At 36.1% G+C, this 57,671-nt stretch carries 50 protein-coding genes and 4 pseudogenes; 49 read left to right on the plus strand and 5 right to left on the minus strand.

The window, feature by feature from the left end; genetic code table 11:
* Positions 1-151: 151 nt before the first annotated feature.
* The 25 genes and pseudogenes from chvE to JCM9157_RS08535 all read left to right on the plus strand — a co-directional run bounded on the left by chvE (position 152) and on the right by JCM9157_RS08535 (position 29,311).
* A pseudogene (gene chvE, locus JCM9157_RS08415) lies at positions 152-1,241 on the plus strand (multiple monosaccharide ABC transporter substrate-binding protein).
* Between the two features lie 71 nt (positions 1,242-1,312).
* Positions 1,313-2,836 (plus strand): multiple monosaccharide ABC transporter ATP-binding protein, encoded by a 1,524-nt coding sequence (mmsA, locus tag JCM9157_RS08420; protein WP_035663980.1) that lies wholly within the window; start codon positions 1,313-1,315, stop codon positions 2,834-2,836.
* Positions 2,837-2,841: 5 nt separating this feature from the next.
* Positions 2,842-4,002 (plus strand): multiple monosaccharide ABC transporter permease, encoded by a 1,161-nt coding sequence (mmsB, locus tag JCM9157_RS08425; RefSeq protein ID WP_035663843.1) that lies wholly within the window; start codon positions 2,842-2,844, stop codon positions 4,000-4,002.
* 476 nt (positions 4,003-4,478) lie between these two features.
* Positions 4,479-5,435 carry a LysM peptidoglycan-binding domain-containing protein gene (locus JCM9157_RS08435; RefSeq protein WP_035663845.1) on the plus strand — a complete coding sequence of 319 codons (957 nt, stop codon included), beginning with the start codon at positions 4,479-4,481 and terminating at the stop codon, positions 5,433-5,435.
* Positions 5,436-5,570: 135 nt separating this feature from the next.
* On the plus strand, positions 5,571-6,245 hold the full coding sequence (locus JCM9157_RS08440; RefSeq protein WP_235714866.1) for a DeoR/GlpR family DNA-binding transcription regulator: 675 nt from the start codon (positions 5,571-5,573) through the stop codon (positions 6,243-6,245).
* Positions 6,246-6,429: 184 nt separating this feature from the next.
* Positions 6,430-7,188 (plus strand): 2-dehydro-3-deoxy-D-gluconate 5-dehydrogenase KduD, encoded by a 759-nt coding sequence (gene kduD, locus JCM9157_RS08445; RefSeq protein ID WP_035663847.1) that lies wholly within the window; start codon positions 6,430-6,432, stop codon positions 7,186-7,188.
* A gap of 142 nt (positions 7,189-7,330) precedes the next feature.
* On the plus strand, positions 7,331-8,161 hold the full coding sequence (gene kduI / locus JCM9157_RS08450; RefSeq protein ID WP_035663849.1) for a 5-dehydro-4-deoxy-D-glucuronate isomerase: 831 nt from the start codon (positions 7,331-7,333) through the stop codon (positions 8,159-8,161).
* Between the two features lie 165 nt (positions 8,162-8,326).
* Positions 8,327-9,730: a glucuronate isomerase gene (uxaC, locus tag JCM9157_RS08455; RefSeq protein WP_035663851.1), complete on the plus strand. Its 1,404-nt coding sequence runs from the start codon at positions 8,327-8,329 to the stop codon at positions 9,728-9,730.
* 147 nt (positions 9,731-9,877) lie between these two features.
* Positions 9,878-10,618, plus strand: coding sequence for an NAD-dependent epimerase/dehydratase family protein (locus JCM9157_RS08460; RefSeq protein WP_035663854.1), 741 nt, complete (start codon positions 9,878-9,880; stop codon positions 10,616-10,618).
* Positions 10,619-10,775: 157 nt separating this feature from the next.
* A complete protein-coding gene (locus tag JCM9157_RS08465; protein WP_035663855.1) occupies positions 10,776-11,591 on the plus strand; it encodes a sugar phosphate isomerase/epimerase family protein in 816 nt (271 codons plus the stop codon).
* A 168-nt stretch (positions 11,592-11,759) separates the two neighbouring features.
* Positions 11,760-13,067, plus strand: a complete 1,308-nt coding sequence (locus JCM9157_RS23315) for a cache domain-containing protein (RefSeq protein WP_052013028.1) — start codon at positions 11,760-11,762, stop codon at positions 13,065-13,067.
* A complete protein-coding gene (locus JCM9157_RS23320) occupies positions 13,064-14,056 on the plus strand; it encodes a helix-turn-helix domain-containing protein (RefSeq protein WP_158318617.1) in 993 nt (330 codons plus the stop codon). Before JCM9157_RS23315 ends, JCM9157_RS23320 begins: the two co-directional genes overlap by 4 nt.
* Positions 14,057-14,581: 525 nt before the next feature.
* Positions 14,582-16,132, plus strand: coding sequence for an extracellular solute-binding protein (locus JCM9157_RS08475; protein ID WP_035663857.1), 1,551 nt, complete (start codon positions 14,582-14,584; stop codon positions 16,130-16,132).
* Between the two features lie 514 nt (positions 16,133-16,646).
* The gene (locus JCM9157_RS08480; RefSeq protein WP_439644337.1) at positions 16,647-17,540 is read left to right on the plus strand and encodes an ABC transporter permease; all 894 of its coding nucleotides are present in this window, start codon (positions 16,647-16,649) and stop codon (positions 17,538-17,540) included.
* Between the two features lie 264 nt (positions 17,541-17,804).
* Positions 17,805-18,680: a carbohydrate ABC transporter permease gene (locus tag JCM9157_RS08485; RefSeq protein ID WP_035663861.1), complete on the plus strand. Its 876-nt coding sequence runs from the start codon at positions 17,805-17,807 to the stop codon at positions 18,678-18,680.
* 96 nt (positions 18,681-18,776) lie between these two features.
* Entirely contained in the window at positions 18,777-19,880 is a 1,104-nt protein-coding gene (locus JCM9157_RS08490; protein ID WP_148296835.1) for a prenyltransferase/squalene oxidase repeat-containing protein, read from the plus strand.
* A 73-nt stretch (positions 19,881-19,953) separates the two neighbouring features.
* Positions 19,954-21,150, plus strand: coding sequence for an MFS transporter (locus JCM9157_RS08495; RefSeq protein WP_035663865.1), 1,197 nt, complete (start codon positions 19,954-19,956; stop codon positions 21,148-21,150).
* 17 nt (positions 21,151-21,167) lie between these two features.
* Positions 21,168-21,479 carry a cupin domain-containing protein gene (locus tag JCM9157_RS08500; protein ID WP_035663868.1) on the plus strand — a complete coding sequence of 104 codons (312 nt, stop codon included), beginning with the start codon at positions 21,168-21,170 and terminating at the stop codon, positions 21,477-21,479.
* A gap of 59 nt (positions 21,480-21,538) precedes the next feature.
* Positions 21,539-23,068 carry a glycoside hydrolase family 28 protein gene (locus tag JCM9157_RS08505; protein WP_035663870.1) on the plus strand — a complete coding sequence of 510 codons (1,530 nt, stop codon included), beginning with the start codon at positions 21,539-21,541 and terminating at the stop codon, positions 23,066-23,068.
* 36 nt (positions 23,069-23,104) lie between these two features.
* Positions 23,105-24,160, plus strand: a complete 1,056-nt coding sequence (locus tag JCM9157_RS08510) for a dienelactone hydrolase family protein (protein WP_052013030.1) — start codon at positions 23,105-23,107, stop codon at positions 24,158-24,160.
* A complete protein-coding gene (locus JCM9157_RS08515; RefSeq protein ID WP_035663873.1) occupies positions 24,157-25,266 on the plus strand; it encodes a glycoside hydrolase family 88/105 protein in 1,110 nt (369 codons plus the stop codon). Before JCM9157_RS08510 ends, JCM9157_RS08515 begins: the two co-directional genes overlap by 4 nt.
* A gap of 126 nt (positions 25,267-25,392) precedes the next feature.
* On the plus strand, positions 25,393-25,923 hold the full coding sequence (locus JCM9157_RS08520) for a hypothetical protein (protein ID WP_035663876.1): 531 nt from the start codon (positions 25,393-25,395) through the stop codon (positions 25,921-25,923).
* A 31-nt stretch (positions 25,924-25,954) separates the two neighbouring features.
* Positions 25,955-26,614, plus strand: a complete 660-nt coding sequence (locus JCM9157_RS08525; protein WP_035663878.1) for a YesL family protein — start codon at positions 25,955-25,957, stop codon at positions 26,612-26,614.
* Positions 26,615-27,044: 430 nt separating this feature from the next.
* Positions 27,045-28,336, plus strand: a pseudogene (locus JCM9157_RS08530) (Gfo/Idh/MocA family protein).
* 21 nt (positions 28,337-28,357) lie between these two features.
* Positions 28,358-29,311: a sugar kinase gene (locus JCM9157_RS08535; protein WP_035663881.1), complete on the plus strand. Its 954-nt coding sequence runs from the start codon at positions 28,358-28,360 to the stop codon at positions 29,309-29,311.
* An 80-nt stretch (positions 29,312-29,391) separates the two neighbouring features.
* Here JCM9157_RS08535 and JCM9157_RS08540 read toward each other — a convergent pair whose 3' ends face one another.
* The gene (locus tag JCM9157_RS08540; protein WP_035663882.1) at positions 29,392-30,375 is read right to left on the minus strand and encodes a LacI family DNA-binding transcriptional regulator; all 984 of its coding nucleotides are present in this window, start codon (positions 30,373-30,375) and stop codon (positions 29,392-29,394) included.
* Between the two features lie 176 nt (positions 30,376-30,551).
* On the opposite strand from JCM9157_RS08540, the gene JCM9157_RS08545 reads away from it, so the two are divergent.
* From JCM9157_RS08545 to JCM9157_RS08580, 9 genes and pseudogenes are all read left to right on the plus strand, one after another.
* Positions 30,552-31,520: a bile acid:sodium symporter family protein gene (locus JCM9157_RS08545; RefSeq protein ID WP_035663884.1), complete on the plus strand. Its 969-nt coding sequence runs from the start codon at positions 30,552-30,554 to the stop codon at positions 31,518-31,520.
* Positions 31,521-31,610: 90 nt separating this feature from the next.
* A pseudogene (locus JCM9157_RS08550) lies at positions 31,611-33,106 on the plus strand (UxaA family hydrolase).
* A gap of 40 nt (positions 33,107-33,146) precedes the next feature.
* The gene (locus tag JCM9157_RS25720; RefSeq protein ID WP_148296836.1) at positions 33,147-33,395 is read left to right on the plus strand and encodes a mannitol dehydrogenase family protein; all 249 of its coding nucleotides are present in this window, start codon (positions 33,147-33,149) and stop codon (positions 33,393-33,395) included.
* A gap of 26 nt (positions 33,396-33,421) precedes the next feature.
* Positions 33,422-34,672 carry a tagaturonate reductase gene (locus JCM9157_RS08555; RefSeq protein WP_268870934.1) on the plus strand — a complete coding sequence of 417 codons (1,251 nt, stop codon included), beginning with the start codon at positions 33,422-33,424 and terminating at the stop codon, positions 34,670-34,672.
* A gap of 25 nt (positions 34,673-34,697) precedes the next feature.
* Positions 34,698-35,333, plus strand: coding sequence for a bifunctional 4-hydroxy-2-oxoglutarate aldolase/2-dehydro-3-deoxy-phosphogluconate aldolase (locus JCM9157_RS08560; RefSeq protein ID WP_035663887.1), 636 nt, complete (start codon positions 34,698-34,700; stop codon positions 35,331-35,333).
* A gap of 136 nt (positions 35,334-35,469) precedes the next feature.
* Positions 35,470-35,910, plus strand: a complete 441-nt coding sequence (locus JCM9157_RS08565; protein ID WP_035663889.1) for a peptidylprolyl isomerase — start codon at positions 35,470-35,472, stop codon at positions 35,908-35,910.
* 68 nt (positions 35,911-35,978) lie between these two features.
* Positions 35,979-36,896 carry an NAD(P)/FAD-dependent oxidoreductase gene (locus JCM9157_RS08570; RefSeq protein ID WP_035663891.1) on the plus strand — a complete coding sequence of 306 codons (918 nt, stop codon included), beginning with the start codon at positions 35,979-35,981 and terminating at the stop codon, positions 36,894-36,896.
* A 394-nt stretch (positions 36,897-37,290) separates the two neighbouring features.
* A complete protein-coding gene (locus tag JCM9157_RS08575; protein ID WP_035663893.1) occupies positions 37,291-37,959 on the plus strand; it encodes a hypothetical protein in 669 nt (222 codons plus the stop codon).
* An 81-nt stretch (positions 37,960-38,040) separates the two neighbouring features.
* Positions 38,041-38,439 (plus strand): hypothetical protein, encoded by a 399-nt coding sequence (locus JCM9157_RS08580; RefSeq protein WP_035663894.1) that lies wholly within the window; start codon positions 38,041-38,043, stop codon positions 38,437-38,439.
* On the opposite strand, the gene JCM9157_RS08585 is transcribed toward JCM9157_RS08580, so the two are convergent.
* Positions 38,436-39,044: a GDSL-type esterase/lipase family protein gene (locus tag JCM9157_RS08585; protein ID WP_035663896.1), complete on the minus strand. Its 609-nt coding sequence runs from the start codon at positions 39,042-39,044 to the stop codon at positions 38,436-38,438. The genes JCM9157_RS08580 and JCM9157_RS08585 overlap by 4 nt on opposite strands.
* Positions 39,045-39,247: 203 nt before the next feature.
* Between JCM9157_RS08585 and JCM9157_RS23930 the strand changes: the two genes are divergently transcribed.
* Complete coding sequence (locus tag JCM9157_RS23930) at positions 39,248-39,346, plus strand: YjcZ family sporulation protein (protein WP_081734113.1); 99 nt, start codon at positions 39,248-39,250, stop codon at positions 39,344-39,346.
* An 82-nt stretch (positions 39,347-39,428) separates the two neighbouring features.
* A complete protein-coding gene (gene spoVIF / locus JCM9157_RS08590; RefSeq protein WP_439644336.1) occupies positions 39,429-39,689 on the plus strand; it encodes a sporulation-specific transcription regulator SpoVIF in 261 nt (86 codons plus the stop codon).
* 170 nt (positions 39,690-39,859) lie between these two features.
* Here spoVIF and JCM9157_RS08595 read toward each other — a convergent pair whose 3' ends face one another.
* On the minus strand, positions 39,860-41,029 hold the full coding sequence (locus tag JCM9157_RS08595; protein WP_035663897.1) for an ROK family transcriptional regulator: 1,170 nt from the start codon (positions 41,027-41,029) through the stop codon (positions 39,860-39,862).
* Between the two features lie 322 nt (positions 41,030-41,351).
* Between JCM9157_RS08595 and xylA the strand changes: the two genes are divergently transcribed.
* The 7 genes and pseudogenes from xylA (at position 41,352) to JCM9157_RS08630 (ending at position 50,378) form a co-directional block, all read left to right on the plus strand.
* Complete coding sequence (gene xylA, locus JCM9157_RS08600; protein ID WP_035663900.1) at positions 41,352-42,683, plus strand: xylose isomerase; 1,332 nt, start codon at positions 41,352-41,354, stop codon at positions 42,681-42,683.
* 93 nt (positions 42,684-42,776) lie between these two features.
* A complete protein-coding gene (gene xylB / locus JCM9157_RS08605; RefSeq protein WP_035663902.1) occupies positions 42,777-44,279 on the plus strand; it encodes a xylulokinase in 1,503 nt (500 codons plus the stop codon).
* 80 nt (positions 44,280-44,359) lie between these two features.
* A complete protein-coding gene (gene tkt, locus JCM9157_RS08610; protein ID WP_035663904.1) occupies positions 44,360-46,372 on the plus strand; it encodes a transketolase in 2,013 nt (670 codons plus the stop codon).
* Between the two features lie 54 nt (positions 46,373-46,426).
* A complete protein-coding gene (locus JCM9157_RS08615; protein WP_035663906.1) occupies positions 46,427-47,482 on the plus strand; it encodes an aldose epimerase family protein in 1,056 nt (351 codons plus the stop codon).
* Positions 47,483-47,486: 4 nt separating this feature from the next.
* On the plus strand, positions 47,487-48,146 hold the full coding sequence (gene fsa / locus JCM9157_RS08620) for a fructose-6-phosphate aldolase (protein WP_035663908.1): 660 nt from the start codon (positions 47,487-47,489) through the stop codon (positions 48,144-48,146).
* Between the two features lie 143 nt (positions 48,147-48,289).
* Positions 48,290-49,527: pseudogene (locus JCM9157_RS08625) on the plus strand (Zn-dependent hydrolase).
* Between the two features lie 152 nt (positions 49,528-49,679).
* The gene (locus JCM9157_RS08630) at positions 49,680-50,378 is read left to right on the plus strand and encodes a glycosyltransferase family 2 protein (RefSeq protein ID WP_052013031.1); all 699 of its coding nucleotides are present in this window, start codon (positions 49,680-49,682) and stop codon (positions 50,376-50,378) included.
* 93 nt (positions 50,379-50,471) lie between these two features.
* On the opposite strand, the gene JCM9157_RS08635 is transcribed toward JCM9157_RS08630, so the two are convergent.
* The gene (locus JCM9157_RS08635) at positions 50,472-51,119 is read right to left on the minus strand and encodes a hypothetical protein (RefSeq protein ID WP_035663909.1); all 648 of its coding nucleotides are present in this window, start codon (positions 51,117-51,119) and stop codon (positions 50,472-50,474) included.
* Between the two features lie 381 nt (positions 51,120-51,500).
* On the opposite strand from JCM9157_RS08635, the gene JCM9157_RS08640 reads away from it, so the two are divergent.
* Both JCM9157_RS08640 and JCM9157_RS08645 read left to right on the plus strand, forming a co-directional pair.
* Entirely contained in the window at positions 51,501-51,860 is a 360-nt protein-coding gene (locus tag JCM9157_RS08640) for a hypothetical protein (RefSeq protein WP_035663911.1), read from the plus strand.
* Complete coding sequence (locus JCM9157_RS08645; RefSeq protein ID WP_035663912.1) at positions 51,838-52,296, plus strand: (2Fe-2S)-binding protein; 459 nt, start codon at positions 51,838-51,840, stop codon at positions 52,294-52,296. Before JCM9157_RS08640 ends, JCM9157_RS08645 begins: the two co-directional genes overlap by 23 nt.
* A gap of 22 nt (positions 52,297-52,318) precedes the next feature.
* Here JCM9157_RS08645 and JCM9157_RS08650 read toward each other — a convergent pair whose 3' ends face one another.
* Positions 52,319-52,861 carry a pyridoxamine 5'-phosphate oxidase family protein gene (locus JCM9157_RS08650; RefSeq protein WP_035663914.1) on the minus strand — a complete coding sequence of 181 codons (543 nt, stop codon included), beginning with the start codon at positions 52,859-52,861 and terminating at the stop codon, positions 52,319-52,321.
* Between the two features lie 123 nt (positions 52,862-52,984).
* Between JCM9157_RS08650 and pdxR the strand changes: the two genes are divergently transcribed.
* The 4 genes from pdxR (at position 52,985) to JCM9157_RS08670 (ending at position 57,641) form a co-directional block, all read left to right on the plus strand.
* A complete protein-coding gene (gene pdxR, locus JCM9157_RS08655; RefSeq protein WP_052013032.1) occupies positions 52,985-54,394 on the plus strand; it encodes a MocR-like pyridoxine biosynthesis transcription factor PdxR in 1,410 nt (469 codons plus the stop codon).
* The gene (locus JCM9157_RS08660) at positions 54,387-55,022 is read left to right on the plus strand and encodes a pyridoxamine 5'-phosphate oxidase family protein (RefSeq protein ID WP_035663916.1); all 636 of its coding nucleotides are present in this window, start codon (positions 54,387-54,389) and stop codon (positions 55,020-55,022) included. The genes pdxR and JCM9157_RS08660 overlap by 8 nt, the downstream gene beginning before the upstream one ends.
* A gap of 132 nt (positions 55,023-55,154) precedes the next feature.
* Complete coding sequence (locus JCM9157_RS08665) at positions 55,155-56,891, plus strand: sensor histidine kinase (protein ID WP_035663918.1); 1,737 nt, start codon at positions 55,155-55,157, stop codon at positions 56,889-56,891.
* A 9-nt stretch (positions 56,892-56,900) separates the two neighbouring features.
* Positions 56,901-57,641 carry a LytR/AlgR family response regulator transcription factor gene (locus JCM9157_RS08670; protein WP_035663919.1) on the plus strand — a complete coding sequence of 247 codons (741 nt, stop codon included), beginning with the start codon at positions 56,901-56,903 and terminating at the stop codon, positions 57,639-57,641.
* The last annotated feature ends 30 nt before the right edge of the window (positions 57,642-57,671 follow it).

Consider the following 57,671-nt stretch of genomic DNA (forward strand, 5'->3'; position numbering starts at 1 on the left):
AAATACAAAAATAATAAACAATGAGCAAATATAGTTAAGAAAGACGTAATTTAATCCTATATATAATGATTTTATAAATAGTTAGAATGCTTTAATATCATAGTTGTAAGCGGATACAGAAAACACCTACATAATTAAAGGGGGATTGTTTATGAAAAAAGTAGCTTTAGTATTTGTCGCTTTAATGTTTGGGTTATTATTAACTGCTTGTGGAGGAAGTGAGTCAGCTGGTGGAAGTGATTCATCTTCTGGTGGTAGTGGAGAAGCTGGATTTGTTGGGATTGCAATGCCAACGAAATCATCTGAAAGATGGGTTCATGATGGCAATAACATGGTGAGCCAATTTGAGGAACTAGGATATAAAACAATCTTACAATACGCGGAAGACGTTGTAGAGAACCAAATCTCACAAATTGAAAATATGATTACACAAGGTGTCGATGTTCTTGTAATCGCTTCAATTGATGGTGAAGCATTAACAAGTGTATTAGAAAGTGCAAACGCAGCAGGTATTCCTGTTATTTCTTACGACCGCTTAATTAAAGGAACTGACCATGTATCCTATTATGCTACATTTGATAATTTTCAAGTAGGAGTATTACAAGGATCTTACATCATTGAGTCACTAGATTTAGATAATCAAGCCGGACCGTTTAATATTGAATTATTTGGTGGGTCACCAGATGATAATAATGCTTATTTCTTCTATGATGGTGCATTGTCTGTACTGCAGCCTTATATCGATGAAGGAAAACTTGTAGTGAAAAGTGGTCAAACAGGAATGGATAAAGTGTCAACTCTACGTTGGGATGCCGCTTTAGCACAAGCAAGAATGGATAATCTATTAAGCACTTTCTACACAGATGATCAAGTAGATCGCGATTTTATCGCCATATGATGGTATTAGTATCGGAATTATTTCAGCTCTTAAAAACATTGGATACACGGACCTACCAGTTGTTACAGGTCAAGATGCAGAACTAGCTTCTGTTAAGTCAATTGCAGCAGGAGAGCAAACAATGACTGTATTCAAAGATACTAGAGAATTAGCGAGAAAAGCTGTAGAGATGGCTGATGCCGTTTTAAAAGGTGGAGAAGCTGAAGTTAACGATACGGAAACATATGATAATGGAAAAAAAGTAGTTCCTTCATACCTTTTAGAACCAGTAAAAGTTGATATTACGAACTATGAAGAAGTTATTATTGATGGTGGCTATTACACTGCAGAAGAAGTTCAATAATACGATCTTGGAGATTTAGTGGTAGCTCTTACCACTAAATCTTTTAATACAGAGGGTGTGGTGAGATGACAATGCAATCAACAATATTAGAAATGAAAAGCATTACAAAAGAGTTTCCTGGAGTAAAAGCATTGGATACCGTTAATTTAAAGGTCATTGAAGGAGAAATTCATGCAATATGTGGAGAGAATGGTGCTGGAAAATCGACTTTAATGAAAGTGTTAAGTGGAGTTTATCCTCATGGCACATATGATGGAGATATTTTATTTCAAGATCAAATTTGTGAATTTAAGGATATTAAACAAAGTGAAGATTTAGGAATTGTTATTATTCATCAGGAATTAGCATTAATTCCAGAACTATCAATTGCTGAAAATATCTTTCTAGGCAATGAGCAGGCTAATAAAGGTGTAATTGACTGGTATGAAACGACAAGTAAAGCGAAAGAATTACTAAATAAAGTAGGACTTAGTGAATCTCCTAATACTTTAATTAAAGATATTGGGGTTGGAAAACAACAGTTAGTAGAAATCGCAAAAGCTTTATCTAAAAACGTGAAACTTCTAATTCTAGATGAACCTACCGCAGCACTTAATGAAAACGATAGTGAGAATCTCTTAAATCTTTTAATTGAATTAAGAAGCCAAGGTATGTCAGCTATTATTATTTCTCATAAACTAAATGAAATAAAAAAAGTCGCAAATTCAGTTACGATTATAAGAGACGGACAGTCGATTGAAACGTTAGATACAGCGGATATTACAGAGGATCGGATCATAAAAGGGATGGTTGGTCGTAGCTTGACAAATCGCTACCCAGACCGAGAACCTAAAATAGGTGATACATTTTTTGAAGTGAAAAATTGGAGTACCTATCATCCACTTCAAAGTGAGCGACAGGTTGTAAAGGACATTAACCTTCATATTCGCAAAGGTGAAATCGTTGGAATTGCAGGGTTAATGGGATCTGGAAGAACAGAACTTGCTATGAGCATTTTCGGTAAATCTTATGGCAAGAAAACAACGGGGCAAATCATTAAGGATGGTCAAACTCTAGACTTATCAGATGTAAACAAAGCCATTAATGCCGGTGTAGCTTATGTAAGTGAAGATCGTAAAGAGTACGGTCTGATATTAATGGATGATATTAAGCAAAATATTACTCTAGCTAACTTGAAGAAAATTTCTAGTAATCAAGTAGTCAATGAAAACGAAGAATTTGTGGTGGCTGAAGATTATCGTAAAAAAATGAATATCAAAACGCCTAGTGTAACGCAAATAGTTGGTAATTTAAGTGGTGGAAATCAACAAAAAGTTGTACTAAGTAAATGGATGTTCTCAGAACCAGATCTGCTTATCTTGGATGAACCAACAAGAGGAATTGATGTAGGAGCTAAGTTTGAAATTTATACGATCATGAATCAATTAGCAGATCAAGGCAAAGGAATTCTAGTTATATCCTCTGAGTTACCTGAGATTATCGGAATGTGTGACAGAATTTATGTCATGAATGAAGGTGAGATCACAGGTGAGGTAGAGAAATCCGAGGCAACACAAGAGACCTTAATGAAATACATGACGAAGAGCAGGGGGTAACTGTAATGAAATCTTTAAATAGTTTATTAAAAAATAATATGAGACAATATAGCATGATCATTGCATTAGTTTTAATCGTTATCTTGTTTCAGATTCTAACAAATGGAACATTATTAAAACCATTAAATATTACGAATCTAATTCTACAAAATAGCTACATTCTTATTCTTGCAGTGGGTATGGTACTTGTCATAATCACAGGACATATAGACTTATCTGTTGGCTCAGTAGCTGCATTTGTAGGAGCGATATCGGCTATTTTAATGGTGAATTTACAAATGAATCCGGTTCTAGCAGTTATTATTTGTTTAGTAGTTGGAGCATTAATCGGTGCTTGGCAAGGATTTTGGGTTGCATATGTGGGAATTCCTGCTTTTATTGTTACACTAGCTGGAATGCTTTTATTTAGAGGATTAACATTAGTAGTCTTACAGGGGCAATCTATTGCGCCATATCCAGAGTCTTTCCAAAAAATGAGTAATGGCTTTATCCCAGATCTATTTGGTGGAGATGGACTTCATCTATTTTCGATTATTATCGGACTAATTATATCTTTAATTTTAATCGTTATGGAACTTAGAACTAGAAAAAATCAAGTTAAATATCAATTTGAGGTCCTTCCAAAAGGATTATTTTACGCTAAATTAGTCTTTATTTTCGTTGTAGTAAACTTATTTACTTACGTACTAGCAACATACAGAGGTATTCCAAACATTTTAATCATCTTGTTTGTAATTATTGTGGCTTATACGTTTGTAATGAAGAAAACGATCATTGGTCGTCACATTTATGCAGTTGGTGGAAATTTAAAAGCAGCTTCGCTTTCAGGTGTTAAAACAAAGGCTGTAACATTCGGCGTTTTTGTAAACATGGGTGTATTAGCAGCTTTGTCTGGATTAATTTTTGCAGCGCGTTTAAATGCAGCAACTCCAAGAGCTGGTAACCTCTTTGAATTAGATGCGATTGCAGCTGTCTTTATTGGTGGAGCATCAGCATATGGTGGTGTTGGTACGGTAATTGGAGCGGTTGTCGGTGGTTTAGTAATGGGTGTTATGAATAACGGAATGTCCATTTTAGGTTTAGGGATTGACTGGCAGCAAGCCATTAAAGGTTTAGTATTATTAGGTGCCGTTGCCTTTGATATTATCAATAAAAAGAAATCATAATGTATAGAAAACCTTTCCTCGAAGGAGGAGAGGTTTTTGTTTTTATCACAAATTTGCTTACTGCCCCGTTACATTGCGCTGCAGGCACTTGCTTTCCGCGGGGAGTAAGCCAAGCCCCCACGCCGTTCCGTCTGTGTGGTCTTGCCCTTTCCTCTTTTGAGGCCACTGAAAAAGTCTCTATTAGCAGATTCAAGGAAGCCGCAATGGCTCCACACGTTGCTTAAGGGGCCAGCTAAAAAAGGGGAAACCACCCTTTTTCAGTGGCCTCCCTCTTTTCCCGCAGGAGTCAAGCGCCTTCCGCTCCATTTCACTAAGTTCTTTCTGCTAGTGATTCGAACACGTATACGAATTAAGCCTAGTACAACGCAATTATTATTATATATCGGAGTGTAATTATTTGTAAGATACTCTATTATCCTACTAATGTTATTTTGTTTATTTTCCTTTACGATGGTTGGTAAGGGGGAGTAGACAATATGAAGAGAATGCTAGTGGTCTTTTTTGTATTTTTGTTATTATTACCGTCTCAAGGATTTGCTGCCGATACAGTGGCAGACCGAGTGATTCAAACAGCAAAGCAACACATTGGGGCACCTTATCAATTTGGAGCACCACTTGGTGATACTCGTTCGTTTGATTGCTCATCATTTTCAGCTTATGTATTTGGTCAACACGGGATTCATTTACCACGAGTAAGTGCAGATCAAGCAAGAGTAGGAACCTCTGTATCTCGTTCTAATCTTCAACAAGGTGATCTTCTGTTTTACGATACGAACGGGGACGGAAGGATTAATCACTTAGGAATTTATATTTCAGCAAATGAAATGATTCATGCATCATCTAGCGTGGGGGTACATATTACAAACCCATTCACGACATATTGGACACCAAGATTTGTAACAGCAAGACGTGTTATTCCTGTAATATCACCGGTTGTTCAGCAACCAACTGGAGATATTTATACAGTTAAGAGTGGAGATAGATTATCTCTAATTGCACGACAATTTAGTACTACAGTAGACGCTCTCAGATCGCATAACAATTTGACATCCGATCTTATCTTTATCGGACAACAATTGAGAATACCACAAATAAATCAAACGGTTACTCAACCAGCGCCAGCGCCGTCTCTAACATCGTCTTCATCTGTAACTCACACGGTGAGAAGTGGTGATACGCTTTGGATGATAAGTCGCCAATATGCTGTAACTGTTGACCAAATAGTAAGCTGGAACCAACTTTCTTCAAATGTTATACATGTGGGACAAGTTTTACGAGTAGCACCTTCAGAGCAAAAAACATATACGGTAAAATCAGGAGATACGCTATGGAAAATTGCTACAGAAAATCAAACATCTGTGCAAACAATAACTGATTTAAATCGTTTGTCTAGTTCCGTTATACATGTAGGACAAACACTGCTACTACCATAACAGTGATAATAAGATATTCTTAGCCTTACTAAGCCAAGTTGCCTAGTAAGGTTTTTAATTTGGAAATTCATGTTTACAAATGTTTGTTTTAGTTCGATAATAAAAAGAGACAAATTAATTACTACGGAGGTTTTTATGCTTTCAGTGGAACGTTATGAAAAAATACTAGAACAGCTTGAATTAAATAAAATTGTTAAAGTTTCAGAGTTAAGTACGGAATTAGGAGTAACGGAAAAAACCATCCGAATTGATTTAGAAGCTTTGGAACAAAAGGGGCTTGTTAAAAGAATCCATGGTGGGGCTGTTCTTCAAGAAGAAGATACACGAATATTTCCAATTAGTGAAAGACAAGCAAATAACAATGAAAGTAAAGCTCAAATTGCTCTAGAGGCAGTAAAGCTAATACAACCACTAGAAACGGTTTTAATGGATGGTGGCAGTACGACTTTGCAAGTCGCCAAATTGTTAGGAGATTTTCCCGTAACGGTTATTACAAATGACCTTAAAATCGCCTTTGAATTAATAGAAAAAGATCAAGTTCAATTAATGGTTTTAGGTGGGTCTAAAATAGGAGCATCATCCTCATTGTATGGAGTTCAAGCTTCTGAACTATTAAGAAAAATAAGGGTCAACCATTTGTTTTTTGGAGCAACTGGTGTATCCATTGAACATGGATTAACGGTGTTTAATAGCTTTCATGTTGAATGGAAAAAACAAATTATACAATGCGCAGATCGAGTGACGTTATTAGCAGAATCAACCAAGTTTGAAAAAGTAGGCTTAATTCAATGCAACATTAGCGGATGTTGATGAAATTATTACTGATAGTGGGCTTGATAATAAAATACAAAAAGCATTAGAGAAACAATCTATACCTGTTACGCTTTCTAAATAAAGTTATAAATTATATTGTCACTCATTTTGAAAAGTGTTATAATCAAACCATAACGAACATAAATGAACTTAATGAAACGCAAAGTGGGAGGTACATATGATGACCCAATCATTTTTTGCATTAACTGGCAAGGTTGCACTTGTTACAGGTGCAAGCAGAGGGCTTGGTCAAGGAATGGCGATAGGCTTAGCAGAAGCGGGTGCTGATGTTATTGGTGCTGGCATTAGTGAAATGAGTGAAACAAGAGAAAAAATTGAAGCACTTGGACGCTCTTTTTATGAGATTAAAGCTGATTTATCTGAGCCTGGTGCCGCTAAACAATTAGTTGAAAAAGCGGTAAGTGAAGTAGGAAAGATTGATATTCTAGTAAACAATGCAGGAATTATTAGACGTACTGAAGCTGAAAACTTTTCAGATGAAGATTGGAATGATGTGATTAATGTAAATTTGAATTCAGTGTTTCAAATTTGCAGAGAAGTTGGCAATCACATGCTTGAAAATGGCTCAGGTAGAATTATAAATATTGCATCCATGCTTTCTTTTCAAGGTGGTTTAAGAGTACCTGCATATACAGCAAGCAAACATGCAGTAGCAGGGTTAACGAAATCTTTGGCAAATGAATGGGGAAGCCGGGGCATTAATGTAAACGCTATCGCTCCTGGTTATATGGAAACAGATAATACCGAAGCATTACGAGCAAATGAAGAGAGAAATGCCTACATTACTTCGCGTATTCCAAAAGGTCAATGGGGAAAACCAGAAGACTTAAAAGGCCCAGTCATTTTTCTAGCTTCTGAAGCATCAAGCTACGTAAATGGTCATGTACTATGTGTCGATGGCGGATGGATGAGTTCTTAATCTACTAAAAAGGATCTTGCGCGAGAATTTGTTACGATTCTAACTAAAGCGCTAGCTCAATGCAACGGATCTGTTAATGGAAATAAATTAATTAATAAACAATAAAGTGTAGAAAATTTTTTTAAAAAGGAGAATGTTCAAAATGGAAATTAGATATGCTGCTAATCCAGTAGATTCAAAGCAATACACGACAGAGAAATTAAGAAGTGAATTTTTAATAGAGTCTCTTTTTGAAAGCGGTCAAATTAATATGGTGTATTCACATCATGATCGTGTCATTGTCGGAGGAGCGATCCCAACTAATCAAGTACTTACGCTAGATGTAGGCGATGCACTGAAAACAGACTTCTTTCTAGAAAGAAGAGAAATTGGTATTGTAAATATCGGCCCTAAAGGAAAAGTAGTTGTTGATGGAGAGGAATTCGAACTAAATAAACGTGATTGTTTGTACGTTGGTTTAGGGAAAAAAGAAGTAACGTTCCATAGCGAAGATTCAGCTAATCCTGCTCGTTTCTATCTGGTTTCTTCCCCAGCACATAAAGAATATCCAACAAAGGTGCTTCCAATTGCCGATGCAGAGCCAACAAAACTTGGTTCTGATAGTGAGTCTAACAACCGGACAATTTACAAGTATATTCATGACGGTGGACTTCAAAGCTGCCAGTTAATGATGGGAATGACGTTACTAGAACCAAACAATATGTGGAATACAATGCCTGCTCATGTGCATGACCGTCGGATGGAAGTTTATCTATATTTTGATATGGATGAAGAGTCAAGAGTGTTCCATTTCATGGGTGAGCCAAGTGAAACAAGACATTTAGTAGTCAAGAATGAAGATGCTGTTATTTCCCCACCTTGGTCAATCCACTCAGGTGTGGGAACGAAAAATTATACATTTATTTGGGCAATGGCAGGAGAAAATTATACATTTAAAGATATGGACTTTGTAAAAATGGAAGATCTTAAATAATTGACTTTTCCCCTCATTCATCCAATAGATCAATGAGGGGATTAAATATATAAAGTTACATATTGATTGATAAATTAAAATAAGGTAGTATAAAAGTACAACAAATGAAAGCCTTTTCTTCACTTTAAAATAACAACGTTGTTATTATTTTAGGAGGTTCTTATGATGAAACCATTTATTCATGAAGATTTTATGCTTAACAACGAGGCAGCAAAAATCCTTTATCATGATTATGCTAAAGAAATGCCGATTTATGATTATCATTGTCACTTAAGCCCACAACTCATAGCAGATAATCATTCTTTCTCAAATCTAGCCGAAATTTGGCTGCATGGAGACCATTATAAATGGAGAGCTTTACGGACGCTTGGTGTTGATGAAAGACTAATTACGGGTGAAGCAACCGATAAGGAAAAATTCAATCAGTGGGCAAAGGCTGTTCCCAAAACAATCGGAAATCCTCTTTATCATTGGACTCAGCTCGAGTTAAAACGTTATTTTGATGTTGATCTTCTATTAAACGAGCAAACAAGTGAAGAAATTTGGGATCACTGTAATCGTCTATTAAATACGGAGCAATTTACAGCACAGAAGATTATTGAAAAATTTGATGTGAGAGTTATTGGTACAACAGATGATCCGATTGACTCATTAGAACATCATATAGCTATTGCTAATAACCCTTCAATCCAAACAAAGGTTGTACCAGCATTTCGTCCTGATAAAGCGGTGGAGATTGGACGCGAAGGATTTAATCTATATATAGACTCATTAAGTGTAGCAGCGGATATAGAAATTAACACCTATGAAAATGTTTTAACAGCTATTGAAAATAGAGCTCGATTTTTCCATGAGATAGGTTGTCGTATTTCCGACCATGGAATAGAGAATGTTCCGTTTGAACCTTGTACGTTTGAAGAAGCTTCTGTTATTTTCTTGAAAGTAAGGTCAGGAGAAACAATTACTAAAACAGAAGAAATGAAATATAAAACACATACATTGCTTTTCTTAGGAAAACTGTATGCTTCATTAGATTGGGCAATGCAGTTACACATTGGAGCAATCAGAAATAATAATGAGCGGATGTTCAATAAGCTCGGTCCAGACACGGGCTTCGATTCTATCCACGATTTGGATTTAGCAAGACCTTTAAATGGATTTTTAAATGAACTAGATAAAAATAACGAACTACCAAGAACGATTCTCTATCATTTAAATCCAGTTCATAATTATGTAATTGGGACAGCTGTAGGAAACTTTCAATCTAGTGGGGTAAATGGTAAGCTTCAATTTGGTTCTGGCTGGTGGTTTAATGACCAAAAAGATGGCATGATTAAACAGATGACAGATCTAGCAAACTTAGGACTTTTAAGTAGTTTTGTAGGAATGTTAACCGATTCTAGAAGTTTCCTGTCCTATCCAAGACACGAATACTTCAGAAGAATTCTTTGTAATTTAGTTGGTCAATGGGTTGAAGATGGAGAAGCACCAAGAGACTACCAACTGCTAGGAACGATGATTCAAAATATTTCCTATCAAAATGCAGAGAACTATTTTAAGATAAAGTAAGTATTGTACGGAAAAACGGGCAATAAAAAAGGTGATTCTAAGGTTAAAAGACGACCTATAGACTCACCTTTTTTCGTTTACATAATCAACACATAATAAGTAAAAACTATCGTTATAATCCTTGTGTTAAACAGAAAGGAATAAGTAATGAAAATTATTATCATTGGCGGTGCAGGAACCGTGGGAACTATTTTAACTAGAGGTTTGCTCCCTAACCATGAAGTAGTAGTGATGGACAAACAGAAACAAGGGGATTTCTCAACTGAATACATACAGGTTGATGCTACCAATTTACAAGATCTACTAGAAAAAGTACCTGAGGCAGATGTAATCATAAATTTACTAAATACAGAAACCACTCATGCCATTGAGGAAGTTGATACATTTGAACACATGACCGATATCTTTTTTAAAGCGACGTACTATATTTTGTATACGGCTAAACAAAAGAAAATTTCTAAAGTCATTTTTGCTAGTTCCAACCATGTGACTGATTTATACGAGGAGGAAGGTGTTTCAACTCTAGGCAGAGAAATTACGGTAGACGATGTTCCGCGCTCAAGAGGTTTGTATGGTGTGTTAAAATATGCGTCAGAGCAAGTTGGATTTTTGTTTTCATCAGAAGAGAACATTTCGGTCATAAATATACGAATTGGTTCCGTTCCAAAGGATGTAACAAAAGAAGATATTGAAGCGAATGATCGACTAAAAAAGACGCTTTTAACCGATACTGACTTGATTGGATTATTTACTGCGGCCCTTTTAGCTGACGTACGATTTGGCACATACTATGGTGTGTCGGATAATCCTTATAAACCATGGGATATGGCAAATGCAAAGAATGAATTGAACTATAAATCAAATGAAAATACAACGGATATTCTATGACACAAGTGAAGTGTTCTAAAAAGGTTGTGACAAGATCTTTTAGAACACTTCTTTTTGTATTTATTTATACCGATGTTCTAATTTAATGATTATATACGTACCACTCCTTCGTTCTTATAATTAAAACAAAAATGTTTTTTAAAAAGGAGAGCGAATAATGACAGTTGGAGTACTAGCACATCTGTTTGGAAAAAAGCCTTATAAACAATTAGCCGAAGCAATTGGATCTTATGAAATAGAACATGTTCAGTTAGCTCTTTGGAAAGCAATGAGCGATTATGATTTTAGTAAGCCCGGAAAACTAAATCCTGGTTTAGTAAAAGAAATAAAAAAAGAATTTGATAAACATAATGTTTCCATTTCAATATTAGCCTGCTATCTTCACCTTTTTGATAGCAATCAAGCCAATAGAATGGAGAATCTTGCTCGTTTTAAAGAATTACTTCAATATGCACCATTGTTCGGTGCGCCGATTGTTGCAGTAGAAGTAGGGAAAAGTGAGAATGGAGTTTTCACGAGTGAAGATTGGCAGACTCTAATAAAATCATTAAAAGAGTTGGTAGCAGAAGCGGAAAAATGGGGGATTATTATCGGTATAGAACCAGCTAACGACCATTTAATTGGAGACGCAAAATCAATGAAAAAGCTATTAGAGGAAATGCCTTCTTCCAATTTAGGAGTAGTATTGGATCCTGGGAATTTATTAACGATAAATAATTGGGGGAAACAAGATCAAGTCATTCAAGAAGCATTTGAGTTGCTTGGGGATCGAATTGTAGCTTGTCATGCAAAGGACCGATTGATTAATCAGGAGGGAGAGATTGAAACCGTAACACCAGGAAAGGGAAAAATGAATTATGAACTTTATTTGAAACTGCTTGAGCAATATAAGCCTAATTGTGAAATCATAATGGAACATACAACTCCTGAAGAAATGTTAGAAACAAAAGCATTTATTGAGCAATATCGCTAATCGTAACTTAGTCTGCTACCACGATCATTTTGGTGGCAGACTTATTTGGTTATTATGAAAAATCTGAACTAGAAATGAATGTAATATGATATAATTAAAAACATCTTATGTCTAATTTGTGAATGAAAATGTAAACCTTTACAAAGTGTGTTTGAGAGGAGGAATGAAATGAAAAACCCAAGCTTGCTAACAAAGTTAATCATTTTCGCAAGTATAGCTAGCATTATCCCTGTTATCATAGTTGGAGTGTTTGCTTATGTTCAATCCTCTAAACATATTCAAGAAAAAGTAAACCATGAAAAAGTGCAAATAATTAGACAAATACAATCTAATATTGAGCAGGTCTTAATTACCATTCATCATAGTACTAGTAATACTATTGAATCTCCTTTAATGGATGCGGTTATTCGAAGACCACTAGTAGGAGAAGATTTTTCTATTTATCGAGAACTGAGACAGGAACTTAGTAATCTAAGATCTTATGACACGAAGGTAGAAGAAGTTATTCTGTTAAACTTTCAAGAAGACTGGATTGTAAATAATTCGGGCTTATCTAGATTAAATGAACATCCAGATCGAGAAGCATTCTTATCTTATCTAGATCTAGAATTCAATACTACTTGGTTATTGTTAGAAAATGAAGCATTCTCTGAACCAATATCTACTAGAAGTTGTCCGCAAACGATTAGTTTAGTTAAAAAATTACCTCCTAGACTAAGTCAAAAATACGGACTAGCCTTTACAAATATTCCAGCATGTAGTTTAGCAGAGATGATTAATGTGGACAAGCTTTCTGACGAAGTGATGATAACCGACGAAAATTATAAAATAATTGTTCATAGGGATCCTGATCTTATTGGAAAATATTTAGCCGACACAAAATATATTGACTCCATTGATGCATTTACAGACCAAGCGGGTCAATTTAATATTGAGTCAAAGGATTATCCATATACGGTGACGTACCAAAAGTCTGAGTTTAATAATTGGAATTATATCTCGTTTAATTCGATTGATATGTTGACACAAGAAAGTAAAAAAATCGGTTGGTTTACGTTTTTTATGATTACTTTTATTGTCATTACTTGTATTTTATATATTTGGATCATAAGTAGAAAATTATATTCTCCTGTTAATAAATTAGTAGGGTATATTGAAAGTCATTGGCCGGACGAGACAAGAGAAAAAAAGAGTGAAATGGAAATAATTGAATCACACATAAACGATTTATTTTCTTCAAAATCAAACTTAGAAAGCGAATTGCGCGAGCATAACCAACAAGTAAAATCATTGTTTCTTACTCGATTATTTACGGGGAATTATAACTCAACTGAAATAGCTAAAAACGTGACTTCTTTTGATCTTAAATCTTTAATTGATTCATGGCAGGTTATGACAGTTTGTACGTTACAAATTGATAACTTAGAAAAAAATGAGCTTGAGACTGCAACTTTGAGAAAATGTCTTTTGTTGTGAAGAATCTCATTGAGGAGATTATTGGCAAAGATAACAGATTGCCTTTGATTTGGATTGATGAAACGTTAGTGATCCTAATTGGTCATAAAGAACAAGATGCTATACAAGATGATGTGTTCGAAATAACAGAACGTGTCCAAGATAAATTGACGAATACATTGAGTTTAATCGTTAGCATTGGTGTGAGTATGCCTTTTAAGGAGATCAAGGAAGCTAAAAGAGCTTATCGTGAGGGAATGGAAGCACTAAAACATAGAATGCAGTTAGGTAAAGGGGTAATTGTTCACTTCAGTACAATCAATTCAGGCAAGCATTCAGTTATTTTTGATTACCCGAAACGAACAGAAGAAGAACTTCTTGTTGCTATTAAACTGGCAGATGAAGAAAAGGCTTTAGAGCAATTATCCATCTGGATGACGAAAGCTTTTAAGAATACGCAATCACCAAGAGAATATCAAGTTTCAATGATGCGATTATTAAACAACTTATTAACGCTTAAACAAGAAAGTGGTGTTAGTTTTCAACAGATTGAAGTTTATCATGCCTCTCTATATGAAGAATTACTAAAGCTTCATATGAGAGAGGAGATTGAAGTCTGGTTTAAAAACAGATTAATTTTGCCGTTAGTGAAAGTTTTTCATGACCGAAGAGATTCTCAGTTCCAAAACTTATCAGAAAAGATAATTGATCTGATCCAAAAGAACTTCGATTCAGAAATTACTCTAGAAGAGTGTGCAGCTAAGTTACATTATAATGCCAATTACTTAAGTAGTGTGTTTAAACAAGAAACAAATTACACATTTAGTGAGTATTTAGCAATGTATCGCTTTAAAATTGCTAAGCAATGGTTGGTAGAGTCCAGTATGACAATAAAAGAGATAGCCGAAAAATTAAAATATAATAATTCTCAAAATTTCATTCGTTCATTTAAGAAGCAAGAAGAAATGACACCAGGACAATACCGAGAGAAATACAAGAAAACTTCATAATATTAAAGAGACATTCTGGAAGTTTTGTTCGACCCAATTTCCAGGTGTCTTTTTTGTTTCGATTGCTTGGTGCGCTTGCTATTAGATTGATGGTTATTAGGTGAAATGGATAATCATTATATCAGATAAGGCTTAATTTGATAGTATAAGCGTTGAAAAGGCTTACATTATGAGTTTGTGATTATATACTTAACCATTTTTTTAAACTAACATCTACCTTAACAACTTATAGAAGTGTCCAGCAATCAAATATTGTTGCTCATTCAAGTAAGTCGTGGAGGTGATTTATGAAAGGGTTTACAAAGTGTTTAAGTTAGTATTAATTACTGACTAAAATAGGCTTAGTAGTTGGATCTAAATCCTAAAGCGAAAATTGGTATCGTAAACTGTCAACAATTCAGCTATATTTGAAGAGTACTTCTTATTATTGCTAATTGTAACGTTACTAGTGGAGAACTAAAAAAACTTCATTCGAGAATCTTCATTGATGGTACTATCAAAAATAACAATTATGGGGGTTAGTAAATGTTAAAGTCAAAAAAGTTTTATGCGATGCTATGTGCACTTGCACTAATACTAATGTTTATTACAGCTTGTAGCAATAATGAAAGCGCTTCAAATGAAGGTGCTGCTTCTAATAGTAACGAAGGGGAGAAAGAGGAAGTAGCTTCGGCTGATTCAATTGAACCAATTGCGTTTTCTCTAATGACAAACCTTCACACAGCTGAAACACCAGATAAGAAAATCCAAGATTTAATTGAAGAAAAAACGGGTTACACGCTTGATATTCAATGGGTACCAGATAGCAGTTATGAAGAAAGATTGAATACAGCGTTTGCTACAGGTTCTTTTCCTGATGCAGTACGTGTAGGTTTTCAACAACTAAATCAATTTAAAGATGCGATTCGTAACGATCAGTTCTGGGAAATTGGACCGTATCTTGATCAGTTTGAACACTTAAGCAAATTAAATGAAGATATTTTAGCAAATACAGCAGTTGATGGGAAAATATATGGTGTGTACCAAGGAAGACCATTATCTCGTCAAGGAATTATTTATCGTAAGGATTGGGCAGATAACTTAGGACTTGAAGCTCCTACTACAACAGAAGAATTTATGGAAATGGTTCGCGCATTTACAGAAGATGACCCTAATGAATCTGGACGTAAGGATACTATTGGTTTAGCAGATCGCAGTGACTTAGTTTATGGTGGATTTAAAACGATTGCTTCTTGGTTTGGTACTCCGCATGAGTGGGGAGAGAAAGACGGAGAATTATTACCTGAATTCATGTTCCCTGAATTTATGGAAACATTAGATTTCTATCATGAAATGCACTCAAATGGCTATATTAATCAAGATTTTCCTGTGACTAGTAAGCAAGATCAAGTTGCTATGCTGACAAATGGAACTGCCGGTGTTTATGTTGGTTCAATGGAAGATGTAACAAGCTTATATAATGACGCTAAAGCACTTAATCCTGATATTGAATTTGATGTTCATAATCATGTTGTTGGACCAGACGGCGAGTTTGGTGTTTGGGCAATTCCTGGTTTTGGTGAAATTGTGATGTTCCCGAAATCATCAGTAGACTCTGAAGAGAAGCTTTTAAATATTTTAGGATTCTATGATCAATTAATGAATCCTGAAATTGCAAACATTCTTTACTGGGGTATTGAAGGAGAACACTACGAAGTAATTGATGGGAAAGCTTCTGCGCTCACAGATGACCAACAAAAAATTGACAGAGAGATTAGACCATATCTAACTCTTGAAATTGGTGAACCTGCGACAAATGGAAGATACACAATCTATACTGATTATGAAGTAAGACAAAAAGCAGACAAATTAATTTTAGAAAATAATGATTATTTGATTACTAATCCGACAATTACACTTGATTCTGACACATTTATCCGCGATGGAGACAGATTAAAACAGATGATTGATGACGCGACAGTTCGATACATTCTTGGCCAATCTGATAAAGAAGGCTTTGATAAAGTAGTTGAGAGTTGGAAATCACAAGGCGGAGATAAAATTATCGAAGAATTTAATGCTTCTTTCCAACAATAATTAAATAAATTTAGAAACAGCTCTGTAATTGGTGAAACAATTACGGGGCTGTTTTCATTCCATCGTGTCCTTTCAAACTATAAGTTATGGTTCTGTTTTAAATGGTAGTTTGTGTTCTCGCTATAAGGTGTAGAAAAATACAATTACGCGATGAGCAAATCAAAGCTCATAGTCACACATCCTATCTACTTTAAGGAACATTCGAACAAATAGAATTTAAGTTTTTTATGATATAGAAGCTTAGCAATTTTCTCGGCGTGTATCATGATAATCACCATCTCAGTCAGAGTTAAAAATGCTGATTAACCCTATGTTTTCGGGCTTTTATAACGTAATGATTATAGATGTAATTAAAGATGATCAGTAATATGAAAATTAGAAAGCGGTTACATTTAGGCTGGTAAGGAATCATTATTATTTTTAAAATCGGAAAGGAAGTTGAACAATGGACAACAATGTAGCACTAGAAAAATCAAAAACGCCATTACCGAAGCCTGATAAGCGTGCGGAGCTAATGAAGAAAATTAAAAAGAATAAGTGGATTTATTTAATGATTGCACCTGGGTTATTGTATTTCTTTGTTTATAAATACATCCCGATGTATGGATTAATCATTGCTTTTCAAGACTATAAGCCTTACCTAGGTATAACAGGAAGTGAATGGGTAGGATTACAACATTTTGAAAGATTGTTTACTGATCCAGATTTCTGGATGATTTTTAGAAACACTCTTGCGTTGTTTGCTCTTCAGATATTAGTCTTTTTCCCGATTCCTATTATTATTGCCTTAATGTTAAATGAAGTTCGCAATCAAACGTTTAAAAAAGGTGTCCAAACGTTAATTTATATTCCTCATTTTATGTCATGGGTTGTAATCGTTTCTATCAGTTTTGTCATGTTGACATTAGATGGTGGAATTATCAATTCCGTTATAGAAGCACTTGGTTTTCAGAAAATTAACTTTTTAATGAATCCTGATACCTTCCGACCAATGTATATTTTACAAGTTGTCTGGAGAGAAGCCGGTTGGGGAACCATTATTTTCTTAGCTGCAATTGCAGCAGTTGATCCACAACTATACGAAGCTGCAAAAATGGATGGTGCCAATCGTCTTAAACAAGCTTGGCACATTACCCTACCAGCTATTAGAAGTGTAATAGTCGTACTACTAATTTTAAAAATTGGTGATGTTCTGGAATTAGGCTTTGAACATGTTTATCTCCTATTAAATGCCTCCAACCGAGAAGTAGGAGAAATTTTTGATACGTACGTATACACAGCTGGTCTAAAACAAGGACAATTCAGTTACAGTACAGCCGTAGGATTCTTTAAAGGCATTGTAGGACTGATCCTAGTCATGATCGCCAACTGGCTAGCCAAAAAAGCCGGAGAAGAAGGAGTTTACTAAAGAGCTTTTCGAAAAGGCTGAACTTGCCTTTTCGAAAAGCTCGAAGTTCAAAAGGTGCCCTTGCTTTTGAACCAAAGAAAAGGCCGAACTTGCCTTTTCGAAAAGCTCGAAGTTCAAAAGGTGCCCTTCCCTTTTGAACCAAAGAAAAGGCTGAACTTGTCTTTTCGAAAAGCTCGAAGTTCAAAAGGTGCCCTTCCTTTTGAACCAAAGAAAAGGCCGAACTTGCCTTTTTGAAAATCTATCAAACTTAAGGAGGAAAAAATAATGGTTGGAGACAAGTCATTTGGCAGTCGACTATTTAACTTTACGAACCTAACAATACTTGCAATCATTGCATTGCTTTGCGTATTACCTTTCATACATGTTCTAGCAGCATCATTTACGACAAGTGCTGAAATAGCTGAAAAACGTTTTGTATTAATTCCAACAGTGTGGAGTCTAGACGCTTACCGTTATATCTTCTCAACTGATACGGTTATGCGAGCGATGATGGTGTCGATCGGAGTTACATTAGGTGGAACGGCCTTTAGTATGTTTTTATCAACGTTAACGGCTTATGGTTTATCTCGTCAGGATTTGGTAGGAAGAAGATTTATCATGTTCTTTATTGTGTTTACGATGTTATTTAATGGGGGAATGATTCCGACCTTCTTGGTTGTACAACAAACAGGATTACTTAACTCATTAGCAGCTCTAGTTATACCTGTCGCCATAAACGCATTTAATATGATTATCCTAAAAAGTTTCTTCCAAAATCTACCTGCTGGATTAGAAGAGTCAGCAAAAATTGATGGCTGTAGTGATTTTGGAGTTCTATTTAGAATTGTTATCCCATGCTCAATGCCAGCAATAGCAACGATTTCTTTATTTTACGCGGTGACGTATTGGAACACGTACATGCATGCCATTTTATATTTAAGTGATTCTTCAAAATGGCCAGTTCAAGTGTTATTAAGACAAATTGTCGTATTGGCTAGTGGATTGAATTACGATGGTGCAGAATTTACAAGCGTTCCACCACCTGAAATTACTATTAAGATGGCGGTAATCGTGGTTGCTACAATCCCAGTCTTGATTGTTTATCCATTCTTACAAAAGTACTTTGCTAAAGGTGCGTTAATTGGATCTATGAAAGGCTAAGTTTACTTGATTAGCGGAGGACTATTTTAAAAAAAAGCCGCAACTTGCTTGCGGCTGGATGCTTTTTAATACAAGAAAGCAGGTGAAAGAATGGGTATGAATACGAACAAATTTCAACAAGTTCTAGACCAAATCGACCAACAATTTGAAGGTGTATTTCAATGGCTGGCAGGACAATATGATCCTGGGACAGGCGGTTTTTATTATGCAAGGAGTTCTGTTTCGGATCATCGCTTCATCCCAGACATTGAATCAACAGCGCAAGCTTTAAACATTCTTATCCGAAACGATCTTCTAAAGTTGATGCCAGAACAGATGAGAGAACAAATGATCAGGTTTTTCCAGAATAAACAAGAAGCCAGTACTGGTTTTTTCTTTGATGAAAATCCTGCTATGAAAAAAGATGAGGTTATGGTCCATCGAGCGATAGGCTATAGTGTTCGCTCATTGGAACAAATCGGGAGCAAACCGCTTTTTTCGTTGCCAAGAGAAGCAAATACGGCTCCGAGCTATACTAATACACCGGAAACCTATCTACAAAAATGGAAAAGCATCGATTTGCGTAATAGTTGGAGAGGGTGCGATCTTTTAGCGACCTCATGCGTTTATATGGGTGAAATGTCGGAGAAAGAGCGAGAACCCTTTTTAAAAGTAGCCGTCAATTATTTAGCTTCGATACAAGATCAGGAAACTGGATTATGGGGACAAGGAAGTTTATATAATCGCCTTTCTGGCACATTTAAGCTTCACACATTTTATAGTAGGTTCCAGATTCCGATGCCCAATACAGATAAAATCTATCAAAGCATTTTAACATGTCTACGAACAGAGGAAGCGATTGATATGTGCTACATCAGAAATCCAATTGATCTTCTATCATATATGAATATGGACATTCCAGAAAGTGAACTAGTGGAAATTTTAGAAATTACCGCAAATAATATGAGTAATTTAAAAAGAGAAGATGGCGGTTTTTCTAGAGAGTTACATGCCTCACCACCAGCTCCCAATGTTGCACAAGTGAAAAAAGATGAGGTTTATCCTAATATGCCTGAAGCGGTTTGTTTAGGTAAGGGGCTGATTGAAGGAGACATGAATGCAACTACACAAGCGACTTTGATTAGATTGCAATGCTTTAAATTAACCGGTCGCGAATCGAAGCCTATTAAAAATAGTCAAGAGTTTTATCAGTTCCTTTAGCTTGTTCATTGTAAAGTGAGCAAGAAAGTCAGTCTAGTTGCCAAGCTTGAATGGGAGAGAAGTGTTTTAGTACATGAAACTACTTAGTTTACCAAAAGAAAAGAGATTGTCTGAACAAGCTGTTCTTACACTTGTGAACCACACCATCTTTCAATTTGGAAACTCATTATCATTAATTTTTATTAATCTTTATTTATGGCGATTAACAGAAAGCTTGGTAGTCAATGGACTTTTTAACTTAAGTGCTCTTTTAGCTCAAGCAGTCGCTACGGTATTGATTGGGAAAATCGCAAAGCAAAAAGGTCATCTGTCCATTTATCGTTATGGTATTTTCTTAACTGCTTTCTTTTATCTTTGTATAATTGTGACCCAAGAAAACATGGTTCATTATTTTGTTTGGTTTGCCTTATTAAGAGGGATCTCACAAGCAGCTTATTGGTTAAGTTATTTTACGCTTGCACATGAAGTATCTAATAATGAAAATCGCCATCGCTATCTTGGTTGGAACCAACTTTTGATGGGAGTAGCTAATTTAATAGGGCCTGCTGCAGCAGGGGTTGTCATCAGTTTGAGTACAGAGTTAACGGGCTACTCGATCGTTTTCTCTACTGCATTTGTTATGTTCATAATAGCTACAATTGGAAGCTTTCGTATTCAAACAGATGAGTCCCATCATAAAGCATATTACATGAAGTACCTTAGGCAAATGATCAAGAAAAAGCCTAATTTTATCAGAGCTCTTATCGGTTGGTTTGTTATAGGATTCCCTCAAGGAATATTAATGTATATCCCACCGATTTTACTTTTTTCTATATTTCCTGATGAGAGTTTCATAGGTTATATGAATATAGTCTTTCTGAGTTTGTCAATTATCGCGAGTTACATCATTTCGCGAATAGCCCATCATGAGTCAACTAAGGTATATTTATTGATCGCGGCTATCGGATTTTTGTTTTCAACGGTGTTTTTAATGTGGGAGATTGCGATCTGGTCTGTGGTGTTATTTATGTCTGTTCATTCGTTATTTAAACCTTTGCAAGCAAATACGTATGCAGTCTATTATTTCACTTGGCTTGACCAACTTCCGCTTAAGGAACATTTCCGAGTGGAATCCGTTGTCCTGCGTGAGACAATCATTAATTTTGGGAGAGGTTTAGGGATCATTATATTTATGGTTTTTTCAACTGATATAAATCCAGTCACTATACCTTGGATTTTAGTTTTCATAATGGCAGGGCAACTGTGGATTCCATGGCTTGCTAAAGAATAATAGAAGGAGGAGATAAAATGTCTCGAAGCGGAGAGTGGGAAACGGTAGCTATTGGAGTCAAAAGAAAGATACATCCACCTGGTAAGCAGTTAATGTTAATGGAAGTGGAATTTGAAAAAGGAGGAGTAGGTGATATTCATAGTCATCCTCACGAACAATACACCTATTGTTTAGCCGGGAAATTTGAATTTACTCTAGGAGAGAACACTCATATCCTAAATCAAGGAGAAACACTTTATATCCCAGGAAATGTTGCTCATGGTGTAGTGGCACTTGAGTCAGGAGTTTTATTAGATACCTTTAGCCCATTAAGGGAAGACTTGCTTTAAATGTTCCCGCTGTTTGAGAAAAAATTAGAAAGTCAATTATTTAGGAGGTCCACAATCACATGTCGATCTACGATATTACAAACTTTGGTGCTAAAGGAGATATGGTTACAGATAATAGTGAAGCCATTGGTTTAGCAATTGCAGCTTGTTCGGACGCAAATGGAGGAACCGTTTATATTCCTGCAGGTACCTTTTTAACAGGCCCTATTAAGTTAAAAAGCAACATGACTTTATATGTCGAGTCTGGTGCTATTGTTTTATTCAAGGATGATTTTAATGCTTATCAGCCGGAGATTACAAGATGGTCAGGTTATGAATGTTATGGATATTCTCCGTTAATTTACGGAAATGGATTGAAAAATGTGTCCATTAAAGGTCAAGGTAAATTCGATGGTCAAGGAAAATTATGGTGGCAAACATACCACAGCATTAAAAAAGGGGAACATTACTCTTCTTCATTAACAGAAAAACTAATTGAGTTAAATAAAAGCAAACTCGATACTTCTACGAATTTAGTAGAGTGGGAAACACAATTTTTACGTCCGCCATTGCTACAGTTATTTAATTGTGAACAAGTAACAATTGAAGGAGTTACGCTAGCTAATTCTCCTTTTTGGAACACACATCTTGTTTATTGTAATCATGTAAGTGTACGTAATGTAACGTTTAAAAATCCGTCGACGACTCCTAATGGAGATGGATTTGATATAGACTCTTGTTCAAATGTACGTGTGTCTGATTGTCATTTTGATGTAGGTGATGATTGTTTATGTTTGAAATCTGGGATAAATGAGGATGGTAGGAGAGTCGGTAGACCAACTGAAAATGTAACGATTACCAATTGTACGATGCAAGCTGGACATGGTGGAGTTGTGATGGGCAGTGAGAACTCAGGAGGAATTCGAAATATAACCGTTTCAAATTGTGTATTTATTGGAACAGATCGTGGCATTCGGATAAAGACAAATCGTGCGCGAGGAGCATACATCGAAAATATTCTAGTGAACAATATATTTATGGAAGATGTCTTTTGTCCATTAGCAATAAATTCGTTTTACCGTTATGGTGTTGATGAAACTGATTTGTTATTAACAAAACCTGATGCGATTCCAGTAACTGAAAAAACACCGAAAATCAAGCATATTCAAATTAGCAATGTTACTGCTAAAAAGTGCAGGGCTGCTGCTGCTTTTATTTATGGCCTACCGGAGATGCCAGTCGAAGATATTTCGCTAAGGCATGTAACTTTTGAGATGACGACAGACCCAAACGAACAGGGCGGAGAACCAGACATGGTAAAAGATGAGATTCATATGGCTGGTGATGGAATTTATTGCAAGCATGTTTTTGGAATGGAATTGCACCGAGTAAGGGTTGAAACAAGGCAAGGTTCTGCATTATCAATGGAGAACGTGTCTAATGTGGATGTGGATCATCTTATTATGAACAATATCCATCCCGAAACCCCCGTCGTTACGCTTAAAAATGCAAAGAATGTTTATTTATCAGGAAGGCAAGTGACCGAGGTAGAAGGTTATTTACATGCAGAAGATCATAGTTACCAAGATATTATTGTAAGTTGCAACTGAAATTTTCATTGAAGTATATAGGCGGAGGAAAATGAAATGTGGTCACCAGATTCATTTTTAAACCAACTTTATAACGAGGTCGTTTATACCCATGTCCAAACATACGACTTAGAGTGGAAAAAAAAACTGAAATCCCGTTTAGACGAAGTATTAGGCGATTTTACAAGTGTAAAAGTAGAGGGACAATCGGAAATATTAGAAATGGTTGAACAGGAAGAGTATGTCCGGTTAAGAGTTCTCTTGACAACCGGAACATCATTGAAAATGCCTTTATATGTTTTACTTCCAAAGATGAAAGCACAAGAGAAAAGACCGGCTGTGCTAGCTCTTCATGGCCACGGTTATGGTAGTCGAGAAATTGTTGGTTTACACCCAGGTGGACTAAATAACAAGGGAGACCCGGGAATTCATAGAAATTTTGCAGTTGAACTAGTGAAAAAAGGGGTTGTTGTCGTGGCCCCAGAATTAATCGGGTTTGGTGATCGAAAACTAAAAGGAGATCAGCACGCTGAGTCTGCTCATGCTAATTCTTGTTTTCAGATCGCGAGTCATTTGCTCTTATTAAACAAAACGTTAGCTGGATTAAGAGTGTTTGAATGTAGGCGGGTCTTAGATTATATGGAAAGTTTGGTAGAGATAGATTTTGAGAAAATTGGCTGCATGGGGTTGTCGGGAGGGGGACTCGTTGCTGCTTTCACTGCAGCACTTGATGATAGAATTAAGGCAACCGTTGTTAGTGGGTACGCGAATACATTTAAAGGAAGTGTCTTATCTAGAAAACATTGTCTAGATAATTACTTACCAGGGATCTTACAATATGCAGAACTTCCTGAATTAATAGGATTAATTTCTCCTAGAAAATTGTTTATAGAAGCGGGAGTGAACGTTCATCTATTTCCCGAACAAGAAGTCGAAGTAGCTTTAATAACACTACGGGAGATTTATAAATCAGATAACGCTGAACAAGCTTTATACAGTCATTTTTTTGATGGAGGTCATGAAATCTGTGGGGACAGATCTTTTGACTGGCTAGTAAATGCTTTAGGAAAATCAACCAATTATAGAGGTAGTTACAAGGAGGAAAACAAATGACAAATCAAATAATGGTAAACGGCAAAAAAGCTTTAGAATGGGCAGAAAAGGCCAGTCTTAGTTTAATGAATCAATTTGAGCCAATCATGCTTCCACCAGCGAATAGGTGGCACTATCATCAAGGTGTCTTTCTATGTGGTGTGCATAGTGTCTGGCAAGAAACACAAAAAGCAGAGTATCTTCAGTATTTTAAAGGGTATGTAGATAAATTAGTCGATGAGAATGGGAACTTCTATTTTGAAAGAGATCAATTAGATGCGATACAACCTGGCTTGTTGCTTTTGCCACTTTATGAACAAACAGGTGAAGAGAGATATAAGGTTGCAGCATCAAAACTACGAAATCTACTTAATACGATAAATAAAACGAGTGAAGGTGGCTTTTGGCATAAAGATAAATATCCTTATCAAATGTGGCTTGACGGTTTATATATGGCAGGACCGTTTACAGTTAAGTATGGTCAACAGTTTAATGAACCAGAATTAGTTGAACTTGTTTTAAAACAGGAAGAATTGATGAGAAAAAATACAAAAGATGATCGAACAGGTTTATACTTTCACGGATGGGACGAAAGTGGAAACACACCTTGGAGTGTTCCGGATACTCATACAGCACCAGAGGTTTGGGGGAGATCACTTGGCTGGTATGGGCTAGCAGTCGTTGATATAATTGGTATGCTGCCAGATGATCATCCTAAAAAGGCTGAGTTGATAACGGTACTTCAAAGTTTAATAGAGAATCTAGTCCGATATCAAGATGAGGAAACTGGTTTATGGTATCAAATTGTGGATAAAGGACATCTCGAAGACAATTGGTTAGAAAGTTCTTGCTCAAGTCTGTTTGTATATACAATTGCCAAAGCAGTTAACGAGAATTACATTGATCCAAAGTATTATGAAAATGCGAGAAAAGCTTATGAAGGTATTATTTCACGTTATATCGAAGTGGATGAAAATGATAACGTAAAATTGACTGGAATCTGTATTGGGACATCGATTGGAGTTTATGATTATTATATTAATAGAGAAACATGCGAGAATGATTTACATGGTGTAGGTGCTTTTATTTTAGCTTCAATGCAAATATACAGACAAGAAGCAAAGTAAGATTTTTTAAACCTTCCAGTGTGTCTATGAAGAGAGGGAATTGATAGGTTTTCCCTCTCTAATGGATAAATAATGATATAATTAGATAGACAACTAGAGTATGAATATGAAAGGAAGGTTTAAAATTTGAATAGACTTTTGCACGTACTTATACCTATTGTTTTCATTGTTATTATAAGTGGCTGTAGTAACAATGAAGATAAGACTCATGTTTTGTTTATTTCTTCGATCCCACATACTTTAGCTGAGGAAGTTGAAGATGTCGTTTCAAGCGCTGTTCAAATGCACGAGGATCTTCGAGTTCAAATGCACCCGATGTCGTATGAAAGATTGATGGTTGAAATCGCTGTCCATAATGGTGAAATTTTATTTCTAGATGAACAATTAATGTCTGCAGCATATGACCCTACTGGACTAGTACCATTAGATGAGATCTTAAATGATGAGTGGGAATCATTAATACCTGACGACTACAGAGCAGTTGATGAAAAAACCGGTCAAACCCATGTATACGCGATTCCTTTTAACAATGACTCTTCGTTTCTAGAAAACCTTGGTGTTGAACTCGAAAACCCTTTAGTAGCAATCGTTCCCATATACGCAGAAAATAAAGCGTTTTCAATGGAGCTTTTGCAGTATATAATGGAAACTAACTAATAAGCTAGTTTAGTGAAAGTAGGAATGACCAATGGAAATGAATGGATTCATGGGCAATTTTTATCGAATTAGTGTGTTTATTTCAAGGTTAGCTTATATCAATGTCCTATGGATTATGTTTACATTATTAGGATTAGTGCTATTTGGTTTAATGCCAGCAACTGTTGCAATGTTTGCTGTGATAAGAAAGTGGATCAATGGGACAGAAGATTTCCCTATGTTTAAGACATTCTGGCAAAACTATAAATCAGAGTTTGTAAAATCAAATATCTTTGGGTTATTTTTTGCTTTTCTAGGCTATATTTTGTATGTGAATTTCCTCATCGTAGCTGATCAAGTTCTGTGGATGACAGTTGTTAGGTATATATTACTCGTTATATGCATTTTATATATTATTACAGTTCTAATGTTTTTCCCTGTTTATGTGCATTTCAAATTAAAAGGGGCAGAGTATTTAAAAACAGCTCTCTTTCTAGGAATGGCCTATCCGCAATATACGATTGTCATGATTCTTGGAATTGTTGGAATTCAATATATTATGATGTATCTACCAGGATTAATTCCTTTTTTTACAGCAAGTTTAATCGGTTACGTTATCACAAAGATTGCTACGATTATCTTTAAAGTTGTAGAGAGAAAAAGTAAAGTAGCAGAAGAACAACAGAGGGCTGAGGAAATACAAGTTTTTTAGGTTAAAAGTATCAGAGGGGACTTTCCTTATCTTATATTAGTTTAATGTTCTTCAATAATTGTTACTATGCTTTATGAAATTTTAAAATTGTAATGGAGCGGAAGGCACTTGACTCCTGCGGGAAGTGAGAAAAAGGCAAGACCACACAGACAAACGTCGTGGGGGCTTGGCTTACTCCCCGCAAAAAGCAAGGTGGCCACTTAAAAAGGGTGGTTTTCTCTCTTTTTAAGCTGGCTTGTTAAGCAACGTGTGGAGCCATTGCTGCTTCCTTGACTCTGCTAAAAAGGACTTTTTCAGTGGCCTCAAAAGCAAGTGCCTGCAGCGTAATGGAACGGAGCTGTAGGGGAAATTACCTAATGAACAACAAAGTTCAAAAATAGTTTTGTTTAATACTAATAACAACGTTGTTATAAAAATAGGAGGTTTACCTATGGAAAGAATTGTCGTATGTGGATTAAGTAACCGGGCTTTAGGAATGTTTATTAAACCAGTGATTGAGAAGTTCGCTCATACAAACAAAATAGTAGGATTTTTAGATATTGATGAAACACGTGTTGAGCTATGTAAAGCTAGATTTCCTGAATTAGTAGACGTTCCGTTCTACTCACCGATCCAGTTTAGTCAAATGGTCAAAGAAACGGAGGCTACAACCGTTATTGTTACAAGTCGGGATGATACTCATGTTGAATACATTATTCAAGGGTTAGAACATGACTTGAACGTGATTAGCGAGAAGCCGATGGTGACTACGAGTGAAGATGCAACAAGAGTGATGAAGGCGGAGGAAGCTAGTAAAGGAAAAGTGATCGTTGCTTTTAATTATCGGTATAACCCGTTTCATCGTAAAATTAAAGAAATGATTCTTGAAGGCAAGATTGGTAGAGTAACATCAATTGACCTGAATTGGTATATTGATACGTATCATGGAGCTAGCTATTTTAAACGGTGGAATCGAAAGAGAGAATTTTCAGGTGGATTATCCGTTCATAAGTCAACTCATCATTTTGATTTGGTGAACTGGTGGATTGATCAATTACCAGAAGAGGTATTTGCTTATGGAGCGTTGAATTATTATGGAAAAGAGGGAGAGTTGAACCCAAGCCCTGTAGATAACAGGTACTGTGGAACTTGTCCTGAAAAAAGAGCATGTGATTATTATACCCGTTGGTCTAACCGAACTGATTCAGTCTCTGTCCGCGATGATCATATTAAAGCGGAATCGAAAGAAACGTATCGCAATTACAGACCAGATGCCTGTATTTTTGATCATGAAATTGAGATTGAAGATACATATGTCGCAACTGTAAAATATAATAGAGGGGCTCTATTAAGCTACTCTATTAATTTTTCATTGCCATATGAAGGATATCGTTTAGCGATTAATGGCACTAAAGGTAGAATCGAAACACAAGAATTTCACGAGTTAAGTAGAGTGCCTTTTCCAGTCCCTGAACAGACAATTGATTATTTTCCTTTATTTGGATCTAAGGAAGTTATTCATGTCGTTCAAACAGAAGGTGGCCACGGTGGAGGAGATCCAATTATCCAAGAAGACTTATTTCTTGGACCAGATCCATTTAGATCGTATGAAATTCTTGCAGGTTCAAAGGCTGGAGCTATTCAATCGCAGTTGGTGAAGCAGTTTGGAAATCGAGTCAACAAAATCAGCCGATTAAGATAAATCAACTTCTTAGAAACCTTGAAATGGAAAGAAATTATTAATTTAGCTGGGGGTAAATACTAATGGATGTAGTCACAATTGGAGAATCAATGGCAGTCTTTAGCCCAGAGTCCTCTCCTTTAATGCGTTATGCCGCAACGTACTCACGAAAATTCGGCGGAGCTGAATCAAATGTAGCAATTGGCTTGACAAGACTAGGGCATGATGTTGGTTGGATAAGCAAAGTGGGTAATGATGAACTAGGAAAAGGGCTTCTATCGTTTATTAGAGGAGAAGGTGTCGATGTTAGTCAAGTGAAGATTGAACACTCCGCACCGACTGGTCTTTATTTTAAAGAAGTAAGAAGCGCAAGTAATGTTCGTGTTGAATATTACCGTAAAGGGTCAGCGGCTAGTAAACTAACCATCGAGGATTTAAATGAAGCTTATATCGCTAAAGCTAAGTATATTCATGTTACAGGAATTACTCCGGCACTTAGTGAAAGTTGCTACGAAACCATCATACATATGATTAAGGTTGCAAGGGAAAATGAAGTAAAAGTAATCTTTGACCCGAATTTAAGAAAGAAATTATGGTCAGAAGAAAGAGCAAGAGAAGTTTTATTAGAAATTGCAGCTCAATCGGATATTGTCATGCCAGGTGTGTCTGAAGGAGAATTTATGTTTGGAGAAACCGATCCGGAGAAATTGGGAGAGCTTTTCTTGAATCACGGTGCATCTTTAGTTGTTATTAAAGTAGGGGCAAAGGGAGCTTATTATTTTACGAAAGAAGAAAGTAAGTTAGTTCCTGGATTCCCAGTGGAACAAGTCGTTGACCCTGTTGGTGCTGGTGATGGCTTTGCAGCTGGAGTTATTTCTGGATTATTGGATCAGTTACCCTTGACTAGAGCAGTTGAAAGAGGGAATGCCGTTGGTGCAATGGCGACTCAAATACCAGGGGATTTCGAAGGTTTACCTACAAGAGAAGAAATTGAGCAGTTTATGAATTCATCAGATTCAGAAGATATTAATAGGTAGTTATAAAATCAACCTTTAAGTTGCGAAGAGGATGTCTAGGAAGGTAATTAACCTTCCCGGACATCCTCTTCGTTTAAAAACTATTTATTTACTGGAGAACAAGAGTCAATGATGTTTAATTCAGGATCTAATATAATGGTTTCGTCAACCGGCTCATCCTCCATGATGGCAAGTAGAGTCTCACTAATTTTTTGAGAAATTCGACTAATAGGGACACCGACAGTTGTTAATTGTACTTCTAGATTTTCAAATTGCGGAATATTATCATAACTTATAATAGAAAGATCGTCAGGAATTTTTAGTGAAAGCTCGCTTGTCGCACGAAGAATTCCACGTGTCAGGTCATAGCTTCCACTTATAATGGCTGTTACTGGAATGTCTTGTGATAACAGATTTTTTGCTGCTAAATACCCATCATACACTTCAAGTCCTTTTGTAGGAATAATAAAATTAGGTAATTCTAATTCATTATCTAATTTCATTGCTTCAAGAAACCCGGTCAATTTATCTTTTTGTAAAGGATCTGTTAAGTCACCAATGAAAGCAATATGCTGATGCCCGATGTCTTGTAGATAATTGGCAGCTAATTTAATGGCAATTCGACGATTAACATCAATCGTAGGAAATCGTGAATTAGCTTGTATTCCGTAATATACAATTGGTATAGTTGATTTAATAGTTGAATGTTGAATGGCATCTTCATTCTCTCCAAAGACTAAAATGGCATCAACTTGAAATCGGTTAAATGTGGCGATAGCAGATTCAGTTTTATTAATAGATAGCAATGTTGTGTACGAATGCTTTTCAAGTAGATCATTTATTTGGGTAATTAAAATGGCTGGCGCAACCCTTTCAACACTTGGCCAAACGACACCTACTGTAAAAGATTTTTTCTGGACGAGACTTCTAGCCGCAACATTTGGTTGATATCCTAATTCTTCAGCTATTTTTAATATTTTGGTTTTAGTTGGTTTCTTTACAAGAGGGCTATCTCTAAGAGCCTTTGAAACAGTAGAATAACTGACTCCAGCATGCTTAGCAATATCCTTTATTGTCACACTCATCATAATCCTCCATTACACTAACAACGTTGTTAACCTTTTTAGTTATTATATCAAGAGAATTGAATATAAAAAAGGTCGCTCTTTAGATTTTATCTAATAAGTAAGAACATGTATGTATAAATTGAGTTAATCCTATGAAACTAACTTTAATTTGAACGATTGGAAAGGAGAGAACCATGTTAAACAAAATCAATCTACAATTAGAAAGAAAGATGCCCTTTATTACTCCTTTTGGGGTCTTAGTAGGCCTTTTATTAGCAAATGTTTTGCATTCTTGGGGATTCATTGTCCCGTGGATTTTTGCTTTTATTACGTTATCAAGTAGTATAGGCATAAAGTTAGAAAAATTAAAGCAAGCTATTCTTCATCCTGGGCCAATCTTTTTAGCGTTAGGCATCATCCAAATAGTCATGCCCTGTTTAGCCTATGTTTTAGGACACTTGTTCTTTGCTGGTGATCCTTTGACAATCGTAGGGCTCATACTTGCTTTTGTGATTCCAACAGGTGTAATTAGCTTGATGTGGGTATCTATCTATAAAGGAAATTCTTCTGTCACACTGTTAATTGTTTTACTAAATACGCTACTTGCACCGATAGTTATTCCATTTTCACTTTATCTTTTTGTTGGTACTTCAATTGAAATCAACACAACTAGTTTAATGACTAGCTTATTTTGGATGATTGTAGTTCCTTCGCTGCTTGGAATTGCTTTTAATTATCTTCCTATTACTAGAAATCGAGATTTGAAATCAACTTTTGCACCTTTCTCAAAGATTTGTTTGTTTATAGTGATTGCGATAAACAGTTCTGTTGCGGCACCAGTACTAGCATTTGATTGGAAACTCATTCAAATTGCATTAACCGTTTTCTGTTTAGCTTCTTGTGGTTACTTATTAGGAGCATTAGCTGGAAGATATTTGAATTTGAAGAATGAAGTCGTTATTAGTTTACTTTTTAATAGCGGAATGAGAAATGTTAGCGTAGGAGCAACAATTGCTATTTTATATTTCCCGCCCAAAGTATCTGTTCCAGTTGTATTAGGAACCCTTTTTCAACAAGTGTTAGCAGCTAATTATGGTCGAATTCTAACAAACTATATAAAGAAAAAAGAAAAAGACAAGCAAGAGCTGAAAATGGTCAATTAAAAAATTGACAATTTAGCAAACCTTTAATAAAATTAAAATAACAACGTTGTTATTTCAAGTCCTTAATGAAAATTAATTTAGGAGGTCAATATGGGCTCATCTTATATTTTAGTAAACAAGGCTGACAATGTAGTTGTGACTCTTAAAAACTATGAAAAAGGGGAAACTCTAACCGTACAGGATCATAATATTACGTTAAAAGAAGAAATTCTAGTTGGTCATAAAATAGCCATTAAGAAAATAAAAAAGGGTGAAAATGTTATAAAGTACGGGTTTCCGATCGGGCATGCGAAGGAAACTATCGAGGTTGGAAACTGGGTTCATACGCATAATATACAAACTAATCTGTCAGGAACGCTTAATTATTCTTATACTCCTAATCTTGAAGCGAGTTTACCAGTCAATTCAAAAGAGAGAGTATTTAAAGGGTATAAAAGAGCAAATGGAGAAGTAGGAATTCGCAATGAAATTTGGATTATAAATACGGTAGGTTGCATTAATAAAACGGCTGAACTTCTTGCTAAAACAGCCGATCGTCAATACCAAGGTCAAGGTATCGATGGCATATACCATTATCCTCACTTATTTGGCTGTTCTCAGCTCGGCGATGACCTTCACAACACACAGAAAATTTTAAGTGATCTAGTACATCATCCGAATGCTGCTGGTGTTCTAGTTCTAGGCTTAGGTTGTGAAAATAATCATATCGCTGAATTTAAAAAGGTAATTGGGGATTTTGATGAGAATAAAGTAAAATTTTTAGGTGTTCAAGAAGCTGATGACGAGCTTGAGGAAGGCTTAACTTTATTAGATGAACTCGTTTTATACGCACAACAGTTTAAGAGAGAAGATGTTCCTGTTTCTAAATTAAAAATAGGATTAAAATGTGGAGGTTCTGATGGCTTTTCTGGAATCACAGCTAATCCACTAGTAGGGTCATTTTCAGATAAACTAATTTCACACGGTGGTACGTCGATTTTAACAGAAGTCCCAGAAATGTTTGGAGCAGAAACACTATTAATGAATCGGGCAAAAAATGAAAAGGTTTTCAATGAGATTGTTAACTTGGTGAATGATTTCAAACAATACTTCCTTAAACATGATCAAGTTGTTTATGAAAATCCTTCCCCAGGCAATAAAAAAGGCGGGATTACAACATTAGAAGAAAAGTCTCTTGGTTGTGTGCAAAAAGGCGGATTTGCCCCAGTAAATGACGTTTTGCCATATGGAGGCAGAGTGACAAATCCTGGTTTAAATCTTGTCCAAGGCCCTGGTAATGACTTAGTTTCTGTTACAGCATTGGCTGCTTCAGGTGCCATATAGTTATTTTCACTACAGGTCGAGGCACTCCTTTTGGGGGACCTGTACCAACTGTTAAGATGGCAACTAATACAGCTTTAGCAGAGAAAAAGAAAAACTGGATTGACTTTAATGCAGGCGAGTTAGTAAACGGAAAGAACATGGAAGAATTAACGGAGGATTTATTTGAATATATTTTGAAACTTGCTTCTGGTGAAGTTCAAACCAATAATGAGAAAAATGGCTTTAAAGAGATTTCTATTTTCAAAGATGGCGTCATTTTATAGTGCTTATCCACTAAAAACTTAAGAAGTAGGAGTGAGTTCTATGCAAAAGCTAAACCAGTCAATAAAACAAGATGATCTACCTATTCATGTCAGCTATGAATTTCATGATAACTTACCAGAAAAGATTATTCAATTTGGCGAGGGAAACTTTTTAAGAGGATTCGTTGACTGGATGATTCATGAGATGAATAAGAAAGGGCTATTTAACGGAAAAGTTGTCGCGATTCAGCCTACTCCTCACGGAAAAGTTGTTCCGAAGTTAAAAGCTCAAGATTGCTTATACACCTAGCATTGAGAGGGATTGAGAATGGCAATGTGATTGAGAGTAATGAAATCATTTCTTCCATTTCAAGGGCCATTAATCCATATAGTGATTGGGATCAAGTGTTGAAAATAGCTGAATCACCTGATTTAGAATTTGTTTTTTCCAATACGACAGAGGCTGGGTTAACTTACTTAAAAGAAGATTTTGACCCGCAGACATCTCCTTTGTCATTTCCAGGTAAAGTTACGGCATTCTTATATCACCGTTTTCAAGTATTGAAAGGGGAAGCTAGTGCTGGGTTAACTCTTATTCCATGTGAGTTAGTTGAAGGAAACGGAAATGTTTTAAAGGAGCTCGTTATTAGATACGCAATAGAATGGAACTTGCCAACTATATTTGTTTCTTGGTTAGAAAACGATAACCAATTTTGTAATTCATTAGTGGACCGAATTGTAACTGGTTATCCAAAAGACAATATAGAGGAATACAATGAATTGCTAGGTTATGAAGATATGTTATTAACTGCAGGTGAGCCATACCACATGTTTGCTATTGAAGCAGGTAACGATGTTGCCAAACGTTTGCCCTTAGATCAAGCAGGCTTAAATGTAAAATGGGGAGATGTAACTCCATATCGTGAGCTAAAGGTACGACTATTAAATGGTCCACATACGATGATGTTTGCAGTTTGTTATTTAGCGGGAGTAGATACGGTATTAGAAGCTATGGAAGATCCAATCCTTCGAAAATATGTGGAGCAAGGAATGAAAGATGAAATTATCCCAACAGTTAAAATGGATGAAGAGGAAAAGAGACAATTTGTAAAGTCTGTCATTGAGCGCTTTTTAAATCCTTATAATAAGCATTTTTTAGCTGATATTGGTATGAATGCTGTCTATAAATTTAAGTCGAGATTAATTCCGTCTTTGCTTAATTATGTTGAGTTGAAGCAGTCTCTTCCTCGCTCTATCGTTTTTTCACTTGCTGCACTTATTTATTATTATCGTGCCGACCGTCAAGAAGGAGACTTTTTAATTGGCAAAAGAGGGTCAGATGAATATATCATTCGTGATAATAGAGAGGCAATTACTGCATGTAAAGAAGCGTGGGACCATTTTGATGAAACTCAAGAAGGAATCCAGAGACTCATTAAAGAATTATTAGAAAAGGATGAACTTTGGGGTCAGAATCTAAATGAGATTTATGGGTTACAAGAAATGGTTAGTTTTTATCTAAATCAGATTTTAAAGGATGGTATGAAACTTACTGTAAGTAAATTACTTGAAACGGTTGTAAAATAACAAGAAAGTGAGCTGGAGAGAAGAGATGAATTTATTTGAGCAAATTACCGAGAGTGGAATCGTTGCGGTTATCCGCGGTTCAAAACTAGAGAATATAGTTGAAATTGGAAGAGCGTTAAGAGAAGGAGGGGTAAAGGCATTAGAAATTACTGTTGAAACTCCGCAAGCAATGGCTATTATTGAAAAAGCAGCCGTAGAGCTTGCAAACGAAGATGTCATAATTGGGGCAGGCACTGTTTTGGATCCTGAAACAGCTCGGTCAGCGATTTTATCAGGGGCAAAATTTGTTTTTTCACCAACTGTAAACGCGGAAACGATTAAAATGTCAAAGCGCTACGGAGTACTAAGTATCCCTGGGGCATTTACACCAACTGAAATTTTAACGGCTTATGAAAATGGAGCAGACTTAATTAAAGTATTCCCTGCTGGTGTCGTAGGACCTTCTTATATAAAAAATGTAAAAGGCCCATTACCACATATTCCTTTAATGGTGACTGGAGGAATTGACTTAGATAATGCTGCTGACTACATAAGAGCTGGAGCAGTAGGTTTAGGGGTGGGAAGTACGCTAGTACCATCAAAAGTTGATGAAGCTGCTATTATATCGATAACGGAGAAATCAAAACGATTTGTAGAAGCTGTTAAACAAGCGAGAGCGTAAGAAAGAAAAGCTGTTTGAGTATTGTTAACTCGGCAGCTTTTTTAGTTTCTCTCTTTTAGTTGTTATTTCTGATTTCACATTGGAAAGTGAATCGTGTACAATAAGGTGGATTAAACGAAAATTGGAGGCTATACATATGGCGAAAAAAGGTTCTATCACATTTGAAAATGGAGAAAAGCTTGTAATTGACTTTTTTCCAGATGCAGCACCTGGACATGTTGAAAATTTTGAAAAGCTTGCGAAAGAAGGATTCTATAACGGCTTAACATTCCACCGTGTAATCCCTGGATTTGTTGCTCAAGGTGGTTGCCCAACAGGAAATGGTACGGGTGGACCAGGTTACACAATTAAGTGTGAAACAGCTGGTAATCCTCATAAGCACGTTGCTGGTTCTCTTTCAATGGCACATGCAGGAAAAGATACAGGTGGAAGTCAGTTCTTTATCGTTCATGAACCACAACCGCATTTAGATGGCGTTCATACTGTATTTGGACAAGTTACTGAGGGTCTTGATTCTGTTTACCGTATAAAACAAGGTGACGTTATGCAAGAAGTAAAGGTTTGGGACGAAGAATAGTATATCGTTAATGATGGAAGGGCAGACTAGGTCTGCCTTTTTATTTTGCCTGTACAAGGAGGAGAAAGATGAAACAAAGAACAGTTGATGTTGTCGTGGTTGGTGGAGGTCCAGGTGGATTAAGTGCAGCATTAGTACTTGGGCGCTCACTTAGGAGTGTTGTCGTCATTGATGCCGGTCACCCGCGTAATGAGGTAACCCATGAATCTCATGGATTTTTAACGAGAGATGGGATAAAACCATTTGAACTGCGCGAGTTAGCTCATGAGCAAATGAAAAAATATCCTAAAGTATCAATTATTAAAGATTTAGTTGAAGATGTTTGGAAAGTAGATGATCATTTTAAAACGACAACAAGAGAAGGTGCTATTATTTACAGTAGAAAATTGATCTTTGCGACAGGTTTAAAAGAGGATATACCTGATATACCTGGTCTGGATGATGTATATGGAAAATCAGTTTTTTCGTGTCCTTATTGCGATGCTTATGAACATCGAGATCAACCTATTGCACTAATTGGGAACAAAAAAGAACTCATTCACTACATCCGCTTAATCTATAACTGGAGTAGAGATTTAGTTGTCGCAACTAATGGACCGGCTTCACTCACTGAAAAAGAAAAAGAAGAGCTAAGAGAACGAAAAGTCCGCTTAGTTGAAACTCCTATTAAAGAAGTGTTGTTTCAAGATCGTGATTTGCACCAACTCGTGTTTACAGATGGAGAAACGATCAACAGGAAAGCTGGATTTATTGTTAATACTGGAGCAAAGCAGGCAACTATGCTTCCTGAAAAATTGGGAGTCCACCTAAATGCACAGGATGGTTTTGAGACGAAGGAACATGGCTCAACAAAGGTCGATGGTCTGTTTATTATTGGCGATGCGGCCAAACGTTTTACTGGCCTAATGGGGGCTGCTAGTGAAGGGTACGAAACAGGAGTTTTTATGAATAAGCAGTTTGTTGAAGAAGATTGGATTAATGAGTAACGTCAAGCCTGAAATTCCTTGGAATTTAGGCTTTTTTCTGTTGTAGGAAAAAAGACGGCAAGGTATATTCACCTTCATTATTTATGCTAGCTTGAAATGTTAAAATTTAGTATGATAAGAATAGAAAATTATGAATAATAATTGCTTATATGGAAACAATAATCTAATCTTAAAGCTAATATTCAATAAAAGGCAGATCCTAACGAGAGAAATGGGACTGTCTGTTTTTATGAAAGACTGTTTTCGTAAAGAGTGTTGATTTAAAGTAAGTAATTCCTCAAAGTAAAATGGAGCGTAATGCAACGAATATGTAGAGGACACGTAACTCATAAACAACAAAGTATACGAAAATAGCCTTGTGGAATAAGATCACCAAGAAGTGAGGTGCAAACCTGTGAGTAAATATCAATTTCCTGATTATTGGAAAAGAGAAATGGAACAAAGTAATGACTGGTTTTCAGAAAAAAACCAAATATATAAACAAAACAATTTGATATTTCTTGGACAAATCCTTAACTCATACTCGGGTCAACATGAATCTTTTCGTTTGTTGTTACCAAATATTAAAGCGGTTACAGGGTTTGTGCAATACATCTTCTTGCCGACGGCTTTTATTGGTTATTTTACGATTTCTGACATGGATTCCAAGACGATTATGATTGGAGATGAAGCTTTTTCAACTGTTTTAGATCAGCTTCCTTTACGTGATCAAGTCGATGAAGAAGTACTAGTTATAATGAAAGAATTGTTTGAAATGCTTAAATCAAGTTGGAAACAGTCAGACATTGAAATGTTCCACACACTTGAACAAGTATTAAGAAAACTAGAAACGATTGAAATCAATCATATTATTACCTCTTTTAATGTGCTTCGTTCTCCTAGAGTTTTAGCAGATTGGCTTATTAATGAATATGAGAACGAACCAGTCCTTGGAATTACCACTCTAGAAGAAGAAGTGAATATGAACGTCCACGAATTTCTAGAACTAAGCATACAAGCTGAATCTAAACCGTTTCATTCTAAAAAGTTTTTTCATAGCTTGGATCGTGTCATGATTTTATAAAAACCTGTACATACGCACAAGCGACTCTAGCCATTTTCCATACCTTATTAGTATATCGTATAAAAGAAAGGAGAATGCTAGATGTATGAGCATAGAAATCCAACAATCGGAAGAGACAAGACAATCCCAGGAATGAAGAAACCAGTTGTGAAAAAGCCAGTTCTTGACCCAATTGAGGATAAGAAACCAATCGACTGTAAACCTGTTGAGAAAAAACCTACTGACTGTAAACCAGTAAAAGACAAAAAACCAGTTGATTGTAAACCAGTAGATAAGAAGCCAATTGAAGATAAAAAGCCCCCGATAAAGGACGATAAGAAACCAAAAGTGGACCCGTGGTCATTACTATTATTCGGCCCACCTAGCAGCAGGCACCAACAGATAAAGCAGAACGACCTAGAGGATTCTGGTGGTAATAAAGGTTTCCCCAAAAAGCGCATGGAGTGTAAAAACTTTCATGCGTTTTTTGATGTTTACTAAGTTAGGGCTGACCTGTATGCAGTTTCAGCAATCAATTTATGCCCTAAATGATTAGGATGTCCGTCGGTAGCAAGTAGGTTAGCCAGTTGTTGTCGAAAAGCGTTATAGACATCAACATAAGAGACATGGGTTGACGTAAATGCGTGTAAAGCTTGATTATATCTTTGAATAATAAAATGACTATAAGGTAGCTGTGGTACGGGATTATATAGTCCAATTAATTGAATTGAACAATGTCTTTTTCTTACATATGATTTAATGTTATGAATTTCCTTTAAAATAAAGCTCATATTCTGTGAAAACAATTTAAGACTTTTTTCAACCATATGAAGATCATGAAAACGTAAGGCCTGAAGAAGATCATTTCCCCCAAGAGTTATCGTGATAAAATCTGCTTCGGCAATCGCTCTTCTAGTTTCTCTGTTTTGCAGCTTTTGAATGAATTGGCTAGAGGTAATACCTGATTGTGCTTGGATGTTCAAGGATACTTTTTGATGGATGGACTTTTCTATTAGGTTTGCATAATGAGTAACAAATCCAGCTCTAAAAAAGTCTCCCTTTCCAACTGTTAAGGAATCCCCAAGTGCTGTATAAACAAAAGTCATGATAAACCTCCTACAGAAGTTTTTTTATAGTCTATGTTTAAAATAAAGCAGTGAACAGGCTGATAACACATATAAATCCTCAATTCTCTAATTTAAAAATAAATAAACACAAGCCCAAACAAGTCGAGGATCACTTGCATATAGTAAGGAAGAATAGTAGCTTATTTAACTACTATTTACTCAGAATCAAGGAGGTGTTCTACATGTCTGGATACGCTTACGGAGGTGGCTTTGCGTTACTTGTTGTATTGTTCATCTTATTAATTATCATCGGCGCATCATACGGTGGCTACGGCTACTAATTTGATCGACTGACATGTAGGAATTGTTCCATGTTCTTTTTCGTGGAACAATTCTCTACCTACCTAAAGAGGAGGATGTAATTTGTTTGGTAAAGGTTTTTTTCAAAACATGGAAAACAAAACTGGCGTTAAGATGACGGATGTCTTAAAATTGGCTAATTCTTTTCAAAATGCTAACTTTCAAGATGAAAACACGATCAGAAGAGTCGTGCAAGAAGTGTCTGCCGTTGCTAATAAAAAAGTTTCAAAAGAAATGGAAGATCAAATTGTTCAAACCCTTTTAAAAGATTCAAATAACATTAACATGGATACTATCTCAAAAATGTTAGACCAAAAAAAATAACGAAGAAAATCTTGTAACTAAGATTGTTACAAGGTTTGTTTCGTTATTAATTCGATGAATTAAGAATTCACTCAATGATCTAGAAAACGTCCATTGACTCTAACTAAAGTTGAGCTTTAGAAACTTAGTCAAAAAAGAACCCGATTACGCGTGTAATCGGGTTCTTTTTGCTACTGTTTTTCCTCTTGACTCAAATCTGCTTTTAAAAATCCTTCGATCGCGTAGGCAGATACACCAAGAGCTGAAGAATATATCTTTAAATCAGAAAAATGAATTTGCAGATTTGATTGATTATGTTTTAAAGAATGATTTTCAATAATGTCTTGGATTGGTTTTGCCAGCAACGATTTTGCTTTAGCTAAACGATTTCCAATAATAATTTGCTCTGGATTAAAGGAGTTAACAATATTATTAATTCCATAACCAATATATTCACCTATTTGAGTAAAAAGCTCTGCAATCTCTGGGTGTTCATCTGCTTGCTCAATTAAAGACTCTAATGTAATTCTTGTATCTGGTAGTATCTGTTGAGCTTGCTTTAATAGAGTTTGCTCTGAAGCGTACAATTCCCAGCAGCCTTTGCTACCACAACTGCACGTATCTCCGAACACATTAATAATCATATGACCCATTTCTCCAGAGAAACCGTTCACTCCCCGGTACAATTCATCATTTAAGATTAAACCAACACCTAAACCAATTCCAGCACTTAAGTAAACAAGATTAGTAAAATCTTTTCCAGCACCAAATCTTTTTTCACCATATGCTCCAGCATTCGCTTCATTTTCTATAGTGATGGGAACGTTATATTTTTCCTCCATTTTCTCTCTTAGGTCAATATTCTTCCAACCTAGATTGGGAGCAAGTAAAATGCTTCCGTTGTTGTTAACAATGCCTGGTACACCAATACCAATACCTACAATTCCGTAATGGCTATTAGGAGCTTCGTTCCATAAAAATTGAATAACTTCATCTATAATAGCTATTGTTTCTTCGTATGTTGTTCTATGGACAGAGATCATTTTCTCATTAACTATTTGACCCGATAAATCGGTTAAAACACCCAAAATATAATTAACGCCAAGATCAATTCCTATTGAGTAACCAGAACTTTCATTGAAAACTAGCATAACAGGGCGTCTACCACCACTAGATTTACCCGTCCCAGACTCATAGCATAGAAACTCCTCTAACAACTCATTTACTAATGAAGAAACAGTCCCTTTTGTTAAGCCAAGTACTTGAGAGATGTCAGCACGAGATAAAGGACCTTGATTAATAATGGTTTGTAATACAAGCGATTTATTATTTACCTTAACTAACTGCTGATTCCATGACATCGAATTAGTCTCCTCGAATAATTTAATTTGCCTATAACAGAATACTACTGTTTTAATAGCAAGGCAGCGTACTCTGGGTAAGACGTTAAAAATAAAACCGCGTTTTATTTCCTATTAAACTAGTTATAACACATTTAAATAAAAAATGAAAAACTTTGTTTATTCGATAGACAAACTAAGTTTGGCTTGGTATAATCAAATTAAGAACAGAGAAAATAATCTAGAACATAAGATAGATCATTTTTATTGTTCCGTATTTGAAAGCGATAACACATTTACTAAGTATGAAAAAATTAATTATATTGATGGGGGATTGAAAAAAATGAGTTATTTTGAAAATGTTTCTAAAATTAAATATGAAGGTCCAAATTCTTCAAATCCTTTTGCGTTTAAATACTATAATCCAGCAGATCAAATCAACGGAAAGTCGATGGAGGAATATCTACGTTTCGCAGTTTCTTATTGGCATACATTCACAGGAGAAGGTAACGATCCTTTTGGAGCAGGCACAGCTGTTCGTCCTTACAACCACCTTTCAGGAATGGACTTAGCTAAAGCTCGCGTTGAAGCGTCTTTTGAATTCTTTGAGAAATTAGATGTTCCTTACTTCTGCTTCCATGACTTTGATGTGGCTCCTGAAGCAGATTCTTTAAGTGAAACATTCAAAAACATTGACGTAATCGTAGCAATGATCAAAGAGTACATGAAAACAAGTAAAGTTAAATTACTTTGGAATACTGCAAACATGTTTACACACCCACGTTGGTTACATGGTGCTGCTACTGCTCCAAATGCAGATGTCTTTGCTTATGCTGCAGCAAAAGTTAAAAAAGGTCTAGAAGTTGGTAAAGAGCTTGGTTCAGAAAACTATGTATTCTGGGGCGGTCGTGAAGGTTACGATACTTTATTAAATACAGATATGGGTCTAGAACTTGATAACTTAGCACGTTTCTTCCACATGGCGAAAAGCTATGCAACGGAAATTGGATTTGACGCTCAATTCTTAATTGAACCAAAACCAAAAGAGCCAACTAAACATCAATACGATTTCGACGTAGCAACTGGTCTTGCTTTCTTACAAAAATATGACTTACAAGATGTGTTCAAGTTTAACATTGAAGCTAACCACGCTACATTAGCTGGTCATACATTCGAGCATGAATTACGCACAGCTCGTATTAACGGTATGTTAGGTTCAGTTGATGCTAACCAAGGAGATACATTACTTGGATGGGATACAGATGAATTCCCAACAGATCTTTACTCTACAACTTTAGCTATGTATGAAATTCTTAAAAATGGCGGTCTTGGAACTGGTGGTTTGAACTTTGACGCAAAAGTAAGACGTGGTTCATTTGATACAGATGATCTTTTCCACGCTCACATTGCTGGTATGGACGCATTTGCTATCGGTACGAAAGTTGCACAACGTCTGATCGAAGACAAAGTGTTAGATAATTTCGTTGCAGATCGTTACAGCAGCTACACAGAGGGGATTGGTCTTGATATCGTTGAAGGAAAAACAGATTTCAAAAAGCTAGAGCAACATGCTTTAGGTTTAACTGAGATCAAAAATAAGTCTGGTAGACAAGAATTCCTTAAAGCTACTGTTAATAAATACTTATTAGAGGCTTACGCAACAGTAAAGTTATAAGGTACTAACACCTTTCATATGTAAAAATGTGCTGAAATACTTTAAGGGTGTTCAGCACATTTTTTTAAGAATTAATTGTAGGGGGAGCCATAAATGAAATATGTAATTGGAGTTGACCTAGGTACAAGTGCAGTAAAGGTATTATTGATGAATGTATCAGGTGAAGTGTGCAAGGAAGTGTCAAAATCATATCCTTTAATTCAAGAAAAATCAGGTTATAGCGAACAAGATCCAAATGAGTGGGTTGAAAAAACAACCGAAGCACTTAAGGAATTAGTAGAACAATTTGATGGCGATGTAGCGTCGATTGAAGGAATTAGTTTCTCAGGTCAAATGCATGGATTAGTTTTACTAGATGAAGAATTTAAAGTTCAACGTAATGCTATTTTATGGAATGATACGAGAACAACGGAACAATGCCAACAAATTTACGATTTAGTTGGAGAAGAGCGTCTTTTGGAAATCACAAAAAATCCTGCATTAGAAGGTTTTACCTTACCGAAACTTCTTTGGGTTAAGCAAAATGAGTCAGAAATTTTAGCAAAGTCTAAAGTATTTATGCTACCAAAAGATTACTTGCGCTATGAGATGACTGGGGCAGTCCACATGGAATATTCGGACGCAGCAGGTACACTATTATTGGATGTAGGTTCAAAAGAGTGGAGCACAGAACTGTGTGAGGTTGTAGGAATTAATCCAGAGCTATGTCCTCCCTTAGTTGAATCACATGCACATGTTGGGAATATTACTGAAGATTTTGCCGCTAAAACAGGACTTGCTTTAACGACAAAAGTATTTGCTGGTGGAGCCGATAATGCTTGCGGAGCAATAGGATCAGGTATCTTATCAGAAGGAAAAACACTATGTAGCATTGGTACATCTGGGGTTGTTCTTTCTTATGAGGAAAGAAATGATCGTGATTTTGGTGGGAAAGTACATTATTTCAACCATGGAGAAGAAAATGCTTACTATACAATGGGTGTTACATTAGCAGCTGGCTATAGCCTAAGCTGGTTTAAAGATACATTTGCTGCAGAGGAGCCTTTTGAACAATTATTAACAGGTTTAGATGAAGTTCCGGTTGGGGCTAATGGATTATTATTCACTCCATATATCGTTGGTGAGCGAACTCCGCATGCAGATGCTGTGATCCGTGGCAGTTTTATTGGCATGGATGCGTCTCATAAACGTATTGATTTTGCTCGTGCAGTTATTGAAGGCATTACATTCTCTTTAAATGAGTCTATTGATATCTTTAGAGAAAGTGGCAAAACAATTGATACGATTATCTCAATCGGTGGTGGAGCAAAGAATGAAACGTGGCTTCAGATTCAAGCTGATGTGTTTAATGCGACAATTGTGAAGCTAAAGAGTGAACAAGGACCAGCAGTGGGTGCTGCTATTTTAGCAGCTTATGGTTGTGGTTGGTACGAGTCTTTAGAAAAATGTGCCGATACGTTTATTCAGCAAGCACAAACATACTCTCCTAATCCAGAGAACGTAGAAAAATATCAACAACTATTCAAATTATATAAACAAGTATATGTTCAAACAAAAGAACTAAACGAAGGATTAAATCAATTCCGCAAACATTGATAAGTCAGAAATACACTTAGTAGATAACAGCACTGTTTAGTTTACTAAACAGTGTTACATAAAAAAGGAGTGGAGTTAATATGTCAGTCGAACAACTTACGGTTGAGCAGTTAGCAGTTAATACAATTCGTACCCTTTCTATTGATAGCGTTGAAAAAGCGAATTCAGGTCATCCAGGAATGCCGATGGGGGCAGCACCTATGGCTTTTTCCCTTTATGGTCAACAAATGAAGCATAATCCATCAAACCCTAATTGGTTTAATCGCGATCGTTTCGTTTTATCAGCTGGTCATGGTTCAATGTTACTTTATAGCATTCTTCATCTAACAGGTTATGATGTTAGTTTAGATGACTTGAAAAACTTCCGTCAATGGGGCAGTAAAACACCAGGGCACCCTGAGTTTGGTCACACGCCAGGTGTAGATGCGACTACAGGACCGCTTGGACAAGGTTTTGCAATGGCTGTTGGTATGGCGATGACAGAAAGACATTTGGCTGCCAAGTTTAACCAAGATCAGTTTGATGTAGTTGACCATTATACGTATAGCATTTGTGGTGATGGTGACTTAATGGAAGGTGTGTCAGCTGAAGCTGCTTCATTAGCAGGACATTTACAATTAGGTCGTCTAGTGGTTCTTTATGATTCAAACGATATCTCTCTAGATGGAGATTTGAATCTATCTTTCTCTGAAAGTGTAGAAAATCGCTTCAAAGCTTATAACTGGCATTACCTAAGAGTAGAAGATGGAAATGATTTAACTGAGATTAACAAAGCGATTGAACTTGCAAAAGCTGACCCTCGTCCAACTTTAATTGAAGTCAAGACGACAATTGGTTATGGTTCGCCAAACAAAGGTGGCAAATCTGCTTCTCATGGTGCCCCACTTGGTCAAGAGGAAATTAAGTTAACAAAAGAAAACTATGGTTGGTCTTATTCAGAAGAATTTCATGTCCCAACAGAGGTTGCTTCTTTATTTGCTCAAGTGAAAGAAGAAGGTTTAAAACATGAGCAAGAATGGACGCAATTACTTGAAAAGTATACAAAAGCTTTTCCTGAATTAGCAGAACAATTAACGAAAGCTATTAATGGAGAGTTACCTGTTGATTGGGATCAAAACTTGCCGTCATATGAAGCTGGAGTCGATAAAGTAGCAACCCGTTCTTCTGGAGGAGACGCTTTAAACGCTTTTGCTAAAAATGTTCCTTCTATTTTCGGAGGTTCAGCTGACCTTGCATCATCTAATAAAACGATGCTAAAGGGAGAGTCAAACTTTAGTCGTGCTGATTACAGTGGCCGTAATGTTTGGTATGGTGTTCGAGAATTTGCAATGGGGGCGATCGTTAACGGAATGGCCCTTCACGGCGGAGTAAAGCCATTTGGAGCAACATTCTTTGTTTTCTCTGATTACTTACGTCCTGCTGTTCGTTTGTCTGCACTTATGAATTTGCCAGCAACATTTGTTTTCACACATGATAGTGTAGCGGTTGGAGAAGATGGTCCTACTCATGAGCCAGTTGAGCAGCTAGCTTCTTTCCGTGCAATGCCAGGAGTAAGTGTAATTCGTCCAGCAGATGGTAATGAGACAGTAGCTGCTTGGAAAGTTGCTATTGAGAGCAAGGATACACCAACAATGCTTGTTTTGAGCCGCCAAGATTTAATGACGAACTCTAAATCAGCTGAAGTTGCTTATGAAGGAGTAAGTAAAGGTGCATATGTCATCTCAGAAGCAAATGGTGAAGTACAAGGTGTTCTACTTGCAACTGGATCGGAAGTAGAACTTGCAGTTGACGCACAAAAACAGTTAGAGTCAGAAGGAATTTCCGTTTCTGTAGTTAGTATGCCAAGCTGGGATCGTTTTGAAAAACAGTCAGTTGAATACAAGCAACAAGTGATTCCACCACATGTAAAAGCACGTGTTGGGATTGAAATGGGATCTTCACTAGGCTGGAATAAATATACTGGAGACCAAGGTGAAATCATCGCAATTGACCAGTTTGGTGCTTCAGCTCCAAGTAATAAAATTTTAAGTGAATATGGCTTCACAGTAGAAAATGTAGTCGCAAAAATGAAAGCTGCTTTAGCTAAGAACTAATCTTTTTCTTTCATAAGGAATAAGGTCTAAAAGAGTGCTTGGAAGGAGTAGATAATGAACATTACTAAAGAGAATTTCGGTGAATTAAACGGTGATACGGTCACCGCATATCGACTAATAAATGATCATGGGATGCAAGTAAGTTGCATCGATTATGGCTGCACGATAACTGAAATTAATGTACCAGATCAGACAGGAAACATTGAAAATGTAGTGCTAGGCTTTGACACAGTTGAAGAATATAAGAATCACTCTCCATTTTTTGGTTGTATTGTTGGTCGAGTAGCTGGTCGTATTGGTCAAGCAGAATTTGATTTAGATGGAAAGAACTATAAATTACTGAAAAACGACGGGGACAATCATCTTCACGGAGGTCTTCATGGCTTTGACAAGGTAATCTGGGATGCAACTGTGGAAGAAACAGCTGATGAGGTAAAACTGATCTTTACACATGTTAGTCCTGATGGAGATGAAGGTTATCCTGGTAATGTAAACCTTACCGTTACGTATAGTTTAAATAACAATAATACGTTTCAGATTTCATATGAAGCGACAACTGATCAAAAGACACTACTTAATCTTACGAATCATTCCTATTTCAATCTGAGCGGGAATTTGAAAACGGATATTCTTGATCATGAATTAACTTTAAAAAGTGATCAGTTTGTAGAATTAAGTGATGCGTTGATTCCAACTGGGCACCTTTTAGATGTTGAAGCAACAGCCTTTGATTTTAGACTAGGAAGAAAAATAAAAGACGGTGTAACGTCTGAACACCCACAAAATAAACTTGTTGGTGGAGGGTATGATCATCCTCTTCTGTTATCAGCTAATCATCAAGAGGAAATCAGCTTAATTGATTTTTCTAATGGCAGGAAATTAGTCATTGAAACAGATGAGCCAGCTGTTGTTTTATATACATCTAATATGATGGGAGATAACTTTAACATTAGAGGTGTACAGGCAAGAAAATATTTGGGAGTATGTCTTGAAACTCAACATCATCCTGACGCCATTAATCATCCGGAATTTCCGACAATAGTATTGGCACCAGGTGAAGTTTATCAAACAAAAACAAGCTATTCATTTAGCGTACTTAAAGGAGAATAATTACATGAAAATTTTTATTGATACAGCAAATGTAGTGGATATTCAAAAAGCACATGACTTAGGAATTCTTTCAGGTGTTACAACAAATCCTTCTTTAGTTGCTAAAGAAGGAGTCGATTTTAAAGACCGTATTAGAGAAATTTGTACAATTACAGGTGAATCAGTAAGTGCTGAAGTTATTTCTTTAGTGGCAGAAGAGATGATTGCTGAAGGAAGAGAGTTAGCGGCGATCGCGCCAAATGTAACAGTTAAAGTACCAATGACAACAGAAGGTTTAAAGGCAGTAAAGGCTTTTTCTGAGTTAAATATCAAGACAAACGTGACTTTAATATTCTCTGCAAACCAAGCTTTACTAGCTGCCCGTGCTGGTGCAACTTATGTATCTCCGTTTTTAGGAAGATTAGATGACATTGGTCATGATGGAATTGAATTAATTGAAACGATTCGTTCAATGTTTGATTTACATCAAATTAAAACAGAAATTATTGCTGCTTCCATTCGTCATCCGTTGCATGTACAACAAGCTACTTTAGCAGGAGCAGATATCGGAACAATGCCTTACAGCGTTATCGAGCAAATGACTAAACATCCGTTAACAGACAGTGGTATTGCAAAGTTTTTGGAAGATTGGGAGAAAGCTAGTCTTGAAAAAGTGAACAGCTAATTTAAAGTAAATCAAAGGAACTGCTTAAGAGATTATTTTTAAGCAGTTCTTTTTTTATTTATGATGTAATAAATACTAACGTACAAGCTGATTTCTATGATATGTTTACAATATAATTGTAATTATTTAACAGGGGTGATCAAATGCAAACACAAAAATTACTTGTAAATGGGGAACGTCTGAAAAAAGAACTAGAAACCTTTGCAAACTTTGGTCGTACACCAAACAATGGAGTCACAAGACTTGCATTGTCAGAAGAAGACCGTTTAGCTAGGGATTATTTTTGTAAGTGCTGCGATCAATTGGGAATGAACGTTAAAGTAGATGATATGGGCTCTATTTGGGCTACGTTACCTGGGGTTGAAGATAAACCACCAATTGTTATAGGCTCCCACCTTGATACCGTAAAAAAAGGTGGTAGGTTCGACGGCGTATTAGGTGTATTGGCAGGATTAGAAGTGGTTCGAACGCTTGTAGATCATAATATTAAACCGCGCATTCCCATTACCATTGTTAATATTACAAATGAAGAAGGAGCAAGATTTGAACCTTCTATGATGGCCTCTGGTGTTATTTCGGGCAAGTTCAACAAGGAAGTAATGATGAGAAAACAAGACAAAGATGGCGTTACTTTTGAAGAGGCATTAAACGAGATTAATTATGCAGGAGATATTCGAAATCGTTGTGAAGAGGGCACAGCTTCTTAGAGCTCCACATTGAGCAAGGCCCAGTTTTGGAAAGTGAGAATCTAACTATCGGCGTAGTAGAAGCGGTCATGGGAATGGTTTGTTATGAAATAGAAATTAGTGGTGAATCAAATCATGCAGGAACAACCCCGATGGGAATGAGGAAAGATGCTCTCTTTGCGATGAATGACTTTCTTCAATCTATTAGACCTGAGTTTAGTAAGTTAGATAAAGAGCTTGTCTTTACTGTTGGACGTGTAGATGTTAAACCGAACATTCATACAGTCATCCCAAATAATGTTGTATTTTCTCTAGAAGCAAGACATAAAGATGAAGGTGTTATAAACGAAGTTGAAAACATAATTGCGGAGCAAGCAAAAAAGGTCATTGACCAAGGAGACTGTGACGTGAAACTAACGAAAATGTGGGCACGCGATACAGTATGGTTTGACAATGAATTAGTGCGTTTAGTAGAACAATCGACTCAAACATTAGGTTATTCGTATAAAAAGATGATCAGTGGTGCAGGACATGATGCTCAATTTATGAATCGAATCATTCCATCAGTTATGATATTTGCGCCAAGTAAAAATGGGAAAAGTCATTGTGAGGAAGAAGAGACAACGTGGCTAGAGTGTGAACAAGGAGCAAATGTCTTATTAGAGACTGTCCTTACGATGATAAAAGAAAAATAGATTAAAAGGTTTACAGAGGGGAAAATTGACTGTTATATAAGCTAGAGATGAGAGTGTTCCGGAGTGTAAGATTGTTGTGAGGATGTTTGAAAAGGTCAAAAATGAACCTTTCTTGCATTCTCTTTTTTATCTTTAAAAGGAGGAGATGCTCGATGTTTACTGTAGTGTGCTGTACCAAAAGAGGGGACCATTTGGAAAATGTGTTAAATAATTTTAACTCACAACGTTTTGACGATAAAGAGTTACTAATCATTTTAAATAATAATGAATTAGATTTACACTATTATGAAAATGTCACAGATGGTAACGATCAAATAAGGGTGTATCAATTAGATGAAAAAGTAAGTTTAGGTGAGAGTTTAAATTTTGCAGTTAAACGAGCTAAGAAAAGATATATTGCTAAATTTGATGACGATGACTATTATAGTCCTAAGTATTTACAAGAAGCTTCGGACGTGATTACAGCAACGAAAGCGAAGGTAGTAGGAAAAGCTAGTGTATATATTTATTATAAAGATGATCACACGATAGGTGTACTTAATGAGGGGAAGGAAAACATGTACATACACAAGCCTTTCTTTTTAATGGGGAGTACATTAATAATGGAGAAGACATTACTTCATCGTTTTCCATTTTCAAACGTGAATTTAGGAGAGGATTTAGACATTCAACAAAGGTGGTACGAAAATCACATTTCAATGTATTCAGGTTCAAAGCATCACTATGCGTATATTCGATATGAGGATTTAGCGCATCATACGTCTGATGCTTCAAGTGCCAGATTAAAAAAGCATTGTAGTCACTTAGTAAAGGTGAATTCTTTCAAAAAATATGTAGAATATAATTCTTAATGTAAGGATCTGTACCCAAAAGCGTACATATTAAATGATGATGTGAAGTCTAATATGGGATCGCTTAGAGTGGGAACAGACCCTTTGTTATGCTTAAACGAACTTAGAGATACTCTCAATTCTCTCACAATTAATGATGGTCTTTAAAGCTGGTTGTGCAGGTGAGATCATTGCTGGTTGAGATAAGACAACACAGCCATCTTTTTTTATTTCTGTGATTGTTCCTGATAATGTATCTCCCGAATTTGTTCTAAGAGTTACACGTTTTCCCTCAAATTTTTTAAGCATTTTGCAAATACAATCGTTATCAGATTTTAAGTGCTTAAGTTTTTTGAGGTGTTTTAGATCATCTAAGTCATCAAGTTTTTCGAGATCTTTTAAATACTTAAGCTTTTTCAGATATTTTAAGTCTTTAAGATCTTTCTCTTTTTTCTCCTTATCCTTACATTTGGGTTTACTTGGTAGTTTAGGAGCTATAGGAAATTCAGGCTTTTTTACCTCTTTATCATCAAAAGGATACTTGGGCTCAATCGGTTTTAAATTTGGGCAATCAATTTCAGATTTATCCAACTCATCTTTTTCTTCAATTTTGCCTTTGTTATGATCGTTTTTTCGTTTTTGAAATTTTTTCAAACAAAGCTCAGTAAACTTCTCATGAAAATCAAATTCTGTTTCAGTTTCTAAGTCAAGTTCAAGATCCAGTCCTAAGTCAAAATCAAACTCAATTTTTTTCTTAGTCATTTTATCCCTCCTTTCACTGTCCTCAAAAATAGCTTATTCTAAATTCTGTTTAGTGGAAGGGTAAATGTCCTTGATTTAATCACCTATTTTATAGGTGATTGCTTATTTTTTATAAGGCTGATTTCGGGATGATTATGTGTTAGAAGGGTAGTTTTCTTCCATTCCGTTAATCCACCTGTATTGCGCGGAGACAAACAGACTTTTCCTACCTTTAGAGGAAAGAAGTCAACTTAAAAATTTGGTTCAAAAACGTTGAAGTTATAATCAGAAAAGTTTATACTTGATAAAGATTATCATTATTAGTGGGGATGGAATAACTTTTGAGCATAATTGTCAGATTATAATTTGACTGTTTTGCCTTCTTTAGGAGGACGTATAAAAGTGGATAGACCATCATATGAAGATTTATTGGAGCGACATTTTAACCTTTCGAGTATAGATAAAGAACATGTCTACAAAGAAATTAAATTAATAACTTTTTTTCATGCAGATAAATCTCAGCAGTTCTTACATGAGTATGCTAAACAAATTAAAGCAAAAGAACCACAAGTCCCAGCAACATACTTTTTCAGTATGTTTGGATTGACAGTTTCTTCATTTCTAGCGATGTTAGCTTTAAAAAAAGTTGTAGTTCCTATATCACTTGAAACTATTTCTGCACAGTTGTATCGGAACGAAACTTATAAAATTAATACAATAGCGCTAAGGTTACATAGTAATGATTGGAAAGATGGAGAGTAGGGAGTGGAGAAGACAGGAAATTTCTTTATTGTTCACGTCAACGGTTACTCCTTTATTAGACTGTATCTCAGATCAAGTTCAAATCCGCCCAAGAGAATTATGGGGACAACTTTTGAATGGACTGGAATACGGAAAAACAATTGCGATCCAATTAGCAGAAACAGCGGATGAAAGGCAAGCGATAAACGATGATTTTCACTGGCTAACTAAGCAAGCTAGTCATGATCTTTTTAATAGTTTGAAAAATCGGTTAGACTTCCCATTAAAAGAAATTGAAAATCCATCCGTTCCGGGACAGATGCAGCGAATGAAGGCAACTTGTTGTTTGTATTATCAGACAGAAGGATCAAAAGGAAAATGTTATACATGTCCTAGAATGTCAGTAAAAGAAAGAGAAATCAGAAAAAAGGAGATCGTTGCTGAGGTCACTCAGTAAGCGACCTCCTTTTTTGATGCATCTACCTAGATTTTTTCAGATCTTGACCTTGTGTTCTTCCGTGATAATAGGCTTTTTCTTCATTCTGAGCATTTTCCTTGGCAGTTAGTTTTGTTGGACTCACTTTATACAAAACAACCGGACTTCCTAGGGAAGAACGGTATCGTTCTACATATTTTTCAGCTAAGGGAGTTGGGTAGTAACCTGGAACATATTTTTCAAGCATGACCTGTAAAGCTTTAGTTGCTTCTTTTAAATTGTTTACTTCCTTCGCTTCACCAAAAATCATCACACTAAAGAAACTAGTATCTGTATTGGCTGGTTGTGGATCTACTAACGTTCCGTATTCTTCACACACGGTAAAGCAAATACTCGGATGCTCGTTTATTAACTCTATTTTTCTACCTTCGTTAGCGCAATGAAAATAAAGCGTCCCCTCATACCAAATGTAATTTAACGGAACTACGTATGCTTCATTTGAAAAACCTAAAAAACCAATGCGAGTCAAAGTTAAAAATTGATTAATTCTCTCTTGATCATGACAAGCCATCATACTTCTTCTCATTTCTCCACCTCATTTTTATCTTGTTCACAGTTGACTGAATATGCTAAGTTTATGTTGTATTTAACCAGTTAAAAAGTGACAGTTTTCATTTTTTTAATGGGGACAGTTTGAAAGGAGAACCTATTGTTTATATGTAGTCCGGTTTTCGAAGAAGGAAGAAGTCCTTATTATCTTCAACTTTATCAATATATGAAAAAAGAAATAGTTGAAGGGAGACTATCAGCAACAGAAAAGCTTCCTTCTATTAGAGGATTATCTACTCACTTACATGTAAGTAAAAATACGGTAGAAGCTGCATATCAGCAACTTCTAGCAGAAGGGTATATTGAGAGCCAACCAAAGAAAGGTTATTTTGTTTCGCAGGTAGGTCCAAGTTTGTTTAAAACTATTCAAACCAAAGAGGAAAACAAATTCAGATTCAACCCATCAATAAATGTGCAAACTCAGCTTCCTTATGATTTTCATTATGGAAGCATTGAGAGAAGTGCTTTTCCGATGAAGCAATGGAAAAAGTGGTCTAATTTAGCATATGAAATGGAAATGGGTGCTACACAGGCATATGGAGAAGCGCAAGGAGAACAGTCACTTAGGGAAGAAATAGCAAACTATCTTCTTCAAGCTAGAGGGATTAACTCAACTGCCGGACAAATATATATAACATCTGGAACTCAGCAATCTATTAGTCTTTTATGTCAGAGTATATTAGCGAGCAATCAACAAGTAGCTTTTGAAGAACCGGGTTATAATGAAGCAAGGTTAATGTTCAAGAGTCATCACTTTAGCATTCAACCTATTTCTCTTGAGCATGATGGCTTAAATGTAAAGGAATTAAATCAAACACAAGCAAAAATCGTTTATACAACTCCATCGCATCAATTTCCTTGTGGAATGATCATGCCAATTAAAAAGCGATTAGAGCTTATCCAATGGGCAAATGAGACAGGGGGGATTGTGATTGAGGATGATTACGACGGTGAATATCGGTACAGAGGGAAACCGATTCCAGCGCTTAGGTCATTAAGCGACGAAATCATTTATTTAGGAACCTTTTCAAAAATGCTCCTGCCTTCTTTACGGATAAGTTTCGCTGTTTTACCTCCAAGAATGTTAGAAAAGCTTCAGACTTTGAATCAAACAGTCCCAAGAGTCATTCAAAATACAATGTCTCTCTTTATGAAAGAAGGAGATTGGGAGAGGCATGTTAGAAGAATGAAAACACTTTATCAAAAAAAACACGATTTGCTTATTCACTCTATCGAAGAGCACTTAGGGGAATCTGTAAAAATAGTAGGAAGTGATTCTGGGCTACATCTATTATTAGAAGTACATTCAAATGATACAGAACAGCAACTAATTGATAAAGCTGCAGAAAATGGGGTCAAGGTTTATCCGACCCATTTATATTGGTCTGACCCTAGGAAGGTTCATCAGAAACTAATTATGATTGGCTTTGGTAATATTGAAAACGAAAAAATAAATAAAGGTATTTTGAAATTACAAGAAGCATGGTTCGGATTAAGAGAGGATGGGTAAAATGAAGCCTTTTAACGATAAAATTGAAACGGAAGAGGAATTACAAAATTTATTGGGACAGCCTAGCGAGCTCGTTCGAAATAAAACGATTGACTTCCTTGATGACCATTGTAAGGATTTTATTTCGCGCTCACCGATCTTATTTATGGCGACTGGGAATAAGCAGGGTAGTGATGTTTCGCCACGTGGGGATTATCCTGGGTTCGTCAAAATCTTAACTGAAAGATTCCTATTGATTCCAGAGCGTCCAGGTAACAAAAAAATGGACACGATGAGAAATATATTAGCGAACCCAAAAGTAGGTCTTATCTTTATCATTCCAGGTTTAGGTGAGACATTGAGGGTGAATGGAAAAGCTAGTTTAATCAAGGATAAGCACTTACTGGCGCAAATGTCTATTAAAGGAAAACAGCCACTTATTGCCATAGCAGTAGAGGTGGAAGAATGCTTCATTCACTGTGCCAAAGCATTTAAGCGCTCTAAATTATGGGATGTACATGAATGGCCCGAAAAGGAAACATTGCCACCAGTAGCTGAAATACTGAAGGCGCACGCAAAGATACCGGGTTTAACAACAGAAGAAATTACTAAGAATTTAAATGAGTCTTATACAAAGCGACTTTACTAATGTATGGATGCAAGGGAATGGCTCATTTTCTGGTATAGTTATCATAGAGGTTAATAAATAGAACTCCAACTTAAGGGTGAGAGGGAATTTTACCTTAAGTTGTTGGAGGAGAAGAATAGGAGGGATGATCTTTTGTGGGAATTAATATTAGTTATGCTTGAAAGGTTAGGCATCATTGTAACCGTAGCTTTTGTTATGACCCGTTTTAAATTCATTAGACATTTGATAGAGAAAAGAGAAATCTCTCCTCAAAATCAAGTAAGCGTTGTCATGATGTTTGGCTTTTTTGGCATTATTGGTACATACACTGGACTAACTGTAAATCCAGAACATGCGACTTACCTCCGCTGGGCTATAGAACTAGGGGAAGGGGAGGCGATTGCGAATTCGAGGGTTATAGGCGTAGTAGTGGCAGGCCTTTTAGGAGGCTGGAAAGTCGGGGTTGGAGCAGGATTAATTGCAGGGGTTCACCGGTACCTACTTGGAGGATTTACTGGTTTTGCTTGTGGCTTATCAACCATTATTGCTGGAGCGATTGCAGGGTACTTTTATAAGAAAAATAAAAATAATCGGATCATCTCCCTCCAGACAGCTTTAATTGTTGGAATGCTCGCCGAAGCTGTTCAAATGGGAGTCATTTTACTTGTTGCAAGACCATTCGATCAGTCTTTAAGACTAGTTGAAGCGATTGGTATACCTATGATTGTTGCCAATGGAATAGGGGCAGCGATGTTTATTTTAATTATTCGTAATGTTATTAACGAAGAAGAAAAAATGGGTTCTCTTCAAGCACAAAAAGCTTTGAAGTTAGCTGATTTAACGCTTAAATATTTGCGGAAAGGTCTAAATCCTCAATCGGCCCTTCCAACTTGTAATATTTTATTAAATGAAGTACAAGTAGATGCGGTTTCCATTACAGACAAAGAGAAAGTCATAGCTTTTGTTGGATTGGATAAAGAACATCATCAGGCAAATGAAGAAATTAAAACGGTTGCGACGAAACGTGTACTAAGAGAAGGAAAGCTTGTGATTGTTGGATCTGAAGAAATTCATTGTGGGGTGGAAAACTGTAACCTTCATTCAGCTATTATCGCGCCATTGAAAATCAAGGATGAAACAATTGGAACATTGAAATTTTATTTTCAGTCTGAAAAAGGTCCTTCGCCGACAACGATTGAATTAAGCAAAGGTTTATCAACTTTATTAAGTCACCAATTAGAGCTCTCAGAAGTAGATCGCCATCTTGAACTAGCCAAGCAAGCTGAAATTAAAGCATTGCAAGCTCAAGTGAACCCTCATTTTCTTTTTAATGCTTTAAATACAATTGTTGCTCTAGTTAGAACAGATCCATTAAAAGCCAGAAAATTATTAATTGCACTTTCTCATTTCTTTAGACAAAACTTAAATGGAACAACAGCAACAGAAACAACGCTCGAAGAAGAACTAAAACATGTTAAATCGTATCTTGAAATTGAAGAAACGAGATTTACCGATAAATTAACAGTTAGATATGACGTGGAAGAAGTGGCATTTTCTGTGAAAATACCACCTATGACTCTACAACCTATCGTTGAGAATGCGATGAAACATGGCATTAAACAATTGAAAAATAATAGTGAGATTTTGATCCAAATAAAAAAGCTAGACGAATTTGTTATGATCAAAGTTAAAGATAATGGAAAAGGAATGAGTCAGGACCGCCTTGAGAAGGTTGGAAAAGAATACGTAGAGTCAGTTAAAGGAACAGGGATTGGCTTATATAATGTAAATCGTCGTTTAGAGATGATGCACGGAGCCGAATCTGCTTTGCAAGTGGAGAGCAAAGAAGGTGTGGGCACGACTATCACATTCAAAATACCAATGTATTAGGGGGAGAACATGAACCACTCAATAAGAACTGTAATCATTGACGATGAACCTTTTAGTCGTGATGAGTTAACCTTTTTGCTGCAGCAACATAATGAAATTGACATTGTAGCAGAAGCGGATTCAGGTGAAAAAGGATTAGAGTTAGTTATTAAACATGAACCAGATGTGATTTTTGTTGATATCGAAATGCCACAAATGTCGGGGCTTGATTTGGCAACAGCATTACAAAGTTTAAAAAAAGTACCGTTAATTATATTTGCAACGGCCTATCCCAATTATGCAGCTAAAGCTTTCCGTGTGCAGGCATTAGATTATTTAGTGAAGCCGTTTGCTGAGGAACAGATCGGGGAAACCATCGCTCGCATCAGAGAACGTCTTTCTTTAAATGAGAAAGTAGAAACTCCGATTCAACCATCAAAAGTGGCTCGTTTAGCTGTGGAGGATGAAGGGCGTATTGTTTACCTTTTACCGAATGATATCACTTTTGTCTTTCGAGAAGCTAGGGATACGAGAATCTCAACGAATCATCGTACTTTTAGTACAAAGACACCAATAAAAGATTTAGAAGAAAAATTAAAAGGGTATCCTTTTTTTCGAACGCACAAAAGTTACTTGGTAAATCTTGATAAAGTGGAGCAGCTTATACCTTGGTTTAATGGTGCTTATCAACTTAAGGTTACGGGACAAAAGCAAGAAATACCAGTGAGTAGAAATTATGTTAAGGCATTGAGAGAGCGTTTAGAGCTGTAAAATCTTGCGTTTGAAACTCTCATTTATACA

This window comes from Halalkalibacter akibai JCM 9157 (assembly GCF_000513135.1).
GTDB classification, from domain to species: Bacteria; Bacillota; Bacilli; order Bacillales; family Bacillaceae_D; genus Halalkalibacter; species Halalkalibacter akibai.

Coding starts and splice junctions, on each gene's coding strand:
- JCM9157_RS08585 (WP_035663896.1), bottom strand. CDS start 39,044: ATGACTTTTGTTTATACAGCACTTGGGGATTCCTTAACAGTTGGAAAG.
- JCM9157_RS08490 (WP_148296835.1), top strand. CDS start 18,777: ATGAATACGAACAAATTTCAACAAGTTCTAGACCAAATCGACCAACAA.
- JCM9157_RS08645 (WP_035663912.1), top strand. CDS start 51,838: ATGATTGGAAAGATGGAGAGTAGGGAGTGGAGAAGACAGGAAATTTCT.
- JCM9157_RS08540 (WP_035663882.1), bottom strand. CDS start 30,375: ATGAGTGTGACAATAAAGGATATTGCTAAGCATGCTGGAGTCAGTTAT.
- JCM9157_RS23930 (WP_081734113.1), top strand. CDS start 39,248: ATGTCTGGATACGCTTACGGAGGTGGCTTTGCGTTACTTGTTGTATTG.
- JCM9157_RS08435 (WP_035663845.1), top strand. CDS start 4,479: ATGAAGAGAATGCTAGTGGTCTTTTTTGTATTTTTGTTATTATTACCG.
- JCM9157_RS25720 (WP_148296836.1), top strand. CDS start 33,147: ATGCAAAAGCTAAACCAGTCAATAAAACAAGATGATCTACCTATTCAT.
- JCM9157_RS08495 (WP_035663865.1), top strand. CDS start 19,954: ATGAAACTACTTAGTTTACCAAAAGAAAAGAGATTGTCTGAACAAGCT.
- JCM9157_RS08630 (WP_052013031.1), top strand. CDS start 49,680: ATGTTTACTGTAGTGTGCTGTACCAAAAGAGGGGACCATTTGGAAAAT.
- JCM9157_RS08500 (WP_035663868.1), top strand. CDS start 21,168: ATGTCTCGAAGCGGAGAGTGGGAAACGGTAGCTATTGGAGTCAAAAGA.
- JCM9157_RS08460 (WP_035663854.1), top strand. CDS start 9,878: ATGAAAATTATTATCATTGGCGGTGCAGGAACCGTGGGAACTATTTTA.
- fsa (WP_035663908.1), top strand. CDS start 47,487: ATGAAAATTTTTATTGATACAGCAAATGTAGTGGATATTCAAAAAGCA.
- JCM9157_RS08565 (WP_035663889.1), top strand. CDS start 35,470: ATGGCGAAAAAAGGTTCTATCACATTTGAAAATGGAGAAAAGCTTGTA.
- JCM9157_RS08465 (WP_035663855.1), top strand. CDS start 10,776: ATGACAGTTGGAGTACTAGCACATCTGTTTGGAAAAAAGCCTTATAAA.
- JCM9157_RS08475 (WP_035663857.1), top strand. CDS start 14,582: ATGTTAAAGTCAAAAAAGTTTTATGCGATGCTATGTGCACTTGCACTA.
- JCM9157_RS08660 (WP_035663916.1), top strand. CDS start 54,387: ATGGGTAAAATGAAGCCTTTTAACGATAAAATTGAAACGGAAGAGGAA.
- JCM9157_RS08440 (WP_235714866.1), top strand. CDS start 5,571: ATGCTTTCAGTGGAACGTTATGAAAAAATACTAGAACAGCTTGAATTA.
- JCM9157_RS23315 (WP_052013028.1), top strand. CDS start 11,760: ATGAAAAACCCAAGCTTGCTAACAAAGTTAATCATTTTCGCAAGTATA.
- JCM9157_RS08485 (WP_035663861.1), top strand. CDS start 17,805: ATGGTTGGAGACAAGTCATTTGGCAGTCGACTATTTAACTTTACGAAC.
- JCM9157_RS08545 (WP_035663884.1), top strand. CDS start 30,552: ATGTTAAACAAAATCAATCTACAATTAGAAAGAAAGATGCCCTTTATT.
- JCM9157_RS08570 (WP_035663891.1), top strand. CDS start 35,979: ATGAAACAAAGAACAGTTGATGTTGTCGTGGTTGGTGGAGGTCCAGGT.
- JCM9157_RS08510 (WP_052013030.1), top strand. CDS start 23,105: ATGTGGTCACCAGATTCATTTTTAAACCAACTTTATAACGAGGTCGTT.
- JCM9157_RS08515 (WP_035663873.1), top strand. CDS start 24,157: ATGACAAATCAAATAATGGTAAACGGCAAAAAAGCTTTAGAATGGGCA.
- JCM9157_RS08615 (WP_035663906.1), top strand. CDS start 46,427: ATGAACATTACTAAAGAGAATTTCGGTGAATTAAACGGTGATACGGTC.
- JCM9157_RS08670 (WP_035663919.1), top strand. CDS start 56,901: ATGAACCACTCAATAAGAACTGTAATCATTGACGATGAACCTTTTAGT.
- xylB (WP_035663902.1), top strand. CDS start 42,777: ATGAAATATGTAATTGGAGTTGACCTAGGTACAAGTGCAGTAAAGGTA.
- JCM9157_RS08505 (WP_035663870.1), top strand. CDS start 21,539: ATGTCGATCTACGATATTACAAACTTTGGTGCTAAAGGAGATATGGTT.
- kduI (WP_035663849.1), top strand. CDS start 7,331: ATGGAAATTAGATATGCTGCTAATCCAGTAGATTCAAAGCAATACACG.
- JCM9157_RS08480 (WP_439644337.1), top strand. CDS start 16,647: ATGAAGAAAATTAAAAAGAATAAGTGGATTTATTTAATGATTGCACCT.
- JCM9157_RS08635 (WP_035663909.1), bottom strand. CDS start 51,119: ATGACTAAGAAAAAAATTGAGTTTGATTTTGACTTAGGACTGGATCTT.
- JCM9157_RS08650 (WP_035663914.1), bottom strand. CDS start 52,861: ATGAGAAGAAGTATGATGGCTTGTCATGATCAAGAGAGAATTAATCAA.
- JCM9157_RS08595 (WP_035663897.1), bottom strand. CDS start 41,029: ATGTCATGGAATCAGCAGTTAGTTAAGGTAAATAATAAATCGCTTGTA.
- JCM9157_RS08560 (WP_035663887.1), top strand. CDS start 34,698: ATGAATTTATTTGAGCAAATTACCGAGAGTGGAATCGTTGCGGTTATC.
- xylA (WP_035663900.1), top strand. CDS start 41,352: ATGAGTTATTTTGAAAATGTTTCTAAAATTAAATATGAAGGTCCAAAT.
- JCM9157_RS08535 (WP_035663881.1), top strand. CDS start 28,358: ATGGATGTAGTCACAATTGGAGAATCAATGGCAGTCTTTAGCCCAGAG.
- JCM9157_RS08580 (WP_035663894.1), top strand. CDS start 38,041: ATGTATGAGCATAGAAATCCAACAATCGGAAGAGACAAGACAATCCCA.
- mmsA (WP_035663980.1), top strand. CDS start 1,313: ATGCAATCAACAATATTAGAAATGAAAAGCATTACAAAAGAGTTTCCT.
- JCM9157_RS08525 (WP_035663878.1), top strand. CDS start 25,955: ATGGAAATGAATGGATTCATGGGCAATTTTTATCGAATTAGTGTGTTT.
- kduD (WP_035663847.1), top strand. CDS start 6,430: ATGACCCAATCATTTTTTGCATTAACTGGCAAGGTTGCACTTGTTACA.
- uxaC (WP_035663851.1), top strand. CDS start 8,327: ATGAAACCATTTATTCATGAAGATTTTATGCTTAACAACGAGGCAGCA.
- mmsB (WP_035663843.1), top strand. CDS start 2,842: ATGAAATCTTTAAATAGTTTATTAAAAAATAATATGAGACAATATAGC.
- tkt (WP_035663904.1), top strand. CDS start 44,360: ATGTCAGTCGAACAACTTACGGTTGAGCAGTTAGCAGTTAATACAATT.